Genomic DNA, 54463 nt, shown 5'->3' on the forward strand with positions numbered 1-54463 from the left:
CAGCCATCCGGCCGCGCCGTCGTCGTGCCAGTCGGAGGTGTAGTAGTTGCGGTGCGCGAGGACCGCGGCGGCGTCGAGGGGGCCCTGCACCGACTGGCGCAGGCCGGGCACGCGGCGGGCGTCCGCGCGGGCGATGACCGGGCGCAGCAGGGCCTTGCTGGGGATGCAGGCCCAGTACGAACACTCGCCGCCGACCAGCTCGCTCTCCACGACCGCGGTGGACAGGCCGGCCGCGCGCGTGCGGTCGGCGACATTCTCCCCCACGGGCCCGGCCCCGAGCACCACGACGTCGTACGCGATGGTTTCCGTTTCCGTCATGGGGTCAGTCTGGTGGGTGGTGTGCGCCGAGGCCACACGGGTAGGGGCGCGGAATACGTGACCGGCCGGCCGCGTTGTGCCGACGGCTTCGCCCCGACAGCAGGAAGAGGGATTTCAGGTCATGAGCAGCACCGTGGAGCTCACCAAGGAGAACTTCGACCAGACGGTCACGGACAACGACTTCGTCCTGATCGACTTCTGGGCGTCGTGGTGCGGGCCGTGCCGTCAGTTCGCGCCGGTCTACGAGAAGGCGGCCGAGGACAACCCGGACCTGGTGTTCGGCAAGATCGACACCGAGGCGCAGCCGGAGCTGGCCGCGGCCTTCGGTATCCAGTCGATCCCGACGCTGATGATCGTCCGCGACCAGGTCGCGGTGTTCGCGCAGCCGGGCGCGCTGCCCGAGTCCGCCTTGACGGACGTCATCGGCCAGGCCCGCAAGCTGGACATGGACGAGGTCCGCAAGGCGGTCGCGGAGCAGCAGACACAGGCCGAGCAGAACGGCCAGTAGTCGCCCGGATCAGAACGGATACGGCGCCACGTCACCGCGCACCGTCGTCCAGCGCACGTCGGTGAAGGCCTCCAGGTTGGCCTCGCCGCCGAAGCGGGCGCCGGTGCCGGACGCGGCGACGCCGCCGAAGGGCGCCACGGCCTCGTCGTTGACCGTCTGGTCGTTGATGTGGACGATGCCGGTCGGGATGCGCTCGGCCAGGTCGAGACCGCGGGCCGCGTCGCGGGTGACGATACCCAGGGAGAGGCCGTACTCCCCCGCCGAGGCGAGGGCCGCCGCCTCGTCGGCGGTGGCGAACGACCGTACGGGCGCGACCGGGCCGAAGACCTCCTCGGCGTAGGCGGGGGTCTGGTCGTCGACGGCCGCGAGGACGGTCGGCCGGTAGAAGAGGCGGTCGTGGGCGCCGCCCGCGGCCAGTTTGGCGCCCCGGGAGGTGCTGGCCTCGACCAGGCCGTGCACCTTGGCCAGTTGGGCGTCGTCGATGATGGGCCCGAGGTGGACCTGTTCGCGGTGCGGGTCGCCGACGGCGAGTGAGTCGGCCTTGGCGGCGAGGCGCTCGACGTACTCCTCGTAGAGGGACTGGTGCACCAGGTGGCGACCGGTCGTCATGCAGATCTGGCCCTGGTGGAAGAACGAGCCCCAGGCGGCCGTGGAGATCACCGCGTCGAGGTCGGCGTCCTCCAGCACGACCAGGGCGGAGTTGCCGCCGAGTTCCAGATGGACGCGCTTGAGGTGGCGTCCCGCGGCCTCGCCGACCGCGCGGCCCGCTGCCGTGGAGCCGGTGAAGGAGATGACGGGGACCTTCGGGTCGGCGACCAGCGTCTGGCCGACGTCCGGGCCGCCAGGCAGTACGTGCAGCAGGTTCTCGGGCAGGCCGGCCTCGGCGAAGACCGCGGCGAGGGAGAGTCCGCCGCAGACCGCCGTGCGCGGGTCCGGCTTCAGCACGACCGCGTTGCCCAGCGCCAGTGCCGGGGCGACCGAGCGGATCGAGAGGATCAGCGGGGCGTTGAACGGGGAGATCACGCCCACCACACCCACCGGGACCCGACGCGTGTACGACAGCCGGGGTGCCTCGCTGGGCAGGATCTGTCCGGCCGGGCGGGAGGCGAGGGCGGCGGCCTCGTAGCACTCCTGGGCGGCGACGTGCAGCTCGAACTCGGCCTTGCCGGGAATGGAGCCGGACTCGCGGACGATCCATTCGCGCAGCTCGTCGGTGTGCGCGGCGAACAGGTCGCCTGCCTTGCGCAAGACGCCGGCGCGGACGAAGTGCGGCACGCGGGCCCACTCGGCCTGGGCGGCGCGGGCGGCCTCGGCGGCCGGGCCGACGTCCGCGGCCGAGGCGAGGGTGACGGTCGCGAGGGTGTCCCCGGTGGCGGGCTCCGTCACGGCGTACTCCGGTCCCGACAGGGGTCGGGACTGCCAGGTCTTCGGGTCGAGCAACGGCATGACGGCTCTCCGTTTCGTCACCGGCGGGACTCAGGTCATGAGCGGAAGTCCCGTGTAGTTGGCGGCCAGTTCGGCGGCCGCGTGGCGGGATGCGGCGATCCGGCGCAGACGTGTCAACTGCAGGCGGTTCTCGAACACATCCCCATCTGGTTGAGCATGCAACATCCTAGTCATGTCGTAGGAGAAGCGCGTCGCCTGCCACACCCGTGCGAGGCAGATCTCCGAGTAGGTGTCCAGGAGTTGCTCGGATCCGGTGCGGTGCAGCTCGGCGAAGGCGCGGGCGAGGACACGGACGTCGGAGACGGCGAGGTTGAGGCCCTTGGCTCCGGTCGGCGGCACGATGTGGGCGGCGTCGCCGGCCAGCAGCAGCCGGCCGTGGCGCATCGGTTCGTGGACGTAGCTGCGCATCGAGGTCACGGACTTGGCGGTGATGGGGCCGCGGTGCAGGGTCCAGTCGGTGTCGATGGCGAAGCGGGCGGCGAGTTCGTCCCAGATGCGGTCGTCGGGCCAGTCGTCGGGGTCGGTGTCGTTCGGGACCTGGAGGTAGAGGCGGGAGAGGTGCGGGGAGCGCATGCTGTGCAGGGCGAAGCCGTTCTCGCCGCGCGCGTAGATCAGTTCGTCGCAGGAAGGTGCCACGTCGGCGAGGATGCCGAGCCAGGAGTACGGGTAGTCGTGCGCGTACGAGCGGCTGCTCGCGGCGGGGAAGGTGTCGCGGGAGATGCCGTGGAAGCCGTCGCAGCCGATCACCCAGTCGCAGGTCAGCGTCTGTTCGCGGCCCTCGTGCAGGAAGCGTACGACGGGCGAGGCGCTCTCCGGCTTCTCGATCGCGAGGGCCTCCGCCTCGAACAACAGGGGTGGTCCGTCGGCCAGTTGGAGGGCGACGAGGTCCTTCACGATCTCTGTCTGGGCGTAGATGGTGACGGTGCGGCCGCCGGTGAGGGCAGGGAAGTCGATGTGGTGGCGTTCGCGGTCGAAGCGCAGCTCGATGCCCTGGTGGACCAGGCCCTCGGCGTTCAGGCGCTCGGCGGCACCGGCCTCGCGCAGGGCGTCGACGGTGCCCTGTTCCAGCATTCCGGCGCGCTGACGGTGCTCGACGTACTCGCGGGTCCTGGCCTCAAGGACGACACAGTCGATGCCCGTGCGGTGCAGCAGCCGGGCCAGGAGCAGCCCGGCGGGACCGCCGCCGATGATGCCGACCGTCGTGCGCATGCCCGCCTCCCGGGGTTCAGCTGGAGTCGCGGTGGACCACCGTGGCTCCCAGCACCTTGTGCGTCTCGGGCGCGGCGCTTGGGTTGCGGACCGCGCGGTCGACCAGTTCGGCGAGGTCGCGGCCGGACGGCAGCTCGATGTGGACCGTGCTCAGCCGGGGCCTGAGCAGCCGGCCCAGCATGAGGTCGTCGGCGCCGATCACGGCCGTCTCCTCCGGGACGCGCACTCCCCCGTCCTGCAGAGCGCGCATCAGCAGCATCGCGTACTCGTCGTTGTACGCGAACACGGCGTCGAGGTCGAGGTCGCGCCAGCGGGCGGCGAGGCGCGCGGCGGATTCCTCCTCGTAGCCGAGGGGCAGCTCGGTGACGGTGGCGTCGGTGCCGTGCAGGGCGCGGCGTACCCCTTCGAGGCGGGGCAGGGAGAAGGACTCCAGGCCCTCTTCCTCGGGTACGACGACGCCGACGCGGCGCCGGCCGCGGTCGAAGAGATGGCTGCCGGCGCAGTGGCCGACGGCCTCGTGGTCCATCAGCAGGGCGTGGGCGCCCTCGACGGCGTGGGCGCCGAGGGTGACGACGGCCCGGGCGCCGGAGCGCTTGAGCAGCGTCACGCCCTGCGGGCCGAAGGTGCCGGGGCCGGGCACCAGGACGGCGACCGGGCGCAGCTCGGCCCAGGCGCGGGCGGCCTCGTCGCCGTGCACTCCGACGGAGCCGTACTGCACGACCGTGTAGTCGAGGCGGCCCAGCGCCCACTGCAGCTCGCTGATGAACTGGCTGTACAGGGGGCCGACGGGGAAGCTCGGCGCGGGCATCAGGACCATGCGGCTGTGTCCGGCGCGCAGGCTGCGGGCGGCCGCGTGCGGCACATACCCGAGTTCCTTGGCGGCCTCGTGGACGCGGCGGCGGGTGGGCTCGCTGATCCGTACGGCGCTGGCGTTGTTGAGGACGTAGGAGACGGTCGCGCGCGAGACGCCGGCCAGGCGGGCCACATCGGCGCTCGTGGGCACGGAGCGCGGTGCGGGCGACGAGGACGCGGGCGTTTTCGGTATCTGCACCATGACGTACGGCATCTTTGCAGAACCTGTGGCCGAGGCCACAGGCGGGGCGTCGCCGAGCGGGGTTCAGCAGGGCGGGCCGCTGCGGGTGACGCGGTCGACCAGGTCGGTCCATCCCTTCTCCAGGCGCTCCAGCGGCATGCCGCACTGCCTGGTCAGATGGTGTATCAGCGCGGGGTCGAGATAGCCCATCAGGGTCTGGGCGAGAAGGTCGCAGTCGGCGTCCGGCACGATCTGCCGCAGCAGGATCGTGACGTGGGTGTGCAGCGCCCGGACCGAGGGGTGGGCGAAGCGGCGGGTGGGTTCGGGCTGTGCGGCCAGTTGCAGATCCAGCTGCTCGACCGTGCGATACAGCACCGCCACCCCGAACGCGCGCAGCCGCTCGATCGCCGGAGCGCCGGGACCCAGCGGCGGCGGCCCGCCCAGGAAGTCGGCCTGCAGCTGTTTCGCGGAATGGTCCAGCAGCGCCGTCAGCAGTCCGGTGCGGTCGCCGAAGCGCCGGAAGACGGTCCCCTTGCCCACCTTGGCCGCCGCGGCGACGGCCTCCATCGTGACCCCGGCCGCTCCGTGCTCCGCGATCAGCCGGGTGGCCGCCTCCAGCAGCCGGGCCCGGTTGCGGGCGGCGTCGGCGCGCAGGCACGGCTCGTCCTCGGCGGAGCCGAGCTGCAGCAACTCGGGCTCGCCGGTGGGCTCTTGAGGCCTCGGGAAGGGCGGCAGTGTGGCGGACATGAAGACAGCGTAAAGCATCGGGAACAAAACTGGACCGCGGTCCGGTTAGGTGCTACAACAATAAACGGACCTCGGTCCGGATCGTAACGGCAATGTTTCAGCACCCCCTGGAGTACCCCATGTCTGTTCGCATCCTTGCGCTCGTCGGCAGCCTTCGCGCCGGTTCGCACAACCGCCAGCTCGCCGAGGCGGCCGTCAAGCTCGCCCCCGAGGGCGCGGACGTCGAGCTGTTCGAGGGCCTGGCCGAGATCCCCTTCTACAACGAGGACATCGACGTCGAGGGCAGCGTCCCGGCCGCCGCCGCGAAGCTGCGCGAGGCCGCGCAGGCCGCCGACGCGTTCCTGTTCTTCTCCCCCGAGTACAACGGCACCATCCCGGCCGTCCTGAAGAACGCCATCGACTGGCTGTCCCGCCCCTACGGCGCCGGCGCCTTCGGCGGCAAGCCGGTCGCCGTGGTCGGCACCGCCTTCGGCCAGTTCGGCGGCGTGTGGGCGCAGGACGAGACCCGCAAGGCCGTGGGTATCGCCGGCGGCAAGGTGCTGGAGGACGTCAAGCTCTCCATCCCCGGCTCCGTGGTCCGCTTCGCCGAGACCCACCCGGCCGACGACGCCGAGGTCGCCGCGCAGCTGACCGAGGTCATCGCCCGCATCCACGGCCACGCGGACGAGGCCGCTGCCGCCTGAGCAGGCACAACCCGACAGCAGAACCCGAGGGGCCGGAGCGGATCAGCTCCGGCCCCGGTGTGTGTCCGGTCCGGGTGCCCGGTCCGGGTGTCAGGCCTGGGTGTCAGGCCACCGCCGTAGGCGCCAGTTCGCCCAGTTCCTGCAGTGCGGCCGCGACCGCGGGTCGTTCCCGGGCGCCCCGGCGGGTGCAGGTGAGCAGCTTGCGGTGCGGGTTGCCGGTACAGCGCACCCGGGTGATCGGCAGGTGCGGGGTCAACTGGGCCAGCCTCGGGATCAGTGCGACGCCGAGGCGGCCGGCGACCAGGTGGGCCGTGACGTTCCAGTCCAGCGCGTGGTGGACGATGTCCGGGCTGAACCCGGCCTCCCCGCAGGCGGAGAGCACGTGGGGGCGGCAGGGGCTGTCCGCCACCGGGGCGATCCAGTCCTCGTGCGCCGCGTCGGACAGGTCGACGCACTCGCGCCCGGCCAGCGGGTGGTCCTCGGGGACGACGAGGTCGAACGGGTCATCCAAGAGCGGCCGCTGGTCGAAGCGGGCGTCGCTCAGGGGCGGGTTGCGCGGGGTGGCCTCGACGACGGCCAGGTCGGTCTCCCCCTCGAAGAGCAGGTCGAAGCTGTCGGGGATGCCGGCCTCCTGGATGCGCACGGACAGCCGCGGATGGCGCTCGTGCAGCCGAACCGCCATCGGGGCCAACAGCACCGAGACGGCCACCGGGAACCCGCTCACACGCAGCGCCCCGGCGGGGGCGTGTTCGGCGCGCAGGTCGAGCTCGGCCTGTTCCCAGCGGGCCTGGATCGCGTCCGCGTGCGCGAGCAGGCTTTCGGCGGCGGGGGTGAGCCGCACCCCGCGGCCCTGCGGTTCGAGGAGGTCGACGCCGAGGTCGCGGGCGAGCTGGCGGATCTGCTGGGAGGCCGCGGACGTGGTGAAGTGCAGGGCGCGGGCGGCCGCGGTGACCGTGCCGTAGTGGGCCACCGCCCGCAGGACGTGCAGTCGGCGCAGGTCAATCATGAAGTCCAGGCTTCAAGGTCGGGTCCACAAAGTCAACCTGGACGTGTACGGATGCTGCGCTGCACTCTGGCTGTGTCGCGACGGTCCACCAGTCAGGACGTACGAGGAGTTGCCATGATCAGCACGACCGGTGCCCACTGCCCGCACTGCGGTTGGCCGGACGGCGCCGAGCCCTTCCAGGTGGTGTCGAGGCACGGCACCGCGGCGGGCCGCACGGTGTGGACGCGTTGCGGCTGCGGCTCGCTGCAGGTCCGGGTGGTCGACGACGGCGGGATGCGCGTCGTCTCGCGCAGTGCTCCTGCGGAGCCTCAGTCCAGCCCGGCCAGCCGCTGAACGGCCGGGGCCGCGAAGCTCTCGATCCATGCTGCGGGCTCCCCGAGACGCGGCACGAGGATCACGGTGTCCAGGCCGAGCTTGGTGTAGCCGGAGATGTCCCGCGTGAAGGCGTCGAGGTCGCCCGATGTGGCCGACTCGCCCATGTAGGCGACCGTCTTGCTGATCCGGTCGTAGTCGCGCCCCTCGGCGTCGCAGTGCCCGCGCAGCACGTCGAGCTTGTGGCGGACCTCCTCCGGCGAGGTCGCGAACAGGTTGCAGGCGTCGCCGTACCGGGCGACCAGGCGCAGGGTCTTCTGCTCGCCCCCGCCGCCGATCATGATCTCGGGGTGAGGGCTGCTGACCGGCGCCGGCACGCACAGGGTCTCGGCCAGCCTGTAGTGCTTGCCCTCGAAGGGGCCGTTCGCCTCCGGGTCCCACATCTGCAGACAGATCCGGAGGGTCTCCTCCAGCCGTTCGAAGCGCTCGGCGAGCGGCGGGAACGGGACACCGAGGCCCTCGTGCTCGCGGTCGTACCAGGCCGCTCCGATGCCGAGGGTGGCGCGGCCGCCGGACAGGACGTCCAGCGTGGTGGCGATCTTGGCGAGCAGTCCGGGGTGCCGGTAGGTCACGCCGGTCACCAGCGCACCCAGCTGAACCGTGGAGGTGTGGCCGGCGAGATAGCCGAGGGTCGTGTAGGCCTCCAGCATGGGGTCCTCGGCGCCGCCGTTGAACTCCATCTGGAAGTAGTGGTCCATCACCGACAGCCTGCTGATCCCGGCCGACTCGGCCGCGGCGCCCGTCGCGGCGAGTTCGGCGCCGAGGGCGGCTCCTCCGCCGCTGTGGTTGAACCGGTTGATGTGTACGCCCACCCGCATGACCGTCTCCGTCCGCCCGGGCCGTTGCCGTCCCCCGTGACGCTAGGACTTCGAGTGCTCTCGAAGTCAAGAGGGTCCCGCACCCCTTCGGGGCGCCGCCTGCAACTCCTGCTTCTTCGAGGCCCGCAGGCTGGTGAGCGTCGTGACCGTCAGAACGAGGACGATGAAGCCGAGCGAGAGGGGGATGCTGGTCTCCGGGACGTGGACGCGGGACACGTGCAGCGCGTGCTGCACGTGCAGCACCAGCTTGACGCCGATGAAGCCGAGGATGATCGACAGGCCGTAGCTGAGGTGGTGGTGCTCCTGGTGCGGGTTGGGGGATGTGACAGCGTTGTCGGCGCCCCGGACTCGTGCCACTCGTCATAGGTGAACAGACAGAAGGTCATGAGCAGCTATCGGGCGGCCACCCGCCGTTCGGCGGGGAGGTTCCGCCGGACGGCGGCGGTCCGCACGGCGGCCGGCGCGTGAATCATGTGGGCCAGAGCCGCCGCGCCGTGCCTGAGGAGAGAGTCATGCCCCTGGTCCCGCCCCCGTTCGACCCCGAACTTGCCGCAGCACTCGAGCTGATCAGGGAGGTGGTGCAGCCCGGTCTCACCCTCGACGAGATCGACCTGGTGCGCCAGGGTCCGGGCATCGAGATGCTCGCCCAGCTCGACCTGACGGCGGGCGGGTTCTTCGAGGTCGAGGACCGCACCGTGCCCGGCCCCGAGAACGCGCCCGACATCTCCCTGCTGATCTGCCGCCCCGCCGCCCCGCCGACCGCCGGTCCGCGGCCCGTCGTTTACCACGTCCACGGCGGCGGCCTGATCCTCGGTAACAACCGGGTCGGTGTGGACGTACCCCTGGCGTGGGCGCAGCAGCTGGACGCGGTCGTGGTGTCGGTGGAGTACCGGCTGGCACCGGAGCATCCGTATCCGGCGCAGATCGAGGACGTGTACGCCGGTCTGCTGTGGACGGCGGAGCACGCCGAGGAGCTCGGCGCCGACCCGGAGCGGATCGTGGTCGCGGGTGCCAGCGCCGGCGGCGGGCTGAGTGCGGCGCTGGCCCTGCTGACCCGGGACCGCAAGGGCCCGCGGCCGTTCGGCCAGGTCCTGATGTGCCCGATGCTGGACGACCGCAACGACGCCCCCTCGACGTACCAGATGGCGGGCCTCGGCGTCTGGGACCGCACGGCCAACGAGACCGGATGGACGGCGCTGCTGGGCGAGGAGCGCGGCGGCCCGAAGGTGCCGCCGTACGCCGCGCCCGCCCGCGCCGAGGATCTGTCCGGTCTGCCTCCGGCCTTCCTGGATGTCGGCTCCGCGGAGACCTTCCGCGACGAGACCGTGGCCTACGCCTCCCGGATCTGGCAGGCCGGCGGGGTGGCCGAGCTGCATGTGTGGCCGGGCGGCTTCCACGGCTTCGACGGCTTCGCCCCGCAGGCGACACTGTCCCAGGCGGCCCGGGCGGCTCATCTGGACTGGCTGCGGCGGCTGCTGGCGCAGTAACGGCGGGGGCGGCTGCTGGCGCAGTAACCGCGGGGGCGGCGCGGTCCGGAGGGTTCCTCGACCGCCGCTGCCGCCCGACTTCCGGGCGGTCGCAGGCCCAACGGGGGTCACGCTGTGCAGGACGTGCTTGCCGGCCCGTCGGCCGGTGACGGGCAGGCCTCGCGGACCACGCCGAGCTGCCGGCCCCGGCCGGCACGGGCACGACGACCGTGCCGGCCGGTGTGGTGGTGGAGGCGAAACCTCGCGTGGCGGACCCGTGCAGCGGGGTCGCGCGGGTGCGCCCGAGGAGTCGGGTGAGCGGGCCACGGGCGCGACCCGCTCAACGGCCTTGTCGACCGGGAACGGCAGCAGGGTCTCGTCTCCGAGCGGGAAGGGCCGACGTCGGCAGAGGTACGAGGGCACCAGCCCCCCGGATGCGCAGGACGCGTCGACCGTGACGGGGCCTGCCGGCCGATCACCGAGCGGAACCTCTCCAGCAGCGCCCTGACGCCGCCAGTCGACGGCGCTCCCGAGCCACAGACGACCTCGGCCGTCACGACAGCCTCGACGCACGGTTCACCGCGGACGAGCGCGTCAGCCGCGGCGGGCCTCCCGGCAGGAAACTTCACCGAAGGCCGGGCCGCACCGCTCAAGCGGTGCGGCCCGGCTGCCGCGGGCGCTCCTCACCGGGTGCCTCATGGCGCATGATGGCCCGTATGAAAGAGCTGGCCGGGCGCCTGACCGCGCTGGATCCCGACGCCGGTGCCGCCGTGCGGGTCATCGCCTACTTCGACCGACTGGCGGAGACCAGGGCCGGTCTGGAGGCGCTGGTGCGCGGGGCGGCCGTGCTGGCCGGATGTCCCGCGCGGCTCGTCGACGCCGGCCGGCGTGTGCGGGTGCGGGTCGAGCCCGACGGCACCCGCAAGGACACCGAAGCGCCGCCGGAACCGGACTGGCCGTGCGCGGCACTGGAGCCCGGCGGCGCCCCGGCCCTCTGGCTGGAGCGGGCGGGAACGGGGCCGAGCGTCGTCGACGCGGTGATCCTGGAGCGTGCCGCCGGTGCGATACGGCTGGTGCTGGACCGCACCCGGGGCCGCGCCCCGGCCTCCCCCGCCGACGACCCGGCTCTGATCGAGACACTCCTCGACGCCACGGTTCCCGAGCCGGCCCGGCTGCACGCGGCCCGCCGCCTCGGGATGGACACCGCCGACCCGGCCGTACGGATCCGCGCCCTTGCACCCGGCGACGGCCCGCCCGGCATCCTGGCGGCCCGTGCCGGTGTCCGCCCGAGCGACGGCGAGTTGCCCGTCGGCCGCCTCGGGGTGGGGCCCGCCGTCCCCGTGCTCGACCTGCCGGGCTCCTGGGCGGCGGCGCGCACGGCCCTGCGGTTCACGGCCGACGGCACACCACGGGATCCCGGCCCGCGTGTGGTGTACGCCGACGAGCTGGGCGGCATCGCGCTGCTCGCGGACCTCGTTCTGCCGGGCGCCGAGCCGCCGCCCGATGTGCGGGCCCTGGAAGCGGCGGCGGGCGCGCTGCCCGGGCTGCTGGCCACGCTGCATGCCGTGGCCGCCACGGCGAGCCAGCGCGCGGCGGCCGCCGAGATCAACGTGCACCACTCCACCCTCCAGGACCGCCTGACCCAGGCCGAGCACCTGCTCGGCTGGCCGCTGCGCACCCCGCAGGGCCGGCTCAGGCTGCAACTGGCGCTGACAATGCGGCACTTGGCGCGGCCGTAGCCCCTCGGCGCATGTGGTTCACCGGAACTCGTGGACCACCCGGATCTCGCCGTGGAGGTGGGCGTTGAACTCGTCGAGCTCCTCGGCCGGCACCCACAGTTCGAGGATGGTCTCGCCACCGGCCCGCTGCACTGGGTACCGGCTCAGGAACTCCGTGTCGACCTCGAAGCGGGTGACGAAGCCGGCGCCGTCGTGCTTGACGTTCCAGTCCCGCGCGATCTTGATGGCGTAGTCCTCGTTGAGCACCGGATAGAAGATCGGCTGCTCGGGCAGCCGGGGCGGCCATGCGCGCCACTCCAGCTCACGGACCAGGTCCAGCTCCTTGGGGCCGGTGGGGCGCCACAGGGTGGTCGTCGGGCGCGGGCTGGTCATGGCGTTCGCTTTCCGGAGGGATCGGCCGCCGGTGCGGCTGCTCGGGAAACGGGACGATACCGGCGACGCCGGTGCCGGGGCCAAGCGGTTTCGGGCGACGACGCGCTCGGTTCGGGGCGGCTACCGGAGGGCGAACGACGCCCGGTGCAGCCAGTCGGTGCCGTCGTAGGCCACGAGGTCGACCGTGGGCACGCGAGCCGCGAAGGGCAGGACGGGGCGCAGGCCGGCCTCGATCTCGTCCAGCACGGCCTCGTCCTGGCCCTGGGCGACCGTCAGATGCGGGTGGGGCTCGTACTTCCCGCCGTACGGCGGAGCCTCCGGCCAGCGCTCGACGACCGCCTGGGTGAGCCTGCGGAACGGACCGTCGGGGGTGGGTGCCAGGTAGAGCACCTCGGGAAACCGTCCGGATTTCTCGAACCGCACCTCGAAGGAGCGGTGGCGCCCGAAGATCTCATCCAGGGCGGCACAGGTCCCGGCGTCGACGAGGGAGGCGGGCAGGAACGGGAAGACCACGGTGACATGGGCCGGGACACCGGCTCGGGCCGCCGGGTCGAAGCGGTCCCGCCAGGGCCGGACAACGGATTCCGCCTCGGGTACGGGCACGACGAGCGCCGTCTGCCCCGCTACGAAACGACCGGATTCCTCGTCTGCCATGCCATGGGTGTATCAGGTGGATGCCCGCGACCGCGACCCGACACTCCTTGCGTACGCGTCATACCAGCTCTCGCCGACAATTTCACAGATGCCCTATCCTGGACCGAAGGCATTTCGGGACGGAGGACCCAGCCCATGACCGCGACGGATCCTGCGCTCACCGCGCTCGCCTCGAGCTGGTCCGCCCTGTCGCTGCTGCACGGCAGGATCGAGGCCCATATCGAGCGCGCCCTGCAGGCCGGGCACGATCTGAGCGTGCGCGAGTACTCCCTGCTGGATGTACTGAGCCGGCAGCACGACGGCGAAGGCGGCCACCTCCAGATGAAGCAGGTCGCCGACGCGGTGGTCCTCAGCCAGAGCGCCACGACCCGGCTGGTCACACGCCTGGAGGACCGCGGACTGCTGACCCGGTACCTGTGCCCCACCGACCGGCGCGGCATCTACACCAACGTCACCGAGGCCGGCCTCGCACTCCTGGAGGAGGCCCGCCCGACCAACGAGGCGGCCCTGCGCGAGGCTCTGGACGAGGCCGCCCAGAGCCCGGAACTCGCCCCTCTGGTCGAAGCCGTCGAGACGCTTCGCGTTCCTGCCTGACCCCGAAACCCCCGCCGCCGGAGTCGTCGTTGCGGGGGTTTTCGTTCGGCCATGTACTTGCAGACGCCTGCTACACGCTTCAGGGATACACCGCGCTTGCATTTATCGCGCGCCTGCAACTATTGTCGACGCCTGTAAGCGTTATACGCAATCGCCTGGAAGGTACTTCCCATGCCTCTCGCCCTCCTGGCCCTGGCCATCGGGGCCTTCGGGATCGGCACCACGGAATTCGTGATCATGGGCGTGCTGCCCGAGGTCGCGGGTGACTTCGGCGTCTCCATCCCCACCGCCGGCTGGCTCGTCTCCGGCTACGCCCTGGGCGTCGTCTTCGGCGCGCCCCTGCTGACGGTCCTGGGCACCAAGGTCTCCCGCAAGAAGATGCTGATGTTCCTCATGGGCCTGTTCGTGGTGGGCAACACCCTGTCCGCGTTCGCCCCGACCTTCGGCGTCATGCTCGCCGGCCGGGTGATCGCCTCCCTCGCGCACGGCGCGTTCTTCGGCATCGGCTCCGTGGTGGCGGCCGGTCTGGTCGCGCCGGAGAAGAAGGCCTCCGCGATCTCCCTGATGTTCACGGGCCTGACCGTCGCCAACGTCGTGGGGGTCCCGCTGGGCACGTACATCGGCCAGGCCGCCGGGTGGCGCGTCACCTTCACCGCGGTCGCCGCGCTCGGCATCGCGGGCCTCGTAGGGGTGGCGAAGCTGGTGCCCGAGCTGGGCCGCCCGGAGTCCGGCACCATCCGTGGCGAGTTCGCCGCCTTCCGCAACGTGCAGGTCTGGATCGCGATGGCGATGACGGTCCTCGGCTTCGGCGGGGTGTTCGCCGCGATCACCTACATCACACCGATGATGACCGAGGTCGCCGGTTACTCGGCCGGTGCGGTGACCTGGCTGCTGGTGCTGTTCGGGGCCGGGATGTTCCTGGGGAACCTGGTGGGCGGCCGGTTCGCCGACCGGGCCCTCATGCCCATGCTGTTCACCGCCCTCGGTGCCCTGTCCCTGGCGCTGCTGCTGTTCACGGCGACGGCCCACAACAAGGTCCTCGCCGCGCTCACCCTGACGCTGATCGGAGCCCTGGGCTTCGCCACCGTGCCCCCGCTGCAGAAGTGGGTGCTCGACCAGGCCTCGGCCGCCCCGACGCTGGCGTCCGCCGCCAACATCGGTGCCTTCAACCTCGGCAACGCGCTGTCCGCCTGGCTCGGCGGCCTCGTCATCGCGGCCGGGTTCGGCTACACGGCACCGAATTGGGTCGGCGCCCTGCTGGCCGGCAGCGCACTGCTCCTGTCCTTCCTGGCGGCCTTCCTCGACCGCCGCACCCGCCCGGCCGGCCGTGTCGTGGCCGCATCCGCATCCGCCGAGCACCTCCCGGCCGCCGCACGGCACTGATCCGCCAACTCGCAAGGAACACAAAGCACATGGCCCCCACTGCTGTCCCCACCGTCACCCTCAACAACGGCGTCGAGATCCCCCAGCTCGGCTTCGGCGTCTTCCAGGTCCCCGACGCCGAGACCACCGCCGCGGTGAGCGCCGCACTGGAGGCCGGGTACCGCAGCATCGACACGGCCGCCGTCTACGGCAACGAAGCCGGCGTCGGCGCCGCCCTCGCCTCCTCCGGCATCACCCGCGAGGAACTGTTCGTCACCACCAAGCTGTGGAACCCCGACCAGGGGCACGACTCCACACTCCGCGCGTTCGAAGCGAGCCTGGCCAAGCTGGGCCTGGAGTACGTCGACCTCTACCTCATCCACTGGCCCACTCCGGCCCGCGACCTGTACCGGGAATCCTGGCAGGCCATCGAGAAGCTCACGGCCGACGGGCGGATCCGCGCGGCCGGTGTCTCCAACTTCCGGCCCGCACATCTGCATCGGTTGCTGGAGGGCAGCGCACTGGTGCCGGCCGTCAACCAGATCGAGCTGCATCCGGGCCTCCAGCAGCGTGAACTGCGGGCTCTGCACGCGGACTTGGGCATCGTCACGGAAGCCTGGAGTCCGCTGGCGCAGGGCGCGCTGCTCGGCGAGCCCACGCTGACGGAGATCGCCGAGCGGCACGGCAAGTCGCCGGCGCAGGTGGTGCTGCGCTGGCACCTTCAGCTCGGGAACGTGGTGATCCCGAAGTCCGTCACGCCTGCCCGCATCCGCGAGAACATCGACGTCTTCGACTTCGTCCTCGGCGACGAGGAGATGACCACGATCGCCGCCCTGGACCGGGGCCTGCGCACCGGCCCCGACCCGGACACCCTCAACTGACCGCGGGACGCCGCCGGTTCATGGCCGTCACTGGGCCCATTTCGGGGTCCAGGTGTCCGCAGCCTGCCGGGCGGTGCCGAGGTGGGCACGGAGCGACGCCAGCGCCGGATGCGGGTTGTCCGCGCGCCAGATCAGCGAGTGCGGGTAGACGGGCGTGGGGTCGCGCACGGGGATGCGGCGCAGGTCGTGGTGGGCCGGCCAGACCATACGGGTCTGTACGCCGACGAAGGTCGCGAGCAGCGAGGAGTCGGCGATGGTGTCCAGGAGCGGTTCGGTGCCGAAGTCGGGACCGGTGACCTCGATGGTGAAGCCGAAGGCCGCGGCCAGGTCGTCGTAGTAGGCGGCCCATTCGGTGCCGGCCACGTTGCCGGGCATCCAGATCCGGTGTCCGGCCAGTTGGGCCGGGGTGACGGAGCGGGCAGAGGCGAGCGCATGCCGGGGGCCGGTGAGCAGTTCGAGGGGCTCGTCGTGGACGCGGGCCGCCTCGATGCCCTCGGGCAGTTGCCGCGAGGGGAGGGTGAGGGCGCGGAAGGACGCGTCGATGGTGCCCGAGCGCACTGCGGAGATCGCCGCGTCGGCGTCGAAGAGCGTCACGACGTCGAGGGCCGAGTCGGGGTGGGCACGGTGGAAGTCCCGTACCAGGTCGGCCGGGGCGAGCCGACGGCCGATCACATCGACGCGCAGGGCACGGCGGCCGGGCCGCACGGAGGCCGCGGCGCGCTCCTCGGCCTGCAGGAGTTCGCGGGCGTGGGGCAGGAAGACCTGGCCGTCGACGGTGAGCTGGGCGCCACGCGCAGTGCGCGTGAACAGCCGCACGCCGAGGTCCTTCTCCAGCGCGGCGACCCGCTTGGAGACGGCCTGCTGGGTGACGTCCAGGCCGAGGGCGGCCTCCCGGAACTGCCCGGCATCCGCGACGGCCACGAACGTGCGCACTGCGTCGATGTCCACGCGCCCCTTTCTACAACGTCCGGTTGTCGGCCGACCTACAACTTCCCGTTGTTGACCGACCCGCGCGTCGGTTGTTTGCCCCCGCGCCGCGCGACCCGCTTTGATGTCGCCGGTCGGGATTCGGGCGGGGCGGGGAGGCTGGCATGCGGGGCGGGCAGGCGCTGGGGCGGCAGTTCGGATGGCTGTGGGGGGCCTACACCGTCAGCGCGATCGGGACATGGCTCGCCTTCGACGCGTTCTCGCTGATCGCGGTGATCGTGCTGCATTCCGGGGCGACCGAGGTGGCGGTGCTGTCGGCGGCCGGGCTCGCGGTGGGGGCGGCGGTCGCGACGCCGCTCGGGCCGTGGATGGAGTTCCGTCGCAAGCGGCCTGTGATGATGTCCATGGATCTGGTCCGCTGTGGGGTGTTGCTGACCATTCCGGTCGCGTTCGCGCTCGACGCGCTCACCTTCGTACAACTTTTGGTTGTGTCGATCGTCGTCGGAGCGGCCGACATCAGCTTCACCGCGGCAAGCGGGGCCTTCGTCAAGTCACTGCTGCCGCCGGAGGACCTGCTCGCCGCGAACGCACGGTTCGAGGCTACCCAGTGGACCGCGACCATCCTGGGGCCGCCCCTGGGCGGGGCCGCGATGGGCGTCTTCGGACCGGTGATGACCGTGGTGGCCAACGCGGTCAGCTTCCTGCTCTCGGCCGTCGGGATCCGCGCGATCGGCGGGACCGAGAAGCCGCCCGGGCGGCCGGGGCCGGGGCAGGCGCCGGCCGGCAGCCTGCTCGAAGGATGGCGGTACATCCTCACCCATCCGACGCTGCGACCGATGTTCTTCAACACGGTGCTGTACAACGCCCTGATCATGGTGTCGCTTCCGCTGCTCGCCGTGCTGATGGTCGGCGATCTCGGCTTCACGGCCTGGCAGTACGGCCTGGCCTTCTCCGTACCCAGCATCGGCGGCCTGATCGGCTCGCGGCTGGCCCGCCGGCTCGTGCCGCGGTTCGGAGAGCGCCGGGTGCTGCTCGTCTCGGGGACGCTGCGTGCGTGCTGGCCGATCGGCCTCGCCTTCGTCGGGCCCGGCACGGCGGGGCTGGTGCTCGTCATGGTCATGGAGCTGGGGGTGATCGTGTCCTGTGCCGTCTTCAACCCGGTGTACTCCACCATCCGGCTGCGGCAGACGGACCCGGGCCGGGTGGCACGCACCCTCTCCGCGTGGTCGGTCACCACCAAGGCGACGACCGCCGCGATGACCGCCTTGTGGGGCCTGCTGGCCGGCCTGACCGGCCCCCGCGCGGCGATCGCCATCGCCGGTCTCCTCGCTCTGGCCACCCCGCTGCTGCTGCCCCGCCGTATCGCGGGCTCCGCGGCGATGGCGCAACCGAACGTCGACGAAGCGGCCTGAGCCGCAAGTGGGACCACGTCCGCGCCGGCGTGGGCTTCCTCGCGATGGCTCGCAGCCCCGCGCATTGTTGCGTACAAAGTCTCGCCGTTGCCCGGATGTCTGCCCCGACACATCAAGAGCGTGCACCAAGACACAGGTCATGGCACTGAGGACAGCGTTGACAGGGCCGTGGATTTGGCCGTACAAAGCTGAGCAGGTACCGAATCCCTGGGGGGACCGTTGACCGTCGCCCGCGCCGCTCTGGGCGCCCGCGTGCATCCCCTGCGCAGCGTCACCGCTCCGCTGCCGGACGCGGCGCGCTGGGCGGCCATGGCTCACATCTCCGTGGTCACCGTCCCGGCGGTGCTCGCGGCCGACGGTGACGCGCGGGCGTATCTCGCCGGTGCGGGAGTCATGGCGCTGCTCGGGGCGAAGCTCGGCCGGGGGCACTCTGCGGCCGGCCGGCACGCGACCCGCACTGCGGGTGCCCCGGCCGCCGCGGTCGCGGCCGGGCTCGCCGCCGATGATGGGCAGGAGGCCTTCGGGACGCAGGGCAAGTCGCTGCAGGCCGGGTTCGCCGCCGATGCGGGCGTACGGGCGGCACGGCCGGCGCAGGCGGGTGCCACCGCCGATCCGCGGGTCCTGGAGGCCTGGCTGGAGCGGGTCGGCGGCAAGCCCGCCACGGACTTCCCCGCCAACCCCGGCCGTCCCCGGAAGCCCCGCCCGGTGACCGGCCTGGAAGGCAAGTTCTCACTGCCGTACGCGGTGGCCGCGGCACTGCTCGACGACTGTCCGGGCTTCGACAGCTTCACGGACGGCGCGGTGCGGCGTCCGGCGGCGCAGACGCTCGTCGATCGCGTCCACGCCGACCTGCCGGCAGACGGGAGCAGTTCGCTCGGACGGTCGGATCTCCCTGCGCATCGGCCTTGCCGACGGCCGCGAGGTGCACACCGAGCCGGCGCCGCCACCCGGCGCACCCGGGCGTCCGCCGTCCGACGCCGACGTGCCGGCCGAGGCTGCCGCCCGCGGACCCGACCGGCGCTGCTGGTCGGGCAGACGTGGACGGGCGCGGCCGAGCCGCCGCGGAAGCACTTCCCGTACATCCCCTACGAGGGCCAGGAGACATGACGGTGCATCAGCTTCCTCTGTCCGGCATCACGGTCGTCAGCCTGGAGCAGGCCGTGGCCGCTCCCTATGCCACCCGGCAACTGGCCGATCTCGGCGCCCGGGTCATCAAGGTGGAGCGGCCGGGCGAGGGCGACTTCGCCCGCCGTTACGACACGACGGTGCACGGCCACTCCAGCTATTTCGTCTGGCTCAACCGCTCCAAGGAATCCCTCACGCTGGACCTGAAGGATCCGCGGGGCATGGAGATCCTGCACCAACTCCTCGACGGCGCCGACGTGTTCGTACAGAATCTCGCGCCCGGTGCCACCGGCCGGCTGGGTCTCGGCGTCGATGCGCTCGCCGACCGCTACCCGCGGCTGATCCCCTGCACGATCTCCGGCTACGGCACGAGCGGGCCATGGGCCGACCGCAAGTCGTACGACCTGCTGGTGCAGTGCCAGACCGGTCTGGTCTCGCTCACCGGCACCGCCGACGAGACGGCACGAGTCGGGATCTCCGTCGCCGACATCGCCGCCGGGATGTACGCCTACACAGGCGTCCTCACCGCCCTGTACACACGGGCCACCACCGGCCGCACCCATCCGGTCGAGGTGTCCCTGTTCGAGGCGCTGGCGGAGTGGATGGGCCAGCCCGCCAACTACACGCGCTACGGCGGCACTCAGCCCGCCCGGCTCGGCACCCAGCACGCCACCATCGCACCGTACGGCGCCTTCCCGACGGCCGACGGCAAGCAGGTACTGCTCTCCATCCAGAACGAGCGCGAGTGGGCCGCCCTGTGCGCGGACTTCCTCGGGCAGCCGGCGTTGACGGATGATCCGCGCTTCGCGACGGGCTCCGACCGGGTCGCGCACCGTGACTCCCTCAACGCGATCGTCGCCGAGCGCTGCGCCCGCTCCGACGCCGAGGACATCCTCAAGGACCTGGAGGAGATCGGCATCGCGTGCGCCGGGGTCAACGACGTCGCCGCGTTCCTGGACCATCCGGTGCTGGCGGCCCGCGAGCGCTGGCGCGAGGTCTCCGTGCCCGGCGCGACGGTACAGGCGCTGCTCCCGCCGGCCGACCTCGCGGGCATCCCCGCACGCATGGACCCCGTGCCCGCGGTGGGCGAGCACACGGAGGCCATCCTCACCGGCCTCGGCCTCACCCCCGACGACATCCGGGCGCTGCGCGCCGAGGCCGTCATCTGACCCCGACGATGTGGAGTTGCGCCCCATGAGCGTCCTGGACATCCTCTCCGACGACGAACGCCTCGTCGTCCGGACCGTGCGGGAGTTCGTCGACAAGGACGTCAAGCCCGACGTCCAGCAGTTGGAGCACACCGACACCTATCCCGAGAACCTCATCGAGCGGATGAAGGAACTCGGCATCTACGGCCTGGCAATCCCGGAGGAGTACGGCGGCAACCCGGTATCCACACCGTGCTTCGTACTCGTCACCGAGGAACTCGCGCGCGGCTGGATGAGCCTGGCCGGAGCGATGGGCGGGCACACCGTCGTCTCCAGGCTCCTGGTGCAGTACGGGACGGAGGAGCAGAAGCAGCGGTATCTGCCGAGGCTGGCGACCGGGGCGGTGCGCGCCACGATGGCGCTCACCGAGCCGGGCGGCGGTTCGGACCTGCAGGCGATGACGACACTCGCGCGCCGGGAGGGCGGGGAGTACGTCGTCAACGGGGCGAAGACCTGGATCACCAACTCCCGCCGAGCCGGCCTGATCGCGCTGCTGTGCAAGACCGACCCGGCCGCCAGTCCCCGCCATGCGGGCATGTCGGTCCTGCTGGCCGAGCACGGACCGGGCCTCGTCGTCTCCCGCGATCTGCCCAAGCTCGGCTACAAGGGCGTCGAGAGCTGCGAGTTGTCCTTCGAGGACCACCGCGTACCGGCCGATGCCCTGCTGGGCGGCGAGGAGGGCCGCGGTTTCGCCCAGATGATGAAGGGGCTGGAGACGGGGCGGCTGCAGGTCGCCGCCCGGGCCCTCGGCGTGGGGCGGGCGGCCCTGGAGGACTCGCTGCGCTACGCCCAGGAACGGGAGTCGTTCGGCAAGCCGATCTGGCGCCACCAGTCCATCGGCAACTACCTCGCCGACATGGCGACCAAGCTCACGGCCGCCCGCCAACTGACGCTGTACGCGGCCCGGGAGGCCGACGCCGGGCGCCGGGTCGACATGGAGGCGGGCATGGCCAAGCTGTTCGCGTCGGAGACGGCCATGGAGATCGCGCTCAACGCCGCGCGGATCCACGGGGGTTACGGCTACTCGACGGAGTTCGACGTGGAGCGGTACTTCCGCGACGCACCCCTGATGATCGTCGGCGAGGGCACGAACGAGATCCAACGGAACGTGATCGCCGCGCAGTTGGTGGCAAGGGGCGGTCTCGATGGCTGAGAAGGCGCAGCGGGAGAGCACGTACTCACGGCTGGGGAGAGAGTTGCGGGTGGCGATCCTGCGGCACGACTACCCGGACGGTGTCCGCCTGCCCACCGAGGCGGAGCTGGCCGAGACCTACGGGGTGAGCCGGCAGACCGTGCGCCGGGCGTTCCAGGACCTCGTGGCCGAGGGACTGGTCTACCGGGTGCCCGGGCGCGGCACGTTCGCGACGCCCCGGGAAGAGCAGTACCTGCGGCAGTTCGGCTCGGTGGACGACCTGATGGGGCTGTCCATCGACACCCGTATGGACGTCGTCACGCCTCTGCACCGACGGGTCGACGTCGACGCGGCCGGACGACTGGGCCTGAACACGGACCGGGTGCACAAACTGGCTTTTCTACGACTGCACGAGGACGTCGCGTTCTGCCACACATCGGTCTGGCTGCCACCCTCAGTCGGTCAACTACTGGAATCTGTCGATGAGTTGACGCTGGCGGGCACACCGAACGCGTTCACCGTGATCGGCCTACTCGACCAGCGGCTGCCCGAACCGATCGCCGAGGCCGAGCAGAGCATCACCGTCGCCGAGGCCTCGCCCGAGATCGCCGAACACCTGCGCTGCGAGCCGGGCCGCGCCCTGCTGCGCATCGACCGCGTCTACCAGACGGTCGCCGGCCGGCTCGTCGAGCTGGCCATCAGCCACTTCCTGCCCGAGCACTACTCGTACCGCGTGCGGCTGCGGCGCAGCGGTCAGTGATCTACGGCTGCCCGTCCATACGGACTCCGAGGCCCCGATCTTCGACCTCGTCGACTACGGCGTGGTCGGCGGCCTCTGCGACGTCGTCCCCCAGCTCACCGAGGAGATCAGCACCCGCAAGGGTGGTTGACATCGCACGTGATAAACCGGGCGACGTCGGCGATCACCTTCGGGATACTGGTCGACCATGGACGAGGTCAAGGTCGTCGTCGCCCATTCCGAGCGCGCGACTCTGCGCGTCGGCGACATGTTCCTGAAGGTGGACGCCGATCAGGCGCGTATCGATGTCGAGGTCGAGGCGATGTCCCTCGCGCCGGTCCCGACCCCGGAGGTCCTGTGGTGCAAGCCGCCGGTGCTCGCGGTCGCCGCACTCCCGGGGACGACGCTTGGGCGCCTCGGCGGGCCGTCGACCGGGTCGTCGGCGGCGTGGGCCGCGGCGGGCGCCGCCATCCGGAAGCTGCACGACGCTCCCCTGCCGCCCCGGCCGGGCCGAGCGGGCCGGACCATCGGCGCGCTGACCGCGGAACTCGACGCCGAGTGCGAGTTGCTCGTGACGAACGGCGTCCTGCCCGCCGACCTGGTCACCCGCAACCGCCAGGTCGCCGAGGCCGCGCTCCGGCCGTGGACTCCGGCGTTCACACACGGCGACCTGCAGATCGCGCACGTCTTCGTCGACGGCGAAGAGGTCACGGGCATCATCGACTGGTCCGAGGCGGGCCAGGGTGATGCCCTCTACGACCTGGCCACCTTCACGCTCGGACATGAGGAGCACCTCGACGACGTCATCGCCGGCTATGGCACGGACATCGACCTCGACGTGATCCACGCGTGGTGGGCGTTGCGAAGCCTGCTGAGTGTTCGCTGGCTGATCGAGCACGGCTTCGACGCCTTCGCGCCGGGCTGTGAGGTGGATGTGCTGAGATCCCGGATGTGAGGCTCGGGTCGCAGGCGTGGGACCCGCCGGTACGTACCGAGGCGACGATCACTTCGCTGATCTGGGGTTGCCGCGCTGTTTGGCATGGAAGCGCGCCTTCTTCTCACGATTCCCGCACGTGTTCATGTCACACCATTTGCGGGTCCGGCTTTGGCTGGTGTCGAAGAAGGCGGCCTGGCAGGTGGGTGATGCGCACAAGGCAAGCTTTCCGTCTCGTTCGCCCGCGATGATGCCGATCGCGTCGGCGGCGATCACACCGAGGGCGTCCTCCACACGGGAAGCCGAGCTGAGCCGCCATTGGCGATGGCCCTCGGGCGTCAGGATCGCAGCTGCTCGCCCCCGAGTGCTGCAGTCGTTGATGACTTGGACGGCAGTTGCAGGGAGAGCGTCCTGGAGCGCGGCCGCTGTCGCGGCGGCGTGAATCGACTCCCTCAGTTCCCGAGCGAGGTCGAGCTGGGCAGTGGTGCAGGAGTCCACGGCGAGGCCGTTCGCTGCCAGCCAGTCGACGAGTCGCTGCGGTGTCGGAATGCGCTCCACAGCGTTGCCATGACGCTCCGACAGAGTCCCCGTGAAGCTGGTCGCCAGCACGCTGCCGAGGCGGAAGTCAGGGAACCCATCACGCATGGAACCACCTTAGCCGGTTGCGGCTTGCCTCGGGGGACTGTTAGAACCGTCTTAGCCGGTTCCGCGATGGCCAGGAGGTCTCATGCCCCGTCCAGCCAACGACGTACAAGCGTTTGAAGCTCACGCAACTGACGACGACCTCGACGATCTGCGCGCGCGATTGGCCACGGCGCGGCTACCGGAGGCCGAGACGGTCCATCGCGCCGAGCCCGGCCCCCGCCGATGGGAACAGGGCGTTCCGCTCGCCGACCTCGTCGATGTCGTGAACCACTGGCGCACCGGATACGACTGGCGGTCGTTCGAAGAGCGCCTCAACCGGGTCGGCCAGTTCCGCACGACCATCGATGATCTGGGAATCCACTTCCTGCACCGCCGATCCGCGCGCGCAGACGCCATTCCTCTGATCTTGACGCACGGCTGGCCGGACAGCATCGTCCGGTTCATCGATGTAGTGGACGAGCTGACAGATCCGAAAGATGCGGACGCGCCGGCATTCCACGTCGTGGTCCCGTCGCTGCCAGGCTTTGGTTTCAGCGACAAGCCGGCCACCACCGGCTGGGGAACCGAAAAGATCGCCGCCGCATGGGTGGAACTGATGGGAAGGCTCGGATACAGCCGATTCGCAGCCCACGGCGGCGACTGGGGAGGCAATATCACCACGGTTCTCGGCGGGAGGTTCCCGGCGCATGTTCTCGGCATCCACACGACGTTCGCGGAAGGGCCGCCCGGGTTGACAACCGACGGACTGACGGCGGTCGAGCGCAGGTGGGCCGAGGAAACCCGGGATTTCTGGCGCCACCGCGCGGCATACGCGAAGCAGCAGGCGACCCGGCCGCAGACCATCGGTTACTCGCTCGTCGACTCACCGGTCGGGCTCCTTGCCTGGATCCTCGACAAGTTCGCCGAGTGGTCGGACACCGAAGACAGCCCGTTCGAGACGATTTCCATGGACCGCGTCCTCGATGACGTCACCCTGTATTGGCTGACCCGGACCGGCGCATCGGCGGCCCGTATTTACTACGAAAGCCACAACTCGCTCGATCCCGAACTCCGGGTCGACGTCCCGTCAGCCATCACCGCGTATCCCCGCGACGTCGAGAAGTGCCCGCGCCCCTGGGCACAGGAGCGGTACCGACAGATCGTCCGATGGGGGTCGCCCGAACACGGGGGACATTTCCCGTCGCTGGAGGTTCCCGAGTACTTCGTCAAGGACCTGCAAGAAGGCCTCGCGGCAGTGCTGGCCGCCAATCCCTGACCGCGGCGGCGGCCCGGCGAGTTCAGCGCGGTCGGACGTTCACTTCAGGCGCAGAACACGGGATTGCGCCGAAGCTGTTCCGCGCACCATCGGAAGTGCCCGTCGCGGTCGTCCAGGCCGAAAAGGTCGTAGGTGGTCAGAGCGTATGCGGCCTGATAGGTGGCGAGGGTTGCCGGCTCGTAACCGAGCTCGTGGGCGAAGAGCCGGGTGAGTTCCGCGGTGTGCTCTGCGGCGTGCGGCCCGTACATGTCCCAGATGGCGGCGGTGACAGCGGCCTCGAAGGCCGGGTCGCCTGCGGTCGTGTAGAAGCCGAAGTCCAGCACCGCCACGGGTCGCCCGGCCGCGTCGACGTGGATGTTGGGCGGGACGAGGTCGCCGTGGATCGCTGTCACCGGGGCGTCGGGGAGTGAGCGCAGTGCCTTTCGCGTGCGCTCAACCCCTGCGTGGAAGTCGGACACATGGGCAGCCAGGGCAGTACCGTGGCGGGCCGCGGCCCGCGCGACCAGGGCGGCGAGCGCCTCGCGGAAGTTGTCGTGATCGCGCCACAGTGGACGGTCGTCACCCTGGACGGTCAACTGGCGCATCGCGTCGGTGCCGGGCACGGAGGCCATTCCCCGCAGAACGGCGAGGAGCGCGTCGCTGTGCTGTGGAGACAGCTCGCGCTCATAGTCCGCCTGTGCGGAGTCGACCCGCATCGGGACCCCGGGCAGCTCACGCTCATACGTCACCAGGACGCCCTCGTGGTCGTCGACGTCCAGGATCGCCGGGGTGGAGAAGGGCAACGGGTGCCGCGCAATGTCCGCGTACACCTGGCGGGTGAGCTCGAAATCGGCCGGCGGCCGACCGCTCCACACCTTGGCGACCCGGCCCTCCCCCAGCCTGTAGACGACGCCCTCGACACCGGCGCCGATACGGCGGACCCCCGTGTGCCCGCGGTCGGCGAAGTAGGCAAGCCACCGGTCGGTGCGTGAGGCCTCCGCGTTGGGGATGTTCTCCATCCGCGCATTAGACCAGCAGCCGCACCGACCGCACCGACCGCACCGGGCACTTTCCCCCGTCGGCAGGCCTCCTGTCGGACCGCGGACGCGGGGCCGTCGACCGGGCGTCACCAGGGCAGCCGGCCGTTGACGTCGTAGAAGCCGCCGGTCGGGCCGTCGGGCGCGACCTGGGCCATGCGCACGATGATCCGGGCGGCCTGCTCGACGGTCTGGGTGCCGGTGTTGCCGTTGAGGTCCGTCTTGGTGAAGCCGGGCTCGACGGAGTTGATCCGCATGTTCGGGAACGCCTTCGCGAACTGCACCGTGAGCATGTTGAGCGCAGTCTTGGACGTCGGGTAGGCGATTCCCGGGTAGAAGTGCGCGGGGTGGTCCGGGTCGGAGAGATGGGTCAGCGAGGCCAGGCCGCTGCTGACGTTGACCACGACCGGCGCGGCCGAGCGCTGCAGCAGGGGCAGGAAGGCGTGGGTGACGCGGACGACGCCGAAGACGTTCGTCTCGAAGGTGTTGCGCATCTGGTCGGCGGTCACGGACTCCGCGGTGGGCACGGTGTTGCCCTCGCCCCTGGTCTCGATGCCGGCGTTGTTGATCAGTACGTCGAGTCCGCCGTCGGCCTCGACGGTCTTGGCGGCGGCCTCGACCGTGGCGTCGTCGGTGACGTCGAGCAGGACGAAGCGTGCGCCCAGCTGTTCGGCGGCGCGGCGTCCGCGATCGGCGTCGCGGGCCCCCACGTACACGGTGTGACCTGCGGCGATGAGCTGGCGGGCGGTCTCGTGGCCGATGCCCTTGTTGGCTCCGGTGATCAGTGTTGTCGTCATGCGTCCAGACTGCGGCGCGCCACCGCACTCAGCCAGGAGACCCTTCTTCCTGGGACTCGCAGTACCAGGAAGATGTGCGGCCCGCGGTGTTCACTGGGGGCATGACGGTGACGGAACTCGGACGATCGCTGCGGCGCTGGCGAGACCGGGTCGCCCCGGAGGCGGCGGGGCTGCCGTCCGGCGGTCACCGGCGGGCGGCCGGTCTACGGCGCGAGGAGCTGGCACTGCTGGCCGGGATCTCGGTCGACTACATCACACGTCTGGAGCAGGGGCGGGCGGCCAACCCCTCCGGGCAGGTCGTCGAGGCGCTGGCCCGGGCGCTGCGGCTGTCCGGGGACGAGCGCGCGTATCTCTACGGTCTTGCGGAGTTGGTACCGCCGGGTCCCGACGTGGTGCCCGGGTTCATCACGCCCAGCGTCCAGCGGCTGCTGGACCGGCTGGTGGACACGCCGGTCGCGGTCTCCGACGCGGCCATGACGCTGCTGGTGGCCAACCCGATGTACGCGGCGCTGATGGGCGACCCGTCCGGCCTGCGCGGGTTCGAACGCAACGGCGTGTGGCGCAACTTCCTGGGATTTCCGAGCCGAGTACGGCACACGCCGCAGGAGTGGAGCGCCTTCCAGGTCGGCATGGTCTCCGAGCTGCGGACGACCGCCGCCCGTTATCCGGCCGACCGTCAACTGCGGCGTCTGATAGCGGAGTTGCGTGCGAAGAGCGAGCGGTTCGCCCAGCTGTGGGACGCGGGGGTCGTCGGCCGGATGGCGGCCTCGCGCAAGACGGTCGAGCATCCGCAGGTGGGCGTGCTCACGCTGGACTGCGACCTGCTCCGGGTGGAGGAGAACGACCTGCACATCCTGGTCTACTCGGCCGAACCGGGCACCGAGGCCGCCGAGAAGCTGGACCTCGTCTCCGTGCTCGGCACGCAGAACCTGACCGGGAAGGTCTAGCGGAGCTTCTCCCCGGCCACGCCTCCCACGACCGCATGCAGTTCGGCCGCGGTGTGCTGCATTCGAACAGCAACGTCCCCGGGGCGCAGCGGCTCCGAATCGGCGACCTGCCGCAGCAGCGCCACGGCTGCCCGGTCCAGCGGTACACCGGCCAGGATGACCAGCCGGTCGAGCTGCCGGGCTCCCGCGACGACCCTGCGGACGGTCGTGTCCAACGTTCAGTCGAGCGGGCAGGAGGAGGCCCACCCGCTCACCGCGGACGAGGTCTGGGACTACTGCGCGAACGGCCTCACGCGCAGCAGACGGCCCGCGAACCGACGCCAGGACGCAGGCGCGGGTTTTTCGCAGGCGCCGAGGCCCGCCGCGCGCCGCCCCTCAACGTGCCACACGCCGCGGGGCACCCTGGGCTCCGGGGGCGAGAGCCCTGCGTATCGCCCGGGTGACGATGGGGGGCAGCAGATCCACGCCGATGCGGCGGACCCGGGAGCGGGGGCGGCGGGTCGCGGCAGCCGGAGGGGCGGCGGGGGTGGGTGCAGGGGCCGGCGCCGGGGATTTGGACGGCTCGGGTGCCGTGTAGTGCCGGGAGCGCGGGAAGGGCGGCGGCTGCATTCCCTTCTGGGCGCGGGTGCGGACCAGACAGTGTCCCGCGGCCTCCTGGACGCTCAGGCCGACGTCCGCGCGGTCCCTGAGCATCGCCAGCAGCTCCTCCTGCACCGGCTGCGGATCACCCCAAGTGCCGTAGAGCTTCTGGGTGCTGAGACAGATCGGGCGCAGTCCGCGGTTGAGCACGGCCTCCCAGGTGGCGACCGAGACGCCGGGGGTGTGTTCGGAGCGGAAGTCGTCGAGGACGACGATGCCGTCGGGCACCAGGAGGTCGCGGGCCGCGCCGATGTCGTCGTGGACGTGCTCGTACAGGTGCGAGGCGTCGATGTGGACGAAGCGGCAGCTACCCGGGGCCACTTCCTTCGAGATCACGGAGGTCGGTGCCTCGATCACCCTGGGCAGGGTGTCGTGGAAGGAGAGGTAGTTGCGCTCGAAGGCCTGTCGGGTGAGCGAGGAGTACGACTTCGCCGTCTCGGCCTGGTTGGCTCCGTCCGGGGCGTCGCCGCCGAAGAGGTCGCAGACGGTGAACTCCTCGCCGTCCTGGCGGTGTTGGCCGAGCAGGATCGCGCTCTTGCCCATGTAGGCGCCGAGCTCCAGCAGGTCGCCCCCGAACCCGCGCGTCTCCTGCCGCTCTAGGAACCAGGTGAACAGGACCTGATCCAACGGCGGAAACCAGCCCGGGACGTCTTTCAGCTCGTCGGGATTGTTGTCGGTTGCCTGTGCAGTCGCCATGCAAGGGAACCTACTCACTGGAGACCGAACAAACTGTCGCCTGCTTGAACGTCCGGTGAACAGCTCGGCGCCCCCGCGGCACTCGGCCTCGACAGCCGAGCGGGATGCCTGTCCTCCCCAGAGGGAAACGCCCCCCTCCCCCATTACCGCGTGCCGGGAAAGCCGTCCGCCGCGGTTGCCGGGCGGCCAGATTCCCACACACGTTCGAACTCTGTCTGGAAGTGCTCGTACCAGTGACCGTCGCGCCCCGGCTTCACCGTGAAGACGGCGTCCCCGCTGGCGGAGCTGTGGGAGTAGACGTCGACGTGGATGACGCCGTTCGACCGTCCGGGATCCAGGAGCATCAGGCCGTGGGCGGGCACGAAGGGCAGGAACCTGACCTCGACCCTGCCGTCCACTCCCGGCCGCTCCACGAGTTCCTTGAGCAGGTCGATCGAGGGGCGCAAACGGTTCTCGTAGACCTCGGGCCGGTCGGCCATGGTGCTGCGACGGGCGGCCTCCGCGGGCGCCGTGGACGTCGGGTCGATGAGTGCCACCCTGACGACTGCGCCGGCCGTGGCGCGCTGCTCCAGTTCGTCGACGAGGTTGCGCAAGGTGCGGGCGAGGGTGATGCCGACGATCCTGATGTCCCGTGCGGCTCGGACCTGTTCGACGGCGTCGGGCTTGTCACTGGTGAAGAAGTCCACCGCGGAGACCTCACCGGAGCGGCCGGCCCGGACCTCCCGGGCCAGGTCGGCGATCTGGCGCCGGCTGCCCAGCAGGCTCCCGGCCAGCAGGGCGAGCGTCGCCAGGGTGGCCGCGGCGAGGACCTTGCCGCCGGCCACGTCGAACACTCCGAGTACGGCGAGAGTCAGGGAGAGGAGGGCCGTGACGTAGAGCTCCAGGTTCTCTCCTGCGGAGAGGTCGCCGCGCAGTCGCCGTAGGAAACGCATGCCGATCATCGTCGGGAGCCCGGCGGGCATCCGTCAACGCCGCGACGGGAACCGTCAGGTGGACTCGCGCACCACCAGCCGGCACGGCACCGTGTACACGGCGGCACCGTCGGGAGAGTGGTCGGTCACGGTTGATCCCATCAGCGGGTCGAACGGGCGGGCACCGTGTCGTGCCCGCCTGCGGTCCGCCGGGACGGCTACCCACAGTCGTGGGGGTCATGTGTGGCGAGGACCCGCCGCCGGTGGTCGTGGTTCAGCCCAGCGTCTTGAGCAGCTCCGCGGCGAGCGGGGCGGAGGAGGCCGGGTTCTGGCCGGTGACGAGGTTGCGGTCGACGACGATGTGCGGCGCCCACGGCTCACCGACCTGGACCTGCACGCCGGCCTCGGTCAGCCGGTCCTGCAGCAGCCACTTGGCCTTGTCGGCGAAGCCGGACTGGGTCTCCTCGTCGTTGGTGAACGCGGCCACCCGGTACCCGGCGAAGGCGTTGACGCCGTCCTGTTCGGCGGCGAGCAGCGCGGCCGGGCCGTGGCACACGACACCGAGCGGCTTGCCGGACTCCAGGGCGAGGGTGAGCAGCTTGCCGGAGTCGGCGTCGACGGCGAGGTCCTCCATCGGGCCGTGGCCGCCGGGGTAGTACACGGCGGCGTACTCGTCGAGGTCCACGTCCTCCAGGCTGATCGGGTGCTGCAGCTCGGTGGCCGCGGCGAGCACCCCGGCGACGTGGTCGGCGTTCTCCTGTCCACCGTTGTACTCGGCGGCGAGGCTGCCCTTGTCCACTGTCGGTACGACACCGCCCGGGGTGGCGACGACGATCTCGTGACCGGCGGCCTTGAACGCCTCGTAGGGGGCGACGGCCTCCTCGGCCCAGAAGCCGGTGGGGTGGCGGGTGCCGTCGGCCAGCGTCCAGTAGTCGACGCCGGTCATCACGAAAAGGATCTTCGACATGCTCTGTCTCCGAGGGGTCGTCAGCGGGGTGGTGATCCAACCGTAAGTCCCGCCTGCCATCGGAATCCAATAGGCTCATCGATATGAGGAATAGGGAAACCAATGGCCGGGAGGAGAGGGCACAGGTCGGCGGGTCGGCGGCACTCGATCTGAATCTGCTGCGCACGTTCCTCGCCGTCTACCGCACGGGCTCATTCACGTCCGCGGCGCGTCTGCTCGGGCTGTCGCAGCCCACGGTCACGACGCAGGTGCGCGCCCTGGAACGGCAACTGGACCGCGAGCTGTTCCAGCGCCAGGCGCGCGGCGTCTCCCCCGCTCCGTACGCGGACGAGCTCGCCTCCCGGATCGTGCAGCCGCTGGATTCCCTCGCCACCATCACCGGCCGGGGCAGAACGGCCGAGGACCAGCCGCCGGAGCCGGTGCATCTGGGGGGACCGCACGAGTTCCTGACCCGTTCCGTGCTGCCCGGCCTGGCGCCCTTGGTGGCCGGAGGCGTGCGGCTGCGCATCACCCCCGGTCTGACCGAGCCGCTCCTGGACGACCTGAAGGCGGGCCGCCACGACCTGGTGATCGCGACCTTCCGGCCGCGCGGCCGGACTCTGGCCGCCGTGCCTCTCGCGGACGAGGAGTTCGTGCTGGTCGCCGCCCCCGTCTGGGCGGAGCGCATCGGCGGGCCGGCCGGGATCGCCGCGGCCGGGCCCGCGGCGCTCCACGGTGTGCCGCTGGTCGCCTACGCCGAGGACCTGCCGATCGTGCGCCGCTACTGGCGTCATGTCTTCGGCAGGCGTCTCGTCTGCCAGCCGGCGGTCACCATGCCCGACCTGAACGCGGTCAAGGCGGCGGTGGCCGGCGGTACGGGCTTCACGGTGCTCCCCCGCTATCTGTGCACCGCCGAACTGGCCTCGGGCGCCCTGGTGTTGCTGCACGACCCGGACGACCCACCCATCAACACCGCCTTCCTCGTCCAGCGCCCCGGCGCCTCCGCAAACCCGCACGTCGCCCTGGTCCGCGACCACCTGCTGGAGGCCGTGAGAAGGAGCTGACCGAACGGGTCAGTACTTCTTCGCGCCCGCCATGATCGCCTCGCGGATGCGGTGGTACGTGCCGCACCGGCAGACGTTGCGGATCTCGTCGAGGTCGGCCTCGGTGATGTCGCGGCCCTCCGCGCGGGCCTGGCGGACCTTGGCGACCGCGGTCATGATCTGGCCGGGCTGGCAGTAGCCGCACTGTGCGACGTCGTACTCCAGCCAGGCCTCCTGCATCGGGTGGAGTTCCCTGCCGACAGTGGCGGGCAGTCCCTCGATGGTCGTCACCTCGTCGGTGGGGCCGAGGTCCTTGACCGGGACGCTGCAGGGGTTGAACGCCTTGCCGTTGATGTGGCTCGTACAGGCCTGGCACACGCCGAGCCCGCAGCCGTACTTCGGTCCGGTGACGCCCAGGACGTCCCGCAGCACCCACAGCAGCCGTACGTCGTCCTCGATGTCCACGGTCACCGCTCTGCCGTTGAGGATGAAGGTGTGTTCGGGCACGGAGAACCTCCTGGGCTCCTAGTAGGCGCGGCTCAGGCCGTCGGTGGGGGACGCCGGGATCGGCGGGGAGGTGGGCAGCGGCTCGAAGCCGAGGGGACCTGCGTGGTTGATCGGGAACGTGGTCGGCATGGTGCCGGTGGCGCGCCCGTAGGCGCAGGCCACGGCCGCCATCGCGCCCGCGACGGCCAGCTCGCCCGCACCGCCGGGCTCGCCGGTGCTCGGCGGCATGACGACGATCTCCAGTTCCGGCGGGGTGTTCCACTGACGGGTGTAGAAGTAGTTGTCCCAACTGCCTTCCAGGAAATGCCCGTTGTCCAGATGCAGTCCGGAGCTGAGGGTGATCGCGATGCCGTCCATGATGCCGCCCATCATCTGGGCCTGAAGGCCGCGCGGGTTGACGGCGAGCCCGGCGTCGACCGCGCAGACGACCTTGGTGACCCGGGGTCCCGTGTAGGCGTCGGGGACCTTGCGGCCGGTGGTCTGCGGGCGGCAGTCGATCTCGGCGAGGACGGCGACACAGGCGTGGTACTCGGGGTGCAGGGCGATCCCCTGGGCCGTGCCGGCCGGCATGTCACGGCCCCAACTGCCCACCTCGGCGGCCTTGTCGAGGACGGCCCGAGCCCGCTCGTCCTTCAGGAACGTGCGGCGGAACCGATACGGGTCCTTGCCCATCCGCTTCGCCAGCTCGTCCACGATCAGCTCCTGCGCGCAGCGCACATTGGGCGAGTAGATGTTGCGCATGGAGCCGGTGTGGAAGCCCTTGTCGGTCTCGCTGAGCAACTGGGTGACGACGCCGAAGTCGTACGGGGTCTGCTGGGTGAGCGTGAAGATCGTCTCGGAGAAGGTGAGGTCGCCGACCGGCAGCCGGGCCGCCTCGGAGGTGATGATCTCGCCGACACCGTGGCCGAAGTCGGTGGCCACGGAGGTGTGGCGCTGGTCGTAGGTGAGCACCTGACCCAGCGCATAGGTGGCGCGCACCCGTGAGGTGGACATGGGGTGGGTGCGGCCCTGACGGAAGTCGTCGGTGCGGTGCCACATCAGCCGGACCGGTTTGCCCGTCGCCTTGGAGATCTCCGCGGCCTCGGCGGCGCCGTCGTGGAACAGCTTGCGTCCGAAGGAGCCGCCGCCCTGGGTGACATGCACCTTGACCGTGCTCACCGGAAGTCCCAGGGTGAGCGCGATCTGCTCCTGGGCGGTGATCGGGGACTTCAGGCTGGCCCAGATCTCGGCCGAGTCCTCGTGTACGTCGGCGACGGCGCAGTTGGTCTCCAGGGCGCTGTTGCTCGCGAAGTGGAAGGTGAAACGGGCGTCGACCGACTTGGTCAGCAGGTCGAGGGCGGGCAGCGGGAGTTCGGCCTTGCGCAGTTCGTCGCGGATGGTGTCGTCGGAGGCGTCGTCCACGGTGCCGGGGCCCCAGGTGACCTTCAGGGCGCGCACCGCGTCGATGCACTGCCCGAAGGTGCGGCCGCGGACGGCGACGCCGGTGGAGATCCGTACGACGTCGGTGATGCCGGGCATGGCCCGCACCTCGTCGAGGTTGTCGATCGTGCGGACCGTGCCGTTGATCGTGGGCGGACGGCACACCATGGCGGGCAGCGCGCCCGGCACGTGCACGTCCATCGCGAACTTCTTGCGGCCGGTGACCGCCTCCAGTGCGTCGACGCGTCGCTGCGCGGTCCCGATGACCTTGAACTCGGAGGATGTCTTCAGCGTGACCGATACCTGACTGGTCGTCACTGCGGCGGCCCTCTCGGCGAGTTCACCGTAGGTGAGGCTCTTGCCGGTCACGGAGGAGGTGATGACGCCGAGCTTCGCGGTGAGGGTGTCGACGGTCTCGCCCAGTTCGAGGGCGGCCGCCTCCAGGAGCCGGCCGCGGGCGACGGCGGCCGCCACCCGGATCGGGGTGAAGGTGGAGATGGTGGTGTTGGATCCGCCGGTGAGCTGGTTGAACAGGAGCTCGGGGCGCGCGTCGGCGAGGGTGACGCGGACCTTGTCCAGCGGCAGGTCCAGTTCCTCGGCGACGAGCATCGCGCTGGAGGTGGTGATGCCCTGCCCGACCTCGGCCCGGGGCAGGGCGAAGGAGGCGGTGCCGTCGGTTTCGACCCGGATGGTGATCAGGTTCGCGGTGGGCAGGGTGGCATGGGTGAGCATGTCGTTGAGGTCGTAGATCTCTGCCGGTCCGGGCACAGACGGGACGACCGCCGCGGCCCGGGTGGGCGCGAGGACGGTCTCACCGAGCTCGGCGGCGACGGTGAGCGTCGAGGCGGCAAGGACGTATCCCAGGAAGCGTCTGCGCCCGATGCCGCCGGGAGCGGGATCGGCATCCTGCGGCTGCGGGTGTTCATGGGCTCCCATCAGCGGTCCTCCAAGCGCGCGGCACTCGCCTCGATGGCGGATCCCGACTGTGCACGTCAGGCGCGGTCCGCGAAAGATCTCCGAGCCACTTCCGCACGGAAAAGACATAAGTCGTGGGGCGCGTGAAGCGGATGGGCCTGGGGTGGGCAGAAAACCCGAATGCGTCGGCAGGCACGGCTCTGCGATCATTCCGGAATGTCCCACCGTCTGGAAGCCCTGGTCATCCGGCACACCCACCGTCTCCCCCTGCCGGCCGGCCCGGCCGGTCAAGGGGACGTCGCTGCACGGCAGTTCGACGCCGTGCTGATGTCGGTCGGCTTCAAGCTCTCGGCCGATCTGCTGGCGCACCTGTCGGGGCTGTCCGAGGGCGCGGTCGTCGACACCGCCGTACGCACGCTGCGCACGGTCCGCGAGATGGCCGGCGACCACGTCCGGCACAACGTGTACTTCATCGACTTCCCGGCCCATGTGCCGGACACGTTCGACTTCTGGATGCGCTGCATCGCCGAGGCGCTCGCCGACGACAAGGCGCGCGAGGGGACGCTCGCCCAGCTGGAGAGCGGTGTGGTGGACCTGCTCACGCTGCCTTCCTACGGCACCTACCGGCACTCGTACGCCGAAATGCTGGCCGCCCACGACGAGTTGATCGCGGCGGCGGGCGACCGGCTGACCGTCCTGCACCTGGGCGGGGCGGCGGAGGACGAGGTCGCGGCGCTGTATCTGGCGCTTGCCGGCAGCAGCACGCCGCTGGGCGAGGACGACCTGGGCGACCTCGGGGTGCTCGCCGGGCACTGCGTGGACGGGCCGCAGCCCGAGGCGATCCCGGTCCGGGAGAACCGTGCGGTCGTCAACGCGGCGCGTCTGGCGGCCGGTTCGGGCCTGCTGCTCGACAGCGTCACCGATGTACTGCGGCTGGCCTGCGCGGTGTCGGGCGGTGACGTGACGCTCCTGGAGCCGACCCGTTTCCGTACGCTGCCCCGTCCGGTGCGCCGGGCGCTGCTCGCCGGTCTGGACGCTCTCGTCGCGGCGGCCCCGGCCAAGCTGGCCGACGTGTCCGCCCATCGCGAGCCGTGGAAGCGGCTCGGTGAGCGGCTTCACCCGCACGAGTACCCTCAGTGGCCGCACGCCGCCGAGGTGTTCGCCGTCGCGCGGGGCGAGCAGCAGGTGCGGTCCTTCGACAGCCGCGTCGAGGAGCTGCTGGCCAGGGACGACGTGACCGGGGCGGCCGAGCTGCTCAAGTCCGCGCCGGGCAAGCTGCTGCGTTCCCTGGACCGACTGCTGCGCACGGCGCAGGCCGAGGACGAGCGCGAGGCCGTGGTGACCGCCGCCGAGCAGGTGGTGTCCGCGGCGGCGGGCCGGGTCGTGCTGTCGGTGCGCGAACACCTGCACAACCGGGCCGGGGAGACCGGCGAGCGCCGTGTCTTCGTCAACCGGCGCGGCCGCGCGTGGGTCACCGACGACACCCGGCCGCCGGTGGCGCCGGCGCAGCGCAAGCGCCTGATCGCCGCCCTCGACGCGGAGATACGCCGTCGGCTCCCGGCTCCCGAGCGCCTGCTGGTCGACCCCGACGTCCTCGATGTCGCGCTCCCGCTGAACGGGCGGGCGACCGCGGCGGGCCTCGGTGTGCTGCCCCGCGGTTCGGTCACTCCAGTCGCCGGGGAGCTGCTGCGGTTCTTCGTGTACTGGAAGCAGGCCGAGCTGCGGACGGACTTCGACCTGTCGGCGGTGATGCTGGACGCCCGCTACCGCACGGTGTCCTGGCTGTCGTACACGTCGCTCACCCAGTTCGAGGGCGAGCACTCGGGCGACATCACCGAAGCACCGGACGGCGCCTCGGAGTTCATCAACCTGCGGCTGGGCGCGGTGCGCAGCACCTTCATCGTGCCGCAGGTCAACATCTTCGCGGGCGAGGGTTTCGAGGAGGTCGAGGAGTCCTTCTTCGGCTTCATGCTGCGCGAGGGCGAGCAGCAGGGCCGCCCGTTCGAGCCGGCCACGGTGCGGATGAAGTCGGAGCTGCGCGGTCCGGGCCGGGTCGCGCTGCCGCTGGTGTTCCGGCGCGGGCGGGACGGCAGCTGGACCGCCAAGTGGCTGCACCTGTACCTGAAGGGCGCTCCCTCGGCCAACCAGGTCGAAGGCAACCGCATCACGGTCGAGACGCTGCTGCGCGGCATCGTCGAGCGCGACCACATCGACGTCCGGTACGTCACCGGCCTGATGGCCGAGGGCGGTACGACGGTGACGCTGTGGGACGGAGAGTCGATCCCGGAGGGTCCCGTCACCTACATCGGTCTGGAACGGCCGGACGGACTGCACCCGGACTCCCGGATCCTCACCCCGGAAAATCTGCGCGACCTGATCCCCGACTGACTGTTAGGGTGGGCCGCAGGCGAGGCCATGAACGGGACTTCCTTCTCAAAACACCTTCTGATGCTAGTCCCTTCGCTTTCCTCGCCGCTCACTTCACACAAGGGCCCCGCGTCTGATCACGCGAGGGCCCTTCGTGCTGTCGCGAGGGCCTGTTCGGCGTATCCGCGCCCGAACAGCACGGCATGCACCAGCAGCGGGAAGAGCTGGTGCAGCCCGACCCGGTCAGCCCACCCGTCGGCCAGCGGGGCCGTCTGCTGATAGCCGTCGAGGACGTGCTCCAGATGCGGGCAGCCGAACAGCTGCAGCATCGCCAGGTCGGTCTCCCGGTGGCCGCCGTGTGCGGCCGGGTCGATCAGCCAGGCCGGCCCGTCGGCTCCCCACAGCACGTTGCCGTTCCACAGGTCGCCGTGCAGCCGGGCGGGCGGCTCGGCGGGCCCCGCCAGTTCGGGCAGCCGTTCACAGACGCGCTCGATCACGGCCGTCTCGGTGGGCCGGATCGTGCCCCGGTCGACGGCCGCACGCAGGTAGGGCAGCACGCGGTGGTCGGCGTACCAGCGGGGCCAGTCGGTGCCGGCGATGTTGCGCATCGGGGCGAGCCCGATGTACGCCTCCACCGGACCGCCGGGCGGTGGCGCGCCGAAGGCGGGGGCGCCCGCGGCATGCAGAGCGGCCAGCCCGCGCCCGAACCGCACCGCCGCCCGGACCGTCGGTGGGCCCTGCGCGACCACGTCGGTCACCAGCCAGCGCCGGTCGTGCCCATGGACGTTCGGAACGCGGACCGTGCCGGTGTCGGCCAGCCAGCGCAGCCCCGCCGCCTCGGCCTGCACCGCGCCCCGGTCGTCACCGCGCTTGACCATCACCGACTGCCCGTCGTCGAGGTCGACTTGGGCGAGGGACGCGGACAACCGTCGCTCGTCGCGCACGGTCCGCCCGGTGATCCTGGCCGCAGCCGCGCGAGGGCCGTCGCTGTCGGCGCCGTCGGAAGGGGGGCCGATGTTCACGAACACCACAGTAGGACCGCCGCGAGCGGGCTGAAGTCAGTGCCGGGCGGTCAGTCCAGGGGCTCCTCGTCATCGCCGTCGCCGCCCGCGGCGTAGGGATGGACGTACCGCTCGTCGCCGAAGGGGATGAACCAGTCCTGCACGGCGCCCTTGGCGATGCCGTCCGCGGTCGGGGCGTACAGCCAGTCGTGGTCCATGTCCTCGAACACGCCGTCGGCGAAGACCTGCAGTGCCGTTTCCACCTCGTCGCTCAGCAGCTCGTAGAGGTCGGCCGTCACCTCGGCCTGGGCGAGCAGGAACTTCAGCAGCAGTTCCTCGGCCACGCAGCTGGGCCCGCCGAAGTGCGGCTGGGTGAGGCGGCCGGTCATGGTCACGGCGGTGACGGTCAGCCGGCGGACGAACAGGACCGTGTACTGCAGGGCGAACTGCGGGGGCAGATCGTCCAGGACCATGAACGGCGCGTCGGTCTCCGCGACGGTGGGCCCGTCCTCCTCCAGACCGGCCAGGTCCGTGAAGAGTTCGTCGACCAGCAGATCGATGGCGTACACAACGGCGCCCGCCGCGACCTCAGCCGCCTCACGGCTGACGATCCGCTCCGCCTCGTCCTCGCGGTGGCCGAAGGCCTCCAGCGGGAAGGCGCGCAGGGTCGGTGCGAGAGCACGGAGGGTCCGCCGCATGGCGTCGACCTCGTCGCGGTCGAGACGGCCGGAGCCGGTGGTGGGCTCCGCCGCCGCGTGCCGGCGTGCGCGCTCGGCGGGATCCGCGGGCGGTGCGTCCGGGCCGTCGGCCGCGTCGAGGCTCTCCTGCAGCAGCTCGGGGTGCAGGTCCACACCGCAGCGGGTGATCTCCCAGTCGGCAAGGGGTTCGCTGCGCTCCAGCAGCTCTGCGACGACCTCACGGGCGGCGTCCTCGGCGAACTCCAGTGCCGGTGCGTCGACGAAGAGTTTCAGCAGGACCCCGGCGGGATGGACGGCGATGACGTCGTCCACCAGGTCGACTTCCATCCCGTCGGGTCCCTCGATCGCCGCGATCGAATCGAGCCCCTTGCGCAGCAGGAAGCCGACGCCTTCCCGCTGAAGAACGTCGAGCTCCGGGGCGCCCTTGGGGAGGTCCACGTCCACAGTCACCGCGTATGTCACACGATCATGGTGCCTGAGCGGCGGCTTCCCGGGGGCAGGAACCTGTAGGAAGCGGGTGCCCGGAGAGCACTCCCTCAGCGCTCTCCCGACATAGCTTTGCATGATCATGCGAGATCATGCATACTCTTCCTATGTCCAAGGTCCTCACCTCCCTTCCCGCCGGCGAGCGCGTCGGCATCGCCTTCTCGGGCGGCCTCGACACCTCCGTCGCGGTCGCGTGGATGCGCGACAAGGGTGCCGTCCCGTGCACCTACACCGCCGACATCGGTCAGTACGACGAGCCCGACATCGCGTCGGTGCCCGGCCGTGCGAAGACCTACGGTGCCGAGATCGCGCGTCTCGTCGACTGCCGTGCGGCGCTGGTCGAGGAGGGCCTGGCCGCACTCACCTGCGGGGCGTTCCACATCCGCTCGGGCGGGCGCGCCTACTTCAACACCACCCCGCTGGGCCGCGCCGTCACAGGCACCCTCCTGGTGCGGGCGATGCTGGAGGACAACGTCCAGATCTGGGGCGACGGCTCGACCTTCAAGGGCAACGACATCGAGCGGTTCTACCGCTACGGCCTGCTCGCCAACCCGCACCTGCGGATCTACAAGCCCTGGCTCGACGCCGACTTCGTCACCGAGCTCGGCGGCCGCAAGGAAATGTCGGAGTGGCTGGTCGCCCACGGCCTGCCCTACCGGGACAGCACCGAGAAGGCGTACTCCACCGACGCCAACATCTGGGGCGCCACCCACGAGGCCAAGACGCTGGAGCACCTGGACACGGGCGTCGAGACCGTCGAGCCGATCATGGGCGTGCGGTTCTGGGACCCCGAGGTGGAGATCGTCACCGAGGACGTGACGATCGGCTTCGACCAGGGCCGCCCGGTGACGATCAACGGCAAGGAGTTCGCCTGCCCCGTCGACCTGGTCATGGAGGCCAACGCCATCGGCGGCCGCCACGGCCTGGGCATGTCCGACCAGATCGAGAACCGGATCATCGAGGCGAAGAGCCGCGGCATCTACGAGGCGCCCGGCATGGCCCTGCTGCACGCCGCCTACGAGCGCCTGGTCAACGCGATCCACAACGAGGACACCCTCGCCCAGTACCACAACGAGGGCCGTCGCCTCGGCCGCCTGATGTACGAGGGCCGCTGGCTGGACCCGCAGGCGCTGATGATCCGCGAGTCGCTGCAGCGCTGGGTCGGCGCGGCCGTCACCGGCGAGGTGACGCTGCGGCTGCGCCGCGGTGAGGACTACTCGGTCCTCGACACCACGGGCCCGGCGTTCAGCTACCACCCGGACAAGCTGTCGATGGAGCGCACCGAGGACTCGGCGTTCGGCCCGGTGGACCGGATCGGCCAGCTCACCATGCGCAACCTGGACATCGCCGACTCGCGCGCCAAGCTGGAGCAGTACGTCGGCCTCGGCCTGATCGGCACCGGCAGCCCCACCATCGGCGCCTCCCAGGCGGCCGCGACCGGTCTGATCGGCACCATGCCGGAGCTGCCGGAGGGCGGCGCGGAGGCCATCGCCTCCCGCGGCGAGGTCTCGGAGGAGGACGCGCTGCTGGACCGCGCGGCGATGGAGTCCGGCACGGACTGACCGGCGGATTCGTCTGCGAACGGAGAAGGCCGGCTCGACGCCCTGGGTGTCGGGCCGGCCTTTCCGTCGGTGCATCGCCGCTCCCGCCGTATGAAGCGGGTTCAGCCGGCCGCCGTGTGCAGGGCCCTCAGCACGTCCTCGTCCGTCAGCTGCTCGAACCTCTCGTAGCACAGGCCCACGGCCATGAAGGACGCCGGCCGCTGCAGACAGAGCACGTCGTCGGCCTCGGCGCGCATCTGGTCGGCCGCGTGCGGCGAGCCGACCGGCACGGCCAGCACGACCCGTTCGGGGGCCTGGCGCCGGATGTGGCGCAGTGCGGCACGGGCCGTCGATCCGGTGGCCAGCCCGTCGTCGACGACGATGACGGTGCGGCCCGTCAGATCGGGGGCGGGGCGGCCCTGACGGTAGAGGCGTTCGCGACGGTGGAGTTCCCTGCGTTCGCGTTCCACCACCGGGGCCAGCATGGTCTCGGTCAGGCCCAGTTGTACGAGGGCGTCCTCGTCGAAGAGGGGGTCGTCGTCGCCGACGATCGCGCCGACGCCGAGCTCCTCCTGGAACGGGGCGCCGATCTTGCGTACGACGAGGACGTCGAGCGGGGCGTCCAGCGCCCGTGCCACCTCCCGGGCCACGGCGACTCCGCCGCGCGGGAGGGCCAGGACGACGGGGTGCGGCAGGACGCCCTTCTCCTGCTGGATCCGCAGTCGCTCGGCCAGTTCCCGCCCGGCCTCCGTGCGGTCATGGAACTGCATCGCGGTCGCCACTCCTTCCCGCGCGGAGACGGCCCCCTCGGTCCGCTCCCCCGCGTACCCCGCACGCGCCGGTCGAAGCACGCGCCCCGGCCGTCGCTCCATCCCCGTGCGCGGCCGTCACCCGTCACTGCTCCGGTGCGGCCTCGCCTGCGATCTTGAGGCGGTCGTCGCACCAGTTCCGCGCCATCTCAGCGACCTGCTCCAGTGCCCCGGGCTCCTCGAACAGGTGCGTGGCACCGGGCACCACGCGCAGCGAGTGCGGGCCGCTCAGCTCCCGGGCCGCCGCCTGGTTCAGCCGCAGCACCTCCGGGTCGCGGCCGCCGACGATCAGGAGCACCGGGGCCCGTACGCCGGGCAGCACATCGGCGGCGAGGTCGGGGCGGCCGCCCCGCGACACCACGGTCAGGGTCCGCCGTGGCCGCTCGGCGGCGGCCACCAGGGCCGCTGCCGCCCCGGTGCTGGCACCGAACAGGACGACCGGAAGCTTCCGGGTGTCGGGCTGTGTTTCCAGCCAGTCGACCACCGCGACCACGCGGCGGCCCAGGAGGGGTATGTCGAAGCGGTACTCCGCCGTCGATGCGTCCCGGCGGTCCTCCTCCTCGGTGAGCAGGTCCATCAGTGCGGTGCCCAGTCCGGCGGTGCGCAGTTCGGCGGCGACCGCGCGGTTGCGGGGGCTGTGCCGGGAGCTGCCGCTGCCGTGCGCGAACACCACGACCGCGCGGGCCGAGTCGGGCAGGACCAGATCGCCCGCAAGGGCCACACCGTCGGCGGGAACCGAGATCAGCTGGGAGATCATCGCCATCATCTTCTTCCTCGTGGCCAGGCCGACGGGGGCTCGTATGGCCTGCTGGGGCACGGGTACCCGTACCGGTGAAGCACCTCTTGCGAGGAGATGACTCGGATGCTGCTCATCGGACTGCTTCTCCTCGGGGCGACCGGCGCCTTCACCGCCCTGGCGATCGCCGGCAACCTGTCCGGGGGCCCCGAATACACCGTCTCGGTGCTCGGTCACCAGATCGCCACCATGAACACGCTGGCCGTCTTCAGCTCCGGTCTCGCACTGGCGCTCATCTTCTGCCTGGCGCTGGCCACCGCGGTGAGCGGGGCCTCGCACCGCCCGACGCATCGCCGCCATCGCAGGGTGCGCACGCGCCACGCCGCTGACACGACCCCTCTCGACGACATGACGGGACCGGACCAGCGGGCCTGAGGTACCTCACCGGTCCCGCAGCCGCACGAGGTGATACAGCACGGGCATCACGGTCGTGCCGTTCTCCTTCAGCGTGGGTTGCAGGAAGCGGTAGAAGCTCGGCTTGGTGAACTGGCGCAGGGCGACGGCCGCCAGGCTGTGGTTCCAGTGGGCGTGGCCGACGAAGCAGTAGTCGGAGGTCGTGCCGTCGAGGGGCTGCAGCAGCAGCGAGTTGTCGAGGCCGGTTTCGGCGGCGTACCAGCCCGCGAGGTGCTCCCACAGCTCCGCGACGAGTTCGGGATCGTCACCGGCGAAGTAGCTGAACTGGAACAGGCCTTCCTGGCTGCGGCCCACGTCGGCGACGCACTTGCCGCAGCGGGCCGCCATCACATGGACGTCGGCGGCGGCCTGCTCCAGCCGTCGGCGCAGGTGATGGTAGGCGGCGGTGTCCTGCACCTGCACCTGGTCGATGTCCTGCGGTGTCCTGGTCTCGACGAGGACGACGACGTCGTAGCGGGCCGGGTGCACGGTGTCCGACGGATGCCGGCCGACGGTCGGTGCCACGGCGGCGGCCCGGTACACGCTCGCCCGTTTCACCTCGGTCAGGCTGGCCAGGTCCTCCGCGTCGGCCCGCAGCAGATCGAGCAGATGCGTCTTGTCACGGCTGTGGCCGGGCCTGCCGATCCCGCCCGGGGGTTCCACCGCGGCGGCGATGTGGAGGTAGCCGGACGGCGGTGGCTCGGTGAGGTGCGCCGGAGCGAACTTGGGTCGTGGGTGAACAAGGGTGACGCTCATGGGGTTCTCCCGCGGTGCGGTGCGTTCCCTGGTCGTCGTTGCACCTACCCGAAGTGCCCCGGCTCACGCTCGCCCCGTCCCTGCGACCGCCACTACCGTGGGGGGCATGGGCGGCGACGCGGTGACGCTGTTCCTGTGCGGCGATGTGATGCTCGGACGGGGCGTCGATCAGATCCTGGCGCATCCCGGTGAGCCGGAACTGCGCGAGGGGTACGTCGAGGACGCCCGCTCCTATGTCCGGCTGGCGGAGTCGGTGAACGGCCCGATCCCCGCCCCTGTCGCGCCCTCCTGGCCGTGGGGCGAGGCGCTGCGCCTGCTGACGGAGGCCGCCCCGGACGTCCGGATCATCAATCTTGAGACGTCCGTGACGTGCAGCGACGCTTTCGCACCCGACAAGCTGATCCACTACCGCATGCACCCGGCCAACCTGCCCGCCCTGACCGTGGCCGCCCCGGACGTCTGTGCCCTCGCCAACAATCACGTACTGGACTTCGGCCGCGAGGGCCTGGCGGAGACGCTGGACACGCTCGCCCGCGCGGGCCTGCGAGCGACGGGGGCGGGACACAGCGCCGAGCAGGCGTATGCGCCCGTCACGGTGCCGGTCCCGGGCGGGGGCCGGGTGCTGGTGTCCGCCCTCGGGGCACGCTCCAGCGGCGTTCCGCCGGGCTGGGCGGCGACCTCCGGGCGCTCCGGGGTCGCCTATCTGCCCGAGGTGTCGGCGGCCGCCGCCGCGGAGGTGGTTCGACGGGTGCGGGAGGAGAAGCAGGCGGGCGACGTCGTGGTCGTGTCCGTGCACTGGGGCTCGAACTGGGGTTACCGGGTGCCCCGGGAACACGTCCGCTTCGCCCGCGCCCTGGTGGACGGCGGCGTCGACGTGGTCCACGGCCACTCCTCGCACCACCCCCGCCGGGTGGAGGTCTACCGCGACCGGCTGATCCTGTACGGCTGCGGCGACTTCATCGACGACTACGAGGGCATCGGCGGCTACGAGGAGTACCGCGACGACCTGCGGATCGCCCACCTCGTCACGGTCGCGGCGGACACGGGGCGCCTGACCGGCCTGCGCATGGTGCCGCTGCAGGCCCGGCGCATGCGGCTCGAGCCCGCATCGGACGCGGACCGCGGCTGGCTGCGCACCACCCTGAACGGCATCAGCGACGCCGTGCACATGGCCCTGGATCCCGACGGCACACTCACCCTGACGCACCCAGCCCTGGCCGGCTCGTGAACCGACCCGCTTCGCGCCCACCGGGCTGCTGCTGCGCTGGAGTGGCCACCGGGTCGTCCTCGACGGCGGTCCCGGCGACGAACCACCGCCGGGACCGCTGGACGCCTGGCTGGTCACCGACGAGCAGGCGGAACTCCGCTCGGCACTGCACCGCGGCGCGTCCGCCCGCGGCGTCCTGGTCCGGGCCGGCGACCTGCAGCGCGGCGAGCTACGACTGCGGTGCCTGCCGGTGGCGCACACCTCGCATCCCGCCTACGGCTACCGCATCGAGGCGGGCGGGCCGGTGGTCGTGTGGGCACCGGAGTTCTGGGAGTTCCCGGCCTGGGCCGCGGGCGCGGACCTGATGTTCGCCGAGGCGGCCGCCTGGGGTCGGCCCATCCGGTTCCGCGACGGCGTCGGCGGGCGTACGGCGGTTGGTCCACGCCCACATCGGCCGGCCGAGCATCCGAGCCGTCGACGCCGGGCGAAGGCCGCCGGTCGGCGAGTGGGGCGTCGAGGGGCGCACGTACTCCGTGCGCTTCGGCGAGGAGTGGAACTGAGGGGGGTCTCAGCGGTTCGGGGCCGCCCTGCTGATGTCCGTCAGGGCGGTGTGCGGGTCCTCGGTGTCGGCGAGGTCGCCGATGCTGACGATGCCGACCGGACAGCCGCCGCGCTCGACGACGGGAAGGCGGCGGACGGCATGCCTGCGCATCAGCTCGAGGGCGCGGTCGGTCGTGTCGTCCGGCGTCAGGGTCACCACGGGCGGTGGTGTGCACACCGAGCCGACGGTCGTGGCGGCGGGGTCGCGGCCCACGGCGAGGGCGCGGACCACGATGTCCCGGTCGGTGAGCACACCGAACAGGTCGCAGTCGTAGGCCACCAGCACATCGCCGACGTCCTGCTCCCGCATCAGACGGGCCGCGCGCGCCACCGTGGTCATGGGTTCGACGGCGGCCGCGCCGAGTGACATCACGTCGCGTATCTTCCGGGTCATGGCGGCTCCCAGCTCCTGAATCGGCGAGGTAGTGCTCTCGCCCGCGTAGCCCGCAGCGCAAGCGGTAAACCGGCCGTCGGCCGTGGGGCGTCGCTCGGAGCCCCGGCTCGGGCGTCACCGCAGTCCGGGCAGGCCCCGCAGCTCCGCGATCTTCAGGAGACGGGCCAGGGCGAGAAACACCAGGGCCAGTGCGAGCGTTCCCGCGGCGAGGGCACCCGCGGCGGCCCAGGTGCCGCTGCCCAAGAGGCCGGCGCAGGCGTGTGCGGCGCCCCAGCCGGCGGCCGCGGCGAGGGCGGCGGCGGACAGCAGTTTGAGGTAGGTGCGGCGCAGGGCGCCGTCGTCCAGGCGGCCGCCGGTCCTGCGGCGCAGCAGCCGCGCCGTGACGGCGAGGCCGAGGAGGTACGAGAAGGCGTAGGCGCCCGCCATACCGGTCACGGACCAGCGGGCGGGCAGCAGCACATGGCAGGCGGTGGCCAGGGCGATGTTCACCGCGGAGATCCACACGGCCATGAGGAACGGGGTGCGAGTGTCCTCGAAGGCGTAGAAGCCGCGCAGCAGCAGGTACTGCGCGGAGAACGGGATCAGGCCGAGGGCGAACGCCTGCAGCATGTGCCCGCCCGGCTGCGCGGTGGTGGCGTCGGACGCGCCGTGAGCGAACATCAGCGTGGCGATCCGCGGGCCGAGCGCGAGGAAGAGGAAGGCGGCGGGCACGATGACGACGCCGCTGACGCGCAGCGCCCGCGCCAGGTCGGCACGCAGGTCCGCGACACGACCCTCGGCGGCGGCCCTGCTCATCCGCGGCAGCAGCGCGGTCACCAGGGACACCGTGACGATCGACTGGGGCAGCATCCAGATGGTCTGCGCGTACATGTAGTTGGAGTAGCCCACGCCGGCCTTGGGCTTCTGCGCGTCGGCGGCGTTGGCGTAGTTGGTGATCACCGCCAGGGAGACCTGGTTGGCGAGGACGAACAGCAGCGTCCACTTCGCCGCGTGGACACCGGCGCCCAGGCCGGTACCGCGCCAGTCGAAGCGGGGGCGGAAGCGGAAGCCGGCGGCCCGCGCGATCGGGATCAGCGCCAGGGCCTGTACGGCGATGCCGGCGGTGGTCCCGATGCCCAGGAGCCGCACCTGGGTCGCGGTGATGTCCTCGACCCGGTCCGGGACGGTCATCAGGCCCAGGTAGGTGGCGAACATGCCGATCAGAACAACGTTGTTGAGGACCGGGGTCCACATCATCGCGCCGAACTTCTCGCGGGCGTTGAGGACTTGGCCGTAGATGCCGAACAGGCCGTAGAAGAAGATCTGCGGCAGCAGGAACCGCCCGAAGGTGACCGTGAGTCGGTAGGCCTCGTGCTGGTCCGGGGTGTCCTGGATGTAGACGCCGACGATCTGCGGTGTGGCCCACACCGCGAGTGCGGTGCCCGCGCCGAGCACGCACACCACAAGGGTCACCAGGCGCTGCTCGTAGGCCCGGCCGCCGTCGGGATGGGTGGCGCGCGCCCGCACCAGCTGGGGCACCAGTACGGCGTTCAGCGCGCCGCCGATCAGCAGCGTGTACAGGCTGGTCGGCACCGTGTTCGCGGTGTTGTACGTGCCGGCCAGCTGGCCCACGCCCAGCGCCGCGGCCTGCAGCACCTGCCGTATCAGCCCCGTGGCCCGGGACACGACGGTGGCCACGGCCATCAGCACCGACGACCGGGCCGGTCCGCCCGTCGCCGCTTTCCTCCGCGGGGCGGCATGCCGCGCCGGTGTTCCTTCGCCCGCCGACGTGGTCGGCGCCGCGGGCTGCTCCCCCTGCTTCATGCGGCCAACCTATGCCATCAAGATCCCGGCACCTGTCGGCACTGTTCCTGCCCGGGCATCAACTTCGTTCACCGGCCGTCGACGGAACAGCTCGCCTGCCAACTCGCCGCAAAAATACAGCTGTTGGCGGTCCCGGGCGAGGACCTGGCAGGACAGCGAAGGCTTCGAGCCTTCAGGCCTACGGAGCCCGGTCCGCAGCCCGGCCTCCAGGCCACCGAGATGCGGCTGGCCATCATCCGGTGCCTGGCCGACCTGCTGGGCCGCTCCGACGAGCTCGGCCACCGCCCGCGAGGCGTCCACCGCCCGGAGCCGGTCTGCGGCGCCGAGTCCTACCGGCGCCGCCACGGCAGTACCGCCGGATCGGTCTCGGTGCTCTCCACCCGGTGCAGCGCATCGCTGATCGCCTCGCCGATCTCGGCGAACTGTCGTACCTGTTCCGGGGTGAGGGCGTCGAACACGGCCCGGCGCACGGCGTCGACATGGCCCGGTGCGGCCCGTTCCAGCAGGGCGCGGCCCTCGTCGGTGAGGACGGCGAGCTGACCGCGGCCGTCGGCGGGATCCTCGCGGCGGTCGACGAGGCCGAGCTCCCGCAGCCGGTTCACCGCATGGGTGAGCCGGCTGCGGGTGATCTTGAGCCGCTGGGCCAGCTCTGACATCCCGAGGACGCCGTCGGGCGTCGAGGAGAGATAGGCGAGCAGGCTGTAGTCGGCATGCGTCATGCCCGCGTCGCGCCTCAGCTGGCGGTTGAGATAGTCGGCGAGCAGCGTGGAGAAGTCGACGTAGGCCAGCCAGGCTCGTCGTTCCTCGGCGTTGAGCCAGCGTGGCGTCGTGGACATGGTGCCACCCTACCGGACATGCGTTTGAACCTTCACGCATCTCGCGTTCCGTCGTTCCGGCGTGCCTCGCCCGGACGAGCGTAGTGGTGGACGAGGTCGGGAGCGTCCACAACGGCCGGATTGACGACCTGCTCGACGGGAGCGCCCTGGAGCAGGCGCTTGGGGTCCATCGGATGGGCCTGACGCCGGTTGTCACGTCCCGTCCGTCGCTGTGGGAGGCGGACGCGTCGTCCCGTCGCGCGAGGGGCCGTCAGGCCGCCTCCTCCAGGGCCTCGCCCTTGATGTCCCCGGAGCGCTCGGCGCTGCCAGGTTCCGCCGGCCGCCGGTGGAGCAGTACCAGCGCCGCGCCCACGGCCAGGCCCAGTGCAGGCAGCACGGGGAAGCGGCCGTCGTCGGTGAAGCCGCGGGTGGCGAAGTGGCTGAGGGCGGTGGCGCACGCGGCCAGGCCCGGCCAGAGCAGCCATGGGCGGTACGGGTCGGCGTCCGGGCGGGTTCGCTCGTACCGCTGCACCAGGGCGCCCTCCAACGGCCGCAGGGCTGACACCACGGCGACCAGGGTGACACCGAGCACCAGCAGCCAGGGCACTCGCAGGGCCCACCAGGCGGCGGATCCGAGGGCGGGTTCGGGTGCGAGGCCGGTCAGGTAGAACGCGGCGGCGACCATCAGCACCGGCAGCATGTGCCACAGATACAGCGTCATGCTGACGCCGCCCAGCGGGCGCACCACCCGCCAGACCCGCTCGCGCTGGAGGAGGCGCCGCAGTACCTGTCCGGCGAGCAGGCAGGCGCCCACCTGGGCGACCGCCCAGGACAGCATCGCCACCGACGGGGGGTTGGTGTTGCTGGGTGTCTGGCCGGTGACCAGGATCAGGCTGACCGGAAAGGGACCGAGCGCGACCAGCGCCGCGAAGGCCAGTCCGCCGCCCACCGCCAGCGCCGCCGGAAGCAGGGGGCGGCGCTCGGTCAGCAGGCCGTCGCACCAGCAGAAGCCGAGTTGGTAGGCGACGCCCCAGACCAGTACGTAGTTGAGCAGGCCGACGTGGGGTGCATGCACCGTGAGCACCACCGTGTCCGCGATCACCGCGATCGCGCCCATGGCCACGGGGACGGCGAGTCCCCAGCGCCGGTGCGCCGCATGCAGGACCGGTGTCAGGGCGCTGAGCAGCAGATACACCGGCAGGAACCAGAACTGCATGGCCATGGCCCACCCGACGAGCGCGAGGGTGCCCGGGTCGACGCCGACGGCGGAGCACACCCCTACGGCAAGCAGGACCAGGCCGCCGTACAGGGTCGTCGGCAGCAGCAGGCGCACCGCCCTTCGCCCCACCCAGCCGGTGGCTGTGCCGCCCGCCGACCGCGTCCGCGCCCAGGACCCTGCCGCCGCATGGCCTCCGGCCAGGAAGAACAGGGGCATGATCTGGAAGAGCAGGGTCAGCCACTGGGTCCAGGGCACGCTCGCCAGCAGCTCGGGGGCGGTGAGTTCACCGCCGGGCCCGTGCAGCAGGGCGGTGATCAGCCAGTGGCCGAGCACGACCAGGACGATCGCCCACGCCCGCAGGAAGTCGACGTACCGGTCTCTGCCCATGCCTCGTCATGCTGCCGCAGCCGCACCATCGACACGGCGGGACGTCCGGGCCGCAACCAATCCGTGGCCGGTACGAGATCACCCGGTCCCGCGGCTCACGCCTGCGCGGCCGGCTCCTCGGGCGGCACGATCGCCGCGACCTCGTCGACCACCACGCTCGCCCGCTTCTCCGGCACGCCGGCCGCGATCAGTGTGGCGACGGCCGTAAGGGTCCCGTCGTCCTCCAGCGCCCCGGTGTTCACATCCTCCAGCAGGGCGACCGTCATCGCCTCGAGTCCGGCGCTCAGCACGGCGGGCGGCAGATGGGAGTGGAACACGCCGTCCCGCTGTCCGCGCTCCAGGATCGACGTGACCACCTCGCGGGCCGGGGCCAGGACCTCGGTCACCCGCTCCGCGCCCAGGTCCCGCCGGGCCAGGCCCAGCAGCATCCGGTAGCGGTCCCCCACCGGCCAGAGGCGGAGCACGAAGCAGGCGAGCGCCCGGTCGGCCGGTTCCTCGGCCCGCACTCCGTCCACCAGCACGTCCTTGAACGTCTCGGACGCCTCTTCGGCGAGCGCCTCCAGCAGGGCCGGGCGGCCGGGGAAGTGACCGAAGAGCGTGCGCCGTACGACACCGGCGGCGCGCGCGAGTTCCTCGAGGGTGATGTCGGGGTTGCGGCCGAGCTCCCGGCGGGCCGTGGCCAGGATGCGCGCCCGGTTGGACCGCGAGTTGCGGCGCAGTGGCACACGGGCGGCGGGCTTGGTCACGGATCAACCTCGGCGGTGTGTGGGCAGAAGGGCTGAGCAGGGGGAATGACGGCCATTTTGGCACGGCGTCCGTCTGACCAGACGGGCTACGCAGTGGGCAGTAGGCGACACTCGGCCAGATATGGCCAGTTTCAGCCGCCCCTCGTGTGCGCAGTGACATTCATCTGTCACTGTGCGCTTATTCGAGTGTCGAGATCTTTTTTCGATGTCATACGGGAGGGATGCGTGTGCTGAGACGTGAGGCGTTCCGGCTTCCCCGTCATCCGGCTTCGGTCGGCTTCGCTCGGTACCGGGTACGGCAGCATCTGGCCAGCTGGGGGCACGCATCGAACGACGAGATGACGGAGAGGGTCGTCCTGCTGGCGTCCGAGCTGGCGGCGAACGTCGTGCGTCACGGGCCCATCCTGGAGCGCGAGTTCGAGATGGCGGTGACGGCACGCGCGGACGGCTCGTGCTTCATAGCCGTCTCCGACGAGAGCCCGGCGCAGCCGGTCCTGCATGAGGTGCCCACCGGCGACGACGAGAAGGGGCGGGGCCTGCACCTCGTCGACCAGCTCGCCCAGACCTGGGGTGTACGGCCCCGTGGACGCCACGGCAAGACGGTGTGGGCCCTGGTCCGCCATCCCCGCCCGCACACCGTCGCCGGCCTGCAGAAGCCGTGCCGGTAGCGCACCGGTCGCGTCAGTCGGCGGACGATCGGGCGACTGACGCGGCGCGCTGTTCGAGTCTCTTCAGGGCCGTCTCGCTCCACTGCAGGTTCGCCCGCTCCAGGGCGATCCCGCCCAGCAGGGTGAGGTAGGGGCCGATGCGCTCGGCGGTGGCGAGGTACTCGTCCTCGGTGCGTCCGTCGAGCAGGCGTTCCTGCAGGCGCCGGTAGCGGGCGAGCTTGGCGGTGGCCCGCTCGAAGCGCTCGGCGACCGAGGCCCGTACCGCCTCGAAGTCCTCGACGTCACCGATGTCGACGCACTGGACCTTGACCATCAGCTCGTCCCGCAGGGCCGGCGGCTTGGCCGGGGCCTCGCCGACGTAGTCCCGCAGGACCTCAAGACCGGCCTCGGTGAGCGAGAAGAGCCGCTTGTTGGGGCGGCGCTCCTGCTGGACGACCCGGGCGCGGACGAGCCCCTCGCTCTCCATGCGCTCCAGCTCGCGGTAGAGCTGCTGCGGGGTGGCCATCCAGAAGTTGGCCACGGAGGCCTCGAAGCCCTTCGCGAGGTCGTATCCGGACGCCTCACCCTCCAGTAGCGCGGCCATCACCGCGTTGCGCAGAGCCATTGGCCCAATTTAACACCTTGTTGATTAGTCAATAGGGCGACTACTACGCCGGTGTCGGGTCCGGCGTCCCCGCGGAGCGCGAGAGGTCGCCGAGGTGGGTGTGCAGCACGTCTATACAGGCCTGTGGGGTCAGGATCCCGGGATGCAGGACGGCGTTGAGGCCGAGTCCGTCCAGCAGCGCTGCCAGCCGCTCGGTCTCAAGACCGAGGTCAAGACCCGGGCGCAGGGCACCTGTTGCGTCCAGCCGGGTGAGCACACGCCGCACCAGCGCTCTGGTGCCTTCGGCGGTCTGGCGCGTCAGGTCGCCGAAGGCCGGGTCGGTGCGGGCGGCGGTGTTGAAGTCCAGGAAGACGGTGACCTCGGCACGGCGCTGCTCGTCGAGCGGCAGCAGCTCGGCCAGGAGCCCCGCGGCGGACCGAAGCTGTTCGGGGCGAGGGTGGCGGTCCAACTCCCCGATGGCCTCGACGCGTTCGAGCAGCCGGCTGCCGACCCTGTCGAGCATGGACTGCATCGCGAAGCGCATCAGCTCCTGCTGACTGGCGAAGTAGTGGCGCAGCGAGCCGATGTTGAGCTGGGCCTCGTCGGCGACGGCCCGCAGCGAGGTGCGTTGCAGGCCTTCACGGACCACGACTCGGAACAGGGCGTCGACGACGTGGCGACGGCGGGCCTCCGGATCCACGACTTTGGGCATGGAGCTTTTTTATCACAGGCGTGCTACAAAGGATTTATCACAGGCGTGATACCAACGGGTGGAGGCATCTTCGTGGAGACATACCTGAATTTCATGCTCATCAGGTTCGGTGTGGTCGTGGGCGGCCTGGTGGTGCTGGCACTGCTGGTCTTCGCCGTCGCCCTGAGGCTCAAGCGCAAGGGCAGGCTGGACGAGGTGCGCCGGTATGCGGATCCCGCGGTGCGGGCCGGACTGCGGGCCGCTGCCCGGCGGCTGGAGGGCGGCGCGCAGGGAGCGTCCTGGTCGCGACGGCAGGGCGGCCGGCGATGACCGGCCTGGCAGCGGACTCGTCGGACATCCTGCACCACCTGTTGCTCGACCTCGTTCTCAAGGTCGTCATCGTGGTCGTGGCGCTGGGCGTCCTGGCGCTCGGAATGAGGGCGATCTGGCGGCGGACCCCTCGACCGCCACGTCCCCCGCGCTCCTGACCGCGCGGTTTGGGGCCCAATCCCTCCTACGGCTCAGGAGGGGCCGTCGGCGCATGCGGCCACCGGGAGCAGCGCGGGCCGCTTGGCCTGCCGGCCGTCGCCGGAGGAGCGGCCCCGCACCCGCCGTACCACCCAGGGCCCCAAGAAGGCGCCGACCCAGCGCAGTTCGGCGCCGACGGCCCGCAGTCCCGTGCGGGGCACCGCTTCGGGAGGCAGCGGTCGCGCCCAGCTGTCGTCGCTGCCCGGCAGGTCGAGGGCATGGGCGACGGCGGCCGCGATGAGGGCGTGGCCGCGCGGACTGGCGTGCAGCCGGTCGGCGCTCCACATCCGGGGATCGGTCACCGCCGGGTGGGGCCATGAGTCGGCCACGGCGACGCCGTGCCGCCCGGCCGCCTCCCGGATGCGGGCGTTGAGGGCGAGGACGCGGGGTGCGAGCGGCCGGGCCGAGGGGGCGAGCCGGCCGGGGTCAGGGAACGTGACCGTGGCGACGCGGGCACCCTGTCCGGTGAGTGCGGCGAACATGGCCTCCAGATGGCCGGCGACCTCGTCCGCGTCGAACCGGGGCCGCAGCACGTCGTTGAGGCCCGCGACGACCGTGGCAAGGTCGGGCCGCAACTCCAGCGCGGGGGCCAGTTGTTCGGCACGCACCTGCCCGGCCAGCCGCCCGCGCACGGCGAGGTTGGCGTACAGCAGGCCCGGACTCTCCCGCGCGATCTGCTCGGCGAGCCGGTCCGCCCACCCGCGCAGGCCCCGGACGTCGTCACCGTCGCCGACGCCTTCGGTCTGGCTGTCCCCGACAGCGACGTACCGCAGATATCCACCGCCGGCCACGGACCTACCGCCTTCCGCTGACACCGCCGACCACCGACCACCGACGGCATAGGTAATTAATCTCATACTCGTATTGTTGACTATATCGACCTCTCGAAGATCATGAAACGCCTAGGCTCAGGCACATGGTTGAGCATCGAATGATTGACGTGAACGGGATCCGGCTGCACGTGGCGGAGGAAGGCGAAGGCCCCCTGGTCGTGCTGCTGCACGGCTTCCCCGAGTCCTGGCACTCCTGGCATCACCAGTTCGGTCCGCTGGCCGACGCGGGCTTCCGCGTGGTCGCCCCCGACCAGCGCGGATACGGGCGCAGCGACCGTCCCGCCGAGGTGAGCGCCTACAGCATCCTGCACCTGGTCGGCGACGTCGTCGGGCTGATCCATGCGCTCGGGGAGGAGAAGGCGTTCGTCGTCGGGCACGACTGGGGTGCCCCGGTCGCCTGGCACACCGCGCTGCTGCGGCCGGACGTCGTGCGCGGCGTGGCCGGTCTGAGCGTGCCGCCGCCGTTCCGGGGCACCCGGCCGCCGCTGACCGTCATGGACGAGCGGTTCGACGGCCGTTTCTACTGGAACTACTTCAACCAACCCGGTGTCGCCGACGCCGAGTTCGCACAGGACACCCGCACCACGCTGCGGAAGTTCTTCTACATGGCGTCCGGCGACGCGCCCGGCGCCGGCGCGGGCAACCAGCCGCTGATCGAACCCGGCCAGGGCTGGCTCGCGACCATGACGGACCCCGAGACCCTGCCGGACTGGTTCACCGA

Annotated in this window: 58 protein-coding genes and 2 pseudogenes (2 of these 60 cut by a window edge); 26 read left to right on the plus strand and 34 right to left on the minus strand. The window is 71.3% G+C overall.

Annotated features, from left to right (window positions below; all coding sequences use genetic code 11):
• Positions 1–318 carry the beginning of a dihydrolipoyl dehydrogenase family protein gene (locus tag ACWDAG_RS14100; protein WP_450695853.1) on the minus strand. The gene continues 1116 nt to the left of window position 1, outside the view, so the window shows 318 of its 1434 coding nt (coding positions 1–318); the start codon lies at positions 316–318; its stop codon lies off the left edge, out of view.
• Positions 319–439: 121 nt separating this feature from the next.
• On the opposite strand from ACWDAG_RS14100, the gene trxA reads away from it, so the two are divergent.
• On the plus strand, positions 440–826 hold the full coding sequence (trxA, locus tag ACWDAG_RS14105; protein WP_450695854.1) for a thioredoxin: 387 nt from the start codon (positions 440–442) through the stop codon (positions 824–826).
• 9 nt (positions 827–835) lie between these two features.
• Here trxA and ACWDAG_RS14110 read toward each other — a convergent pair whose 3' ends face one another.
• From ACWDAG_RS14110 to ACWDAG_RS14125, 4 genes are read right to left on the minus strand one after another with little or no spacing between them, the layout of a single operon-like run.
• Positions 836–2272 (minus strand): aldehyde dehydrogenase family protein, encoded by a 1437-nt coding sequence (locus tag ACWDAG_RS14110; RefSeq protein ID WP_450695855.1) that lies wholly within the window; start codon positions 2270–2272, stop codon positions 836–838.
• Positions 2273–2302: 30 nt separating this feature from the next.
• Positions 2303–3481 (minus strand): 4-hydroxybenzoate 3-monooxygenase, encoded by a 1179-nt coding sequence (locus ACWDAG_RS14115; RefSeq protein ID WP_450695856.1) that lies wholly within the window; start codon positions 3479–3481, stop codon positions 2303–2305.
• 16 nt (positions 3482–3497) lie between these two features.
• Entirely contained in the window at positions 3498–4547 is a 1050-nt protein-coding gene (locus ACWDAG_RS14120) for a LacI family DNA-binding transcriptional regulator (RefSeq protein ID WP_450695857.1), read from the minus strand.
• Positions 4548–4598: 51 nt separating this feature from the next.
• Positions 4599–5279 carry a TetR/AcrR family transcriptional regulator gene (locus tag ACWDAG_RS14125; RefSeq protein ID WP_450695858.1) on the minus strand — a complete coding sequence of 227 codons (681 nt, stop codon included), beginning with the start codon at positions 5277–5279 and terminating at the stop codon, positions 4599–4601.
• A 101-nt stretch (positions 5280–5380) separates the two neighbouring features.
• Between ACWDAG_RS14125 and ACWDAG_RS14130 the strand changes: the two genes are divergently transcribed.
• The gene (locus ACWDAG_RS14130; protein ID WP_450695859.1) at positions 5381–5944 is read left to right on the plus strand and encodes an NAD(P)H-dependent oxidoreductase; all 564 of its coding nucleotides are present in this window, start codon (positions 5381–5383) and stop codon (positions 5942–5944) included.
• Positions 5945–6047: 103 nt separating this feature from the next.
• Here ACWDAG_RS14130 and ACWDAG_RS14135 read toward each other — a convergent pair whose 3' ends face one another.
• Positions 6048–6950: a LysR family transcriptional regulator gene (locus ACWDAG_RS14135; protein ID WP_450695860.1), complete on the minus strand. Its 903-nt coding sequence runs from the start codon at positions 6948–6950 to the stop codon at positions 6048–6050.
• A 114-nt stretch (positions 6951–7064) separates the two neighbouring features.
• On the opposite strand from ACWDAG_RS14135, the gene ACWDAG_RS14140 reads away from it, so the two are divergent.
• Positions 7065–7283: a hypothetical protein gene (locus ACWDAG_RS14140; protein WP_450695861.1), complete on the plus strand. Its 219-nt coding sequence runs from the start codon at positions 7065–7067 to the stop codon at positions 7281–7283.
• Here ACWDAG_RS14140 and ACWDAG_RS14145 read toward each other — a convergent pair.
• Both ACWDAG_RS14145 and ACWDAG_RS14150 read right to left on the minus strand, forming a co-directional pair.
• Complete coding sequence (locus tag ACWDAG_RS14145; protein WP_450695862.1) at positions 7259–8140, minus strand: LLM class F420-dependent oxidoreductase; 882 nt, start codon at positions 8138–8140, stop codon at positions 7259–7261. The genes ACWDAG_RS14140 and ACWDAG_RS14145 overlap by 25 nt on opposite strands.
• A gap of 66 nt (positions 8141–8206) precedes the next feature.
• Positions 8207–8434 (minus strand): annotated as a pseudogene (locus ACWDAG_RS14150) (TerC family protein); the annotation flags it as partial.
• 218 nt (positions 8435–8652) lie between these two features.
• On the opposite strand from ACWDAG_RS14150, the gene ACWDAG_RS14155 reads away from it, so the two are divergent.
• Both ACWDAG_RS14155 and ACWDAG_RS14160 read left to right on the plus strand, forming a co-directional pair.
• Positions 8653–9627 carry an alpha/beta hydrolase gene (locus ACWDAG_RS14155; protein ID WP_450695863.1) on the plus strand — a complete coding sequence of 325 codons (975 nt, stop codon included), beginning with the start codon at positions 8653–8655 and terminating at the stop codon, positions 9625–9627.
• A 695-nt stretch (positions 9628–10322) separates the two neighbouring features.
• A complete protein-coding gene (locus ACWDAG_RS14160; RefSeq protein WP_450695864.1) occupies positions 10323–11345 on the plus strand; it encodes a helix-turn-helix domain-containing protein in 1023 nt (340 codons plus the stop codon).
• 18 nt (positions 11346–11363) lie between these two features.
• Here ACWDAG_RS14160 and ACWDAG_RS14165 read toward each other — a convergent pair whose 3' ends face one another.
• Positions 11364–11717, minus strand: coding sequence for a hypothetical protein (locus tag ACWDAG_RS14165; protein ID WP_450695865.1), 354 nt, complete (start codon positions 11715–11717; stop codon positions 11364–11366).
• 120 nt (positions 11718–11837) lie between these two features.
• Positions 11838–12371, minus strand: coding sequence for a 2'-5' RNA ligase family protein (locus ACWDAG_RS14170; RefSeq protein WP_450695866.1), 534 nt, complete (start codon positions 12369–12371; stop codon positions 11838–11840).
• A gap of 135 nt (positions 12372–12506) precedes the next feature.
• Between ACWDAG_RS14170 and ACWDAG_RS14175 the strand changes: the two genes are divergently transcribed.
• From ACWDAG_RS14175 to ACWDAG_RS14185, 3 genes are all read left to right on the plus strand, one after another.
• Entirely contained in the window at positions 12507–12965 is a 459-nt protein-coding gene (locus tag ACWDAG_RS14175; RefSeq protein ID WP_450695867.1) for a MarR family winged helix-turn-helix transcriptional regulator, read from the plus strand.
• Between the two features lie 171 nt (positions 12966–13136).
• Positions 13137–14348: an MFS transporter gene (locus ACWDAG_RS14180; protein WP_450695868.1), complete on the plus strand. Its 1212-nt coding sequence runs from the start codon at positions 13137–13139 to the stop codon at positions 14346–14348.
• Positions 14349–14377: 29 nt separating this feature from the next.
• Complete coding sequence (locus tag ACWDAG_RS14185) at positions 14378–15208, plus strand: aldo/keto reductase (RefSeq protein WP_450695869.1); 831 nt, start codon at positions 14378–14380, stop codon at positions 15206–15208.
• A 27-nt stretch (positions 15209–15235) separates the two neighbouring features.
• On the opposite strand, the gene ACWDAG_RS14190 is transcribed toward ACWDAG_RS14185, so the two are convergent.
• Positions 15236–16156, minus strand: coding sequence for a LysR family transcriptional regulator (locus ACWDAG_RS14190; protein ID WP_450695870.1), 921 nt, complete (start codon positions 16154–16156; stop codon positions 15236–15238).
• Between the two features lie 143 nt (positions 16157–16299).
• On the opposite strand from ACWDAG_RS14190, the gene ACWDAG_RS14195 reads away from it, so the two are divergent.
• The 7 genes and pseudogenes from ACWDAG_RS14195 (at position 16300) to ACWDAG_RS14225 (ending at position 22706) form a co-directional block, all read left to right on the plus strand.
• A complete protein-coding gene (locus tag ACWDAG_RS14195; protein ID WP_450695871.1) occupies positions 16300–17547 on the plus strand; it encodes an MFS transporter in 1248 nt (415 codons plus the stop codon).
• A gap of 219 nt (positions 17548–17766) precedes the next feature.
• Positions 17767–18654: a hypothetical protein gene (locus ACWDAG_RS14200; protein WP_450695872.1), complete on the plus strand. Its 888-nt coding sequence runs from the start codon at positions 17767–17769 to the stop codon at positions 18652–18654.
• Positions 18651–19841 (plus strand): CaiB/BaiF CoA transferase family protein, encoded by a 1191-nt coding sequence (locus tag ACWDAG_RS14205; RefSeq protein ID WP_450695873.1) that lies wholly within the window; start codon positions 18651–18653, stop codon positions 19839–19841. Before ACWDAG_RS14200 ends, ACWDAG_RS14205 begins: the two co-directional genes overlap by 4 nt.
• A gap of 25 nt (positions 19842–19866) precedes the next feature.
• Entirely contained in the window at positions 19867–21033 is a 1167-nt protein-coding gene (locus ACWDAG_RS14210) for an acyl-CoA dehydrogenase family protein (protein WP_450695874.1), read from the plus strand.
• On the plus strand, positions 21026–21772 hold the full coding sequence (locus ACWDAG_RS14215) for a GntR family transcriptional regulator (protein WP_450695875.1): 747 nt from the start codon (positions 21026–21028) through the stop codon (positions 21770–21772). Before ACWDAG_RS14210 ends, ACWDAG_RS14215 begins: the two co-directional genes overlap by 8 nt.
• Positions 21773–21791: 19 nt before the next feature.
• A pseudogene (locus tag ACWDAG_RS14220) lies at positions 21792–21902 on the plus strand (electron transfer flavoprotein subunit alpha/FixB family protein); the annotation flags it as partial.
• A gap of 57 nt (positions 21903–21959) precedes the next feature.
• Positions 21960–22706, plus strand: a complete 747-nt coding sequence (locus ACWDAG_RS14225) for a phosphotransferase family protein (RefSeq protein WP_450695876.1) — start codon at positions 21960–21962, stop codon at positions 22704–22706.
• Between the two features lie 48 nt (positions 22707–22754).
• Here ACWDAG_RS14225 and ACWDAG_RS14230 read toward each other — a convergent pair whose 3' ends face one another.
• Complete coding sequence (locus tag ACWDAG_RS14230) at positions 22755–23330, minus strand: CGNR zinc finger domain-containing protein (protein WP_450695877.1); 576 nt, start codon at positions 23328–23330, stop codon at positions 22755–22757.
• Between the two features lie 82 nt (positions 23331–23412).
• On the opposite strand from ACWDAG_RS14230, the gene ACWDAG_RS14235 reads away from it, so the two are divergent.
• Positions 23413–24585, plus strand: coding sequence for an epoxide hydrolase family protein (locus ACWDAG_RS14235; RefSeq protein WP_450695878.1), 1173 nt, complete (start codon positions 23413–23415; stop codon positions 24583–24585).
• Positions 24586–24629: 44 nt separating this feature from the next.
• Here ACWDAG_RS14235 and ACWDAG_RS14240 read toward each other — a convergent pair whose 3' ends face one another.
• On the minus strand, positions 24630–25583 hold the full coding sequence (locus ACWDAG_RS14240) for an aminoglycoside phosphotransferase family protein (RefSeq protein ID WP_450695879.1): 954 nt from the start codon (positions 25581–25583) through the stop codon (positions 24630–24632).
• Between the two features lie 107 nt (positions 25584–25690).
• Positions 25691–26398 (minus strand): SDR family oxidoreductase, encoded by a 708-nt coding sequence (locus tag ACWDAG_RS14245; protein WP_450695880.1) that lies wholly within the window; start codon positions 26396–26398, stop codon positions 25691–25693.
• Between the two features lie 101 nt (positions 26399–26499).
• Between ACWDAG_RS14245 and ACWDAG_RS14250 the strand changes: the two genes are divergently transcribed.
• The gene (locus ACWDAG_RS14250; RefSeq protein WP_450695881.1) at positions 26500–27345 is read left to right on the plus strand and encodes a helix-turn-helix transcriptional regulator; all 846 of its coding nucleotides are present in this window, start codon (positions 26500–26502) and stop codon (positions 27343–27345) included.
• Here the strand turns inward: ACWDAG_RS14250 and ACWDAG_RS14255 are convergent.
• The 4 genes from ACWDAG_RS14255 to ACWDAG_RS14270 all read right to left on the minus strand — a co-directional run bounded on the left by ACWDAG_RS14255 (position 27342) and on the right by ACWDAG_RS14270 (position 30558).
• Positions 27342–27560, minus strand: a complete 219-nt coding sequence (locus tag ACWDAG_RS14255; protein WP_450695882.1) for a hypothetical protein — start codon at positions 27558–27560, stop codon at positions 27342–27344. The two genes, ACWDAG_RS14250 and ACWDAG_RS14255, sit on opposite strands and share 4 nt — an antisense overlap.
• Positions 27561–27720: 160 nt before the next feature.
• Positions 27721–28680, minus strand: a complete 960-nt coding sequence (locus ACWDAG_RS14260) for a class I SAM-dependent methyltransferase (protein ID WP_450695883.1) — start codon at positions 28678–28680, stop codon at positions 27721–27723.
• Positions 28681–28823: 143 nt separating this feature from the next.
• Entirely contained in the window at positions 28824–29612 is a 789-nt protein-coding gene (locus ACWDAG_RS14265) for a hypothetical protein (RefSeq protein WP_450695884.1), read from the minus strand.
• Positions 29613–29865: 253 nt separating this feature from the next.
• On the minus strand, positions 29866–30558 hold the full coding sequence (locus ACWDAG_RS14270) for a type 1 glutamine amidotransferase domain-containing protein (protein ID WP_450695885.1): 693 nt from the start codon (positions 30556–30558) through the stop codon (positions 29866–29868).
• Between the two features lie 83 nt (positions 30559–30641).
• Between ACWDAG_RS14270 and ACWDAG_RS14275 the strand changes: the two genes are divergently transcribed.
• The gene (locus tag ACWDAG_RS14275) at positions 30642–31601 is read left to right on the plus strand and encodes a LysR family transcriptional regulator (protein ID WP_450695886.1); all 960 of its coding nucleotides are present in this window, start codon (positions 30642–30644) and stop codon (positions 31599–31601) included.
• A gap of 9 nt (positions 31602–31610) precedes the next feature.
• Here the strand turns inward: ACWDAG_RS14275 and ACWDAG_RS14280 are convergent, their stop codons facing one another.
• Together ACWDAG_RS14280 and ACWDAG_RS14285 are read right to left on the minus strand one after the other, a co-directional pair.
• The gene (locus ACWDAG_RS14280) at positions 31611–32087 is read right to left on the minus strand and encodes a (2Fe-2S)-binding protein (RefSeq protein WP_450695887.1); all 477 of its coding nucleotides are present in this window, start codon (positions 32085–32087) and stop codon (positions 31611–31613) included.
• A gap of 18 nt (positions 32088–32105) precedes the next feature.
• The gene (locus ACWDAG_RS14285) at positions 32106–34442 is read right to left on the minus strand and encodes a molybdopterin cofactor-binding domain-containing protein (protein WP_450695888.1); all 2337 of its coding nucleotides are present in this window, start codon (positions 34440–34442) and stop codon (positions 32106–32108) included.
• A gap of 195 nt (positions 34443–34637) precedes the next feature.
• Here ACWDAG_RS14285 and ACWDAG_RS14290 point away from each other — a divergent pair, with 195 nt between their 5' ends.
• Entirely contained in the window at positions 34638–36809 is a 2172-nt protein-coding gene (locus tag ACWDAG_RS14290; protein ID WP_450695889.1) for a hypothetical protein, read from the plus strand.
• A gap of 116 nt (positions 36810–36925) precedes the next feature.
• Here the strand turns inward: ACWDAG_RS14290 and ACWDAG_RS14295 are convergent, their stop codons facing one another.
• Both ACWDAG_RS14295 and ACWDAG_RS14300 read right to left on the minus strand, forming a co-directional pair.
• Positions 36926–37810 (minus strand): fructosamine kinase family protein, encoded by an 885-nt coding sequence (locus ACWDAG_RS14295; RefSeq protein ID WP_450695890.1) that lies wholly within the window; start codon positions 37808–37810, stop codon positions 36926–36928.
• A gap of 50 nt (positions 37811–37860) precedes the next feature.
• Positions 37861–38949, minus strand: coding sequence for a hypothetical protein (locus ACWDAG_RS14300; RefSeq protein ID WP_450695891.1), 1089 nt, complete (start codon positions 38947–38949; stop codon positions 37861–37863).
• A 131-nt stretch (positions 38950–39080) separates the two neighbouring features.
• Between ACWDAG_RS14300 and argG the strand changes: the two genes are divergently transcribed.
• Entirely contained in the window at positions 39081–40535 is a 1455-nt protein-coding gene (gene argG, locus ACWDAG_RS14305) for an argininosuccinate synthase (RefSeq protein ID WP_115910983.1), read from the plus strand.
• Between the two features lie 101 nt (positions 40536–40636).
• Here argG and ACWDAG_RS14310 read toward each other — a convergent pair whose 3' ends face one another.
• Positions 40637–41284 (minus strand): phosphoribosyltransferase, encoded by a 648-nt coding sequence (locus ACWDAG_RS14310; protein ID WP_450695892.1) that lies wholly within the window; start codon positions 41282–41284, stop codon positions 40637–40639.
• Between the two features lie 124 nt (positions 41285–41408).
• Positions 41409–42080 (minus strand): dienelactone hydrolase family protein, encoded by a 672-nt coding sequence (locus ACWDAG_RS14315; protein ID WP_450695979.1) that lies wholly within the window; start codon positions 42078–42080, stop codon positions 41409–41411.
• A gap of 105 nt (positions 42081–42185) precedes the next feature.
• On the opposite strand from ACWDAG_RS14315, the gene ACWDAG_RS14320 reads away from it, so the two are divergent.
• Positions 42186–42494 (plus strand): hypothetical protein, encoded by a 309-nt coding sequence (locus tag ACWDAG_RS14320; protein ID WP_450695893.1) that lies wholly within the window; start codon positions 42186–42188, stop codon positions 42492–42494.
• A 6-nt stretch (positions 42495–42500) separates the two neighbouring features.
• On the opposite strand, the gene ACWDAG_RS14325 is transcribed toward ACWDAG_RS14320, so the two are convergent.
• Positions 42501–43268 carry a hypothetical protein gene (locus tag ACWDAG_RS14325; protein WP_450695894.1) on the minus strand — a complete coding sequence of 256 codons (768 nt, stop codon included), beginning with the start codon at positions 43266–43268 and terminating at the stop codon, positions 42501–42503.
• Between the two features lie 106 nt (positions 43269–43374).
• On the opposite strand from ACWDAG_RS14325, the gene ACWDAG_RS14330 reads away from it, so the two are divergent.
• Positions 43375–44496: a CapA family protein gene (locus tag ACWDAG_RS14330; RefSeq protein ID WP_450695895.1), complete on the plus strand. Its 1122-nt coding sequence runs from the start codon at positions 43375–43377 to the stop codon at positions 44494–44496.
• Between the two features lie 547 nt (positions 44497–45043).
• On the opposite strand, the gene ACWDAG_RS14335 is transcribed toward ACWDAG_RS14330, so the two are convergent.
• From ACWDAG_RS14335 to ACWDAG_RS14360, 6 genes are all read right to left on the minus strand, one after another.
• Positions 45044–45469 (minus strand): CBS domain-containing protein, encoded by a 426-nt coding sequence (locus ACWDAG_RS14335; protein WP_450695896.1) that lies wholly within the window; start codon positions 45467–45469, stop codon positions 45044–45046.
• 114 nt (positions 45470–45583) lie between these two features.
• Positions 45584–47272 carry a murein biosynthesis integral membrane protein MurJ gene (gene murJ, locus ACWDAG_RS14340; RefSeq protein ID WP_450695897.1) on the minus strand — a complete coding sequence of 563 codons (1689 nt, stop codon included), beginning with the start codon at positions 47270–47272 and terminating at the stop codon, positions 45584–45586.
• 329 nt (positions 47273–47601) lie between these two features.
• On the minus strand, positions 47602–48108 hold the full coding sequence (locus ACWDAG_RS14345) for a MarR family winged helix-turn-helix transcriptional regulator (RefSeq protein WP_450695898.1): 507 nt from the start codon (positions 48106–48108) through the stop codon (positions 47602–47604).
• A 32-nt stretch (positions 48109–48140) separates the two neighbouring features.
• Positions 48141–48278, minus strand: a complete 138-nt coding sequence (locus ACWDAG_RS14350; RefSeq protein WP_450695899.1) for a hypothetical protein — start codon at positions 48276–48278, stop codon at positions 48141–48143.
• Positions 48279–48358: 80 nt separating this feature from the next.
• Positions 48359–49693 (minus strand): acyltransferase family protein, encoded by a 1335-nt coding sequence (locus ACWDAG_RS14355; protein ID WP_450695900.1) that lies wholly within the window; start codon positions 49691–49693, stop codon positions 48359–48361.
• Between the two features lie 95 nt (positions 49694–49788).
• On the minus strand, positions 49789–50439 hold the full coding sequence (locus ACWDAG_RS14360; protein WP_450695901.1) for a TetR/AcrR family transcriptional regulator: 651 nt from the start codon (positions 50437–50439) through the stop codon (positions 49789–49791).
• Positions 50440–50666: 227 nt separating this feature from the next.
• Here ACWDAG_RS14360 and ACWDAG_RS14365 point away from each other — a divergent pair, with 227 nt between their 5' ends.
• Entirely contained in the window at positions 50667–51107 is a 441-nt protein-coding gene (locus ACWDAG_RS14365; protein ID WP_450695902.1) for an ATP-binding protein, read from the plus strand.
• Positions 51108–51120: 13 nt separating this feature from the next.
• Here ACWDAG_RS14365 and ACWDAG_RS14370 read toward each other — a convergent pair whose 3' ends face one another.
• The gene (locus ACWDAG_RS14370; protein ID WP_450695903.1) at positions 51121–51711 is read right to left on the minus strand and encodes a PadR family transcriptional regulator; all 591 of its coding nucleotides are present in this window, start codon (positions 51709–51711) and stop codon (positions 51121–51123) included.
• A gap of 43 nt (positions 51712–51754) precedes the next feature.
• A complete protein-coding gene (locus ACWDAG_RS14375) occupies positions 51755–52402 on the minus strand; it encodes a TetR/AcrR family transcriptional regulator (RefSeq protein ID WP_450695904.1) in 648 nt (215 codons plus the stop codon).
• 72 nt (positions 52403–52474) lie between these two features.
• On the opposite strand from ACWDAG_RS14375, the gene ACWDAG_RS14380 reads away from it, so the two are divergent.
• On the plus strand, positions 52475–52711 hold the full coding sequence (locus ACWDAG_RS14380) for a hypothetical protein (RefSeq protein WP_450695905.1): 237 nt from the start codon (positions 52475–52477) through the stop codon (positions 52709–52711).
• On the plus strand, positions 52708–52869 hold the full coding sequence (locus ACWDAG_RS14385; RefSeq protein WP_450695906.1) for a hypothetical protein: 162 nt from the start codon (positions 52708–52710) through the stop codon (positions 52867–52869). Before ACWDAG_RS14380 ends, ACWDAG_RS14385 begins: the two co-directional genes overlap by 4 nt.
• A gap of 33 nt (positions 52870–52902) precedes the next feature.
• Here the strand turns inward: ACWDAG_RS14385 and ACWDAG_RS14390 are convergent, their stop codons facing one another.
• Entirely contained in the window at positions 52903–53700 is a 798-nt protein-coding gene (locus ACWDAG_RS14390) for an SGNH/GDSL hydrolase family protein (RefSeq protein ID WP_450695907.1), read from the minus strand.
• Between the two features lie 125 nt (positions 53701–53825).
• Between ACWDAG_RS14390 and ACWDAG_RS14395 the strand changes: the two genes are divergently transcribed.
• Positions 53826–54463 carry the 5' portion of an alpha/beta fold hydrolase gene (locus ACWDAG_RS14395; RefSeq protein WP_450695908.1) on the plus strand. Its footprint extends 325 nt past the window's final position, so only the first 638 of its 963 coding nucleotides appear in the window; its start codon is at positions 53826–53828; its stop codon lies off the right edge, out of view.

The organism is Streptomyces sp. NPDC001157 (genome assembly GCF_053598255.1).

Coding starts and splice junctions, on each gene's coding strand:
- ACWDAG_RS14145 (WP_450695862.1), bottom strand. CDS start 8,140: ATGCGGGTGGGCGTACACATCAACCGGTTCAACCACAGCGGCGGAGGA.
- ACWDAG_RS14350 (WP_450695899.1), bottom strand. CDS start 48,278: ATGGACCCCAAGCGCCTGCTCCAGGGCGCTCCCGTCGAGCAGGTCGTC.
- ACWDAG_RS14175 (WP_450695867.1), top strand. CDS start 12,507: ATGACCGCGACGGATCCTGCGCTCACCGCGCTCGCCTCGAGCTGGTCC.
- ACWDAG_RS14385 (WP_450695906.1), top strand. CDS start 52,708: ATGACCGGCCTGGCAGCGGACTCGTCGGACATCCTGCACCACCTGTTG.
- ACWDAG_RS14155 (WP_450695863.1), top strand. CDS start 8,653: ATGCCCCTGGTCCCGCCCCCGTTCGACCCCGAACTTGCCGCAGCACTC.
- ACWDAG_RS14235 (WP_450695878.1), top strand. CDS start 23,413: ATGCCCCGTCCAGCCAACGACGTACAAGCGTTTGAAGCTCACGCAACT.
- ACWDAG_RS14215 (WP_450695875.1), top strand. CDS start 21,026: ATGGCTGAGAAGGCGCAGCGGGAGAGCACGTACTCACGGCTGGGGAGA.
- ACWDAG_RS14325 (WP_450695894.1), bottom strand. CDS start 43,268: ATGAGCGTCACCCTTGTTCACCCACGACCCAAGTTCGCTCCGGCGCAC.
- ACWDAG_RS14110 (WP_450695855.1), bottom strand. CDS start 2,272: ATGCCGTTGCTCGACCCGAAGACCTGGCAGTCCCGACCCCTGTCGGGA.
- ACWDAG_RS14170 (WP_450695866.1), bottom strand. CDS start 12,371: ATGGCAGACGAGGAATCCGGTCGTTTCGTAGCGGGGCAGACGGCGCTC.
- ACWDAG_RS14160 (WP_450695864.1), top strand. CDS start 10,323: ATGAAAGAGCTGGCCGGGCGCCTGACCGCGCTGGATCCCGACGCCGGT.
- ACWDAG_RS14205 (WP_450695873.1), top strand. CDS start 18,651: ATGACGGTGCATCAGCTTCCTCTGTCCGGCATCACGGTCGTCAGCCTG.
- ACWDAG_RS14330 (WP_450695895.1), top strand. CDS start 43,375: ATGGGCGGCGACGCGGTGACGCTGTTCCTGTGCGGCGATGTGATGCTC.
- ACWDAG_RS14345 (WP_450695898.1), bottom strand. CDS start 48,108: ATGTCCACGACGCCACGCTGGCTCAACGCCGAGGAACGACGAGCCTGG.
- ACWDAG_RS14355 (WP_450695900.1), bottom strand. CDS start 49,693: ATGGGCAGAGACCGGTACGTCGACTTCCTGCGGGCGTGGGCGATCGTC.
- ACWDAG_RS14115 (WP_450695856.1), bottom strand. CDS start 3,481: ATGCGCACGACGGTCGGCATCATCGGCGGCGGTCCCGCCGGGCTGCTC.
- ACWDAG_RS14275 (WP_450695886.1), top strand. CDS start 30,642: ATGAGGAATAGGGAAACCAATGGCCGGGAGGAGAGGGCACAGGTCGGC.
- ACWDAG_RS14370 (WP_450695903.1), bottom strand. CDS start 51,711: ATGGCTCTGCGCAACGCGGTGATGGCCGCGCTACTGGAGGGTGAGGCG.
- ACWDAG_RS14125 (WP_450695858.1), bottom strand. CDS start 5,279: ATGCTTTACGCTGTCTTCATGTCCGCCACACTGCCGCCCTTCCCGAGG.
- ACWDAG_RS14270 (WP_450695885.1), bottom strand. CDS start 30,558: ATGTCGAAGATCCTTTTCGTGATGACCGGCGTCGACTACTGGACGCTG.
- ACWDAG_RS14310 (WP_450695892.1), bottom strand. CDS start 41,284: ATGCAGTTCCATGACCGCACGGAGGCCGGGCGGGAACTGGCCGAGCGA.
- ACWDAG_RS14320 (WP_450695893.1), top strand. CDS start 42,186: ATGCTGCTCATCGGACTGCTTCTCCTCGGGGCGACCGGCGCCTTCACC.
- ACWDAG_RS14315 (WP_450695979.1), bottom strand. CDS start 42,080: ATGATCTCCCAGCTGATCTCGGTTCCCGCCGACGGTGTGGCCCTTGCG.
- ACWDAG_RS14260 (WP_450695883.1), bottom strand. CDS start 28,680: ATGGCGACTGCACAGGCAACCGACAACAATCCCGACGAGCTGAAAGAC.
- ACWDAG_RS14185 (WP_450695869.1), top strand. CDS start 14,378: ATGGCCCCCACTGCTGTCCCCACCGTCACCCTCAACAACGGCGTCGAG.
- ACWDAG_RS14210 (WP_450695874.1), top strand. CDS start 19,867: ATGAGCGTCCTGGACATCCTCTCCGACGACGAACGCCTCGTCGTCCGG.
- ACWDAG_RS14375 (WP_450695904.1), bottom strand. CDS start 52,402: ATGCCCAAAGTCGTGGATCCGGAGGCCCGCCGTCGCCACGTCGTCGAC.
- ACWDAG_RS14285 (WP_450695888.1), bottom strand. CDS start 34,442: ATGGGAGCCCATGAACACCCGCAGCCGCAGGATGCCGATCCCGCTCCC.
- murJ (WP_450695897.1), bottom strand. CDS start 47,272: ATGAAGCAGGGGGAGCAGCCCGCGGCGCCGACCACGTCGGCGGGCGAA.
- ACWDAG_RS14135 (WP_450695860.1), bottom strand. CDS start 6,950: ATGATTGACCTGCGCCGACTGCACGTCCTGCGGGCGGTGGCCCACTAC.
- ACWDAG_RS14195 (WP_450695871.1), top strand. CDS start 16,300: ATGCGGGGCGGGCAGGCGCTGGGGCGGCAGTTCGGATGGCTGTGGGGG.
- trxA (WP_450695854.1), top strand. CDS start 440: ATGAGCAGCACCGTGGAGCTCACCAAGGAGAACTTCGACCAGACGGTC.
- ACWDAG_RS14130 (WP_450695859.1), top strand. CDS start 5,381: ATGTCTGTTCGCATCCTTGCGCTCGTCGGCAGCCTTCGCGCCGGTTCG.
- argG (WP_115910983.1), top strand. CDS start 39,081: ATGTCCAAGGTCCTCACCTCCCTTCCCGCCGGCGAGCGCGTCGGCATC.
- ACWDAG_RS14245 (WP_450695880.1), bottom strand. CDS start 26,398: ATGACGACAACACTGATCACCGGAGCCAACAAGGGCATCGGCCACGAG.
- ACWDAG_RS14335 (WP_450695896.1), bottom strand. CDS start 45,469: ATGACCCGGAAGATACGCGACGTGATGTCACTCGGCGCGGCCGCCGTC.
- ACWDAG_RS14120 (WP_450695857.1), bottom strand. CDS start 4,547: ATGCCGTACGTCATGGTGCAGATACCGAAAACGCCCGCGTCCTCGTCG.
- ACWDAG_RS14290 (WP_450695889.1), top strand. CDS start 34,638: ATGTCCCACCGTCTGGAAGCCCTGGTCATCCGGCACACCCACCGTCTC.
- ACWDAG_RS14165 (WP_450695865.1), bottom strand. CDS start 11,717: ATGACCAGCCCGCGCCCGACGACCACCCTGTGGCGCCCCACCGGCCCC.
- ACWDAG_RS14250 (WP_450695881.1), top strand. CDS start 26,500: ATGACGGTGACGGAACTCGGACGATCGCTGCGGCGCTGGCGAGACCGG.
- ACWDAG_RS14265 (WP_450695884.1), bottom strand. CDS start 29,612: ATGCGTTTCCTACGGCGACTGCGCGGCGACCTCTCCGCAGGAGAGAAC.
- ACWDAG_RS14140 (WP_450695861.1), top strand. CDS start 7,065: ATGATCAGCACGACCGGTGCCCACTGCCCGCACTGCGGTTGGCCGGAC.
- ACWDAG_RS14180 (WP_450695868.1), top strand. CDS start 13,137: ATGCCTCTCGCCCTCCTGGCCCTGGCCATCGGGGCCTTCGGGATCGGC.
- ACWDAG_RS14230 (WP_450695877.1), bottom strand. CDS start 23,330: ATGCGTGATGGGTTCCCTGACTTCCGCCTCGGCAGCGTGCTGGCGACC.
- ACWDAG_RS14225 (WP_450695876.1), top strand. CDS start 21,960: ATGGACGAGGTCAAGGTCGTCGTCGCCCATTCCGAGCGCGCGACTCTG.
- ACWDAG_RS14240 (WP_450695879.1), bottom strand. CDS start 25,583: ATGGAGAACATCCCCAACGCGGAGGCCTCACGCACCGACCGGTGGCTT.